The following is a 57,671-nucleotide window of genomic DNA, read 5'->3' as shown; positions in this document are numbered from 1 at the left end:
CGTCGACAGCACGTTGGTGGTCGGCGGCGAGAAAATGCTCATGACCAGTCAGTACGAGATGCGCGGTGCGGGGATGATCGTCGATGTGGAATCGGACATCGATGACATCGCTCTGCGCGCCGACGATTACAGCGGCGGCAGTGCGGCATTGAAGCCGGGGCGCAATTTCATTCCGATCACCGCGTACCGCAACAGCTCGGTGAGTTTCGACTTCGAAGGCAACCACGTGCCGGCAGCCACCATTGAACCGGCGCGTACCCGCTATCACCTGAACAAGGGCGGCGTGGAGTACCGCAAGATCCGCGTGATGAAGACCCTGACGGTGCTCGGTCGTCTGGTCGACGGGCAAGGGCAACCGCTCAAGGGCCACCACGTGATCAACCACGCCAGCCGTGGGGTGACGGAAGTCGACGGGTTCTTCTCGATGGAGATGAACGCCGGCTCACCGACCCTGGAAGTGCGTCAGGGCAGCCAGTTGCTGTGCCAGTTCCGCCTCGATGCGAACCAGCACCGCAGTGAAAACAATGTGCTGATGATCGGCGATCTGCGCTGCACGCCGGACACGCTGGCGGACGTGACCTCCACCGATCAGAAGGCGGGTTGAGCCATGCACAAGTCCCTGTGTGGCTTGCTGCTGGCGTTGGCCTTGGCCTTGCCATCGGCAGAAGGCGCGAGCCAGGAGATTCGGGCGTTGTTTCAGCCTGATCCTTCGCAGCCGAGCAGAAACGTGTTTATCAACAAGACGCCGAACAGCGGTTACTGCGCGTCTTATCCGGGCGAGTGCGCCGACAACGGCATGTTTAGCATCCAGTTGCCGATTCGTTTTGACGCCACGCGAGCCCTGATGGCCGGCGAAGGGATCCCGATAAAAGTGCCGGCCAATTGGCGGCAATTGACGGTAACCAATGCCGAGACGCAGGAAACGGAGACGGTGGAAGTTCGCGTCATCGGTGTCGGTTCCACCTATGTTTTGAGCCAACCGGCCACCGAGCTGACGGGGGAGACGGAGATGCTGGAAGGCCATCGCAAGCTCTGGACCAGCAACAGTTGGGTGAACGCCCCGGCCCCCTGTCTATACAGCGGTGTCGGTGCTTATGGCGCGGATTACTACCGGTTTTTCTGGAAAGCACCGGTGGAGGCTGCTTGTACCAAGGTTGCCGCATTCGCGATTCCAACGATGTCCTTCGATACGCTTGATTTCGCCTACGAATTGCGCACCCCCAATCCGTTGGGCATGTCCTCCGGGCTTTACAGCGGTTCCATGAATTATTCCATCGGCCTTGGCGGTGATTTTGATCTGGGGCCATTGATGTCGCCAAACGACGGCGCGCTCAATCTGGATTTCGTCCTGGACGTGCAGCACACCCTAAAGGTCGATCTGCCACCGGGGGGCAACAAAGTCATGCTCGAACCCGAGGGCGGCTGGATGCGCTGGATCGACAGTGGCCGCAAGCCGACAAGAATCTACCGCGACCAGCTGTTCTACATATCCGCCTCGTCGCGCTTCAAAGTCATGATGCTGTGCAATTCGACTGGCGGCACACGCTGCAAGTTGGGCAGTCCGCAAGGCAACGTCACCGAAGTGGAAACCTTCCTGACGCTGCCGGACGGAATCGGGAGAACGGCTGGTGGTGAGGTGAAGTTGCTCAAGCTGCTTTACAACACTTGGGTCGGGCCTTTCCAGCCCACTGTCTATCTCGACCGCAAGGCCGGCTCGCTGCGTTTCGAAATGCCCAAGGACGCCATCGACTTCCTGATCAGGCCCGGCCTGAGCGACACGCTCAGCGGCAACATCACCATTATCTGGGACTCGGAAGTGTGAACGCACAAGCCTGCTCATTTCATTTTTCATGGAGTTGAAAACGATGAACCGTGGTTTTTTGCTGGGCGTGCTCAGTATGTTTTGCCTGACGGCGCAAGCCGGTCCCCAGATCAACGTCGGCACTGTTTACGACTATCTGGACGGCGATAAAAGTACCTATCTGAAACGGGTGTTCAACAGTGGCGACGCCACGGCGTTCGTCAAGGTCAACGTGCTGGAGATCGTCTACGGCGCCGATGGCACCCCGCAGGAAATTCCCGTCGCGAACACCGCCGACGGCAGCTCGCGCAACGGCGTGATGGCCAGCCCGGCACGGCTGATCGTGCCGGCTCAGGGCATGCAGGGCACCCGCTTGCTGTACCTGGGCGAGCGTGAGCGTGAGCGCTACTTCCGCGTGCGCTTCGTGCCCGTGGTGCCGGAAAAGGAAGATGAATTCGCCATCAGTGGCGAAGACCGCGAAGACTACAAAAAGTCACTCACCGCCGGGGTCAACGTGATGACCGGGTTCGGCATTGTGTTTTTCGTGCGGCCCAAGGATGTGCGTTTTGCCACCGTCATCAATGAAACCGGCAGTCGCTATGAGCTGCGCAACGACGGCAACACGGTGGTGATTGTCGACGAGTTCAAAAGCTGCGCGGTGAACAAGGAAACCGACTGCGGCGCGACCACCAAGCACCATGTGCTGGCGGGCAAGACCTTCGCCTTCGACAAGGAGAAGGGGCGCGAGTACCGCTTTCTCCTGATCGAGGGTGGCGACAAAAAAGTCCTCAAGGTCGCGGGCGGCCAGGCCTGATTTCCATTGACGCAACGGGTAACCGACATGATCAAGCAATGCACCGTCGTCGCGCTGATGGCCACGACGGGTCTGACAGCCTCCGTGGCCTGGGCGGCGCGCGAAGAACACACATTTGAAGTGTCACTGACCATCCCCAGCCGACCGTTCTACATCATTCCCTCGGAGCCGGACTGGATTCACCGACCCCAGCGGCTCGACTGGAATCACTCGACATCGAGCCTGAGCAGTGTGCGCAAGAACTTTGATGTGCGACATGACACCAGTGCGATTGAAGCGCGCCTGGAGGCCGAGCCCTACCTGTCCAACGGTCGGGCAGGTGAGGAGATCCATTTGCAGGTGAGCTTTAACGGCGTGCAGTTGAGCGCAGAGACGACACCGCGCCAAGTGGTGTCGCAGGAAGAAGCCGCTACGGGAAAACGGGTTCTGCTGCAGATCGATCCGATCAAGCCGGACGGTGGTTATCGCCCGGGGGACTACAGCGGCAACGTGCTGCTGTTGTTCAACGCCAGGGCGCCGGGCGAGTGAGTCGGACCGTGAAATTCCCTTGGCTTTATCGACACTGTTTTGGAGAACGCCCGTGAACTTTTCAATCGCCCCGGCCTGCCGGTCATGGATCGGCGCGCTGCTGGCACTGGTTGCCGGTGCTGCATCTGCAGAAGTGCATAACATCGACGCGACCTTCGAGCCGGATTTTGCCAACCCTCAGAGAAATCAGTTCAAGAACCAGACGCCGTCCGAGGGTTTTTGTCGCCAGGCGCCGTTTGCCTGTGATCGTGAGGGGTTGTTCAGCCTCATTGCCTCTATTCCGTTCACGGCCAATGCGCCAATCAGCGCCAATCATGCCGATCCGCGACAGGGCGGGATGGCCAAGGTGCCTTCCGACTGGCGCGATGTCACGGTCACTCATTCATCGGGTGATTCGCATCTGCTCCAGTTGAGAATTGCCGGTATCGGTCATGAGCTGTTGCTGCCGCGCACGGTGGCCGAACTGACTGGCGAGGGAGGGTGGGACAACTTGTGGGAAGGCGGTGCATGGATGTACGCCCCGAGCCCCTGTGTGGGAGTGGGGACTTTCAGCTCGGGTGAATATGGTTACAACAGTTTCTGGAAAGTGCCGGTGGGAGCCGGAGCTTGCAGCAAGAAAGCGAAGTTCGATATTCCCCTTTCCATGCGTTATCAATTCTTCGTTTATGCCTACGAACTGCGCACCCCGGACCCGCTGAAAATGGAATCGGGCGATTACACCGGCTCCATCACCTACACCGTCGGCCCGAATATGGACTTCGACATGGGCGATGTGATGATCCCGGATGACTCGCTACTGACCCTCAATTTCAATCTGAAAGTCACGCACACCATGAAGGTCGATATTCCTCCCGGCGGCAACCGTGTGGTGCTGGAGCCGGTGGGGGGCTGGCAGTCCTGGCTGGATCAGGGGCGCAAGCCGACACGGCTGCTGCGCGACCAGACCTTCAATATTTCGGCGTCGAGCCGTTTCAAGATGAACCTGCAATGCCAGTACGCCATGGGCAACAACTGTGCGTTATTGGAGTTGGCATCCGGTCATGCCGTGCCATTGGAAGTCGGTGTCACGCTACCCAACGGTCTGACGGATGGCGCAGGGCAACCGGTCAATCGCCGTCGACTGCTGCGCGATGGCAGTGGCACCGAGTTATTCCAGCCGGGTTTTTATCTGGATCGCAAGGTCGGCACGCTGCATTTCGAGGTGGCCCGTGATGCGGTGGATGAAATGCTCAAGGAAGGTGTGGCTCGTAACTATTCAGGCAATGTCACGGTGATCTGGGATTCGGAGGTGGGCTAAATCTTTGCGCCAGCCCTGCAAAGGGCTGGCGCAAAAGAGTGCGGGTCACAGACCGGCTGTGAGCAACGCTTTGCGGGTCAATGTTCTGCTCAGTTCGTTGCGCGCATAACCGATGTCGTTCAACAACCGGTTGTAGCGTGCATCGCTCATGGGGTCGCCGCTGAACACCTCGCGGTGAGCAATGTTCAATTGATCTGCCAGGCGTTCGATCCTGCGCTGGAGCAGGCTCATGTGCGTTTGAGGGGTCGGGCTCGCCCATTCTGCCTGCGCTGTACGCAACTCATCGAGCAGCCCCGGTTTCTCCTCAAAGAGACGATCATTGGTTTCGTACCGGGTTGGATGGGTTCGGCGTAAATGGCGTTCCCAGAAGGGGTCGCCATAGAGATCGATCATGCCGTCGACCAGACCATTGCCTGCCTCGCGGGCAAGGATCGAGTCGTAAGCCGCGTCGATCTTGATTTGATCCACGCCCGAACGAGGCTGATAGCGCATGCTTTCGGACTGCCAAGGCAGCTCCAGACGCTTGGCCAGACCCGTCTCATAGGCCATGTGCACTTCTATGTCATCGGGCGCCATATTGTATCGAGGGTTGATCAGGTGCTGTTGCTCTTGGCGTTTGACCTCTTGCAAGGCCACATCCGTAACCCGATCAAGACGCGCTGCACTGCGTGCGAGCCGTGTAAGGTTCAGGTCCAGTACCTTGGCGGAGGTCGACTGCGCATAGGCCTTCGACACCAAAACCTTCATGCCCAGGTAGTTGAACAATTGCGCTCCACCCTCTCTGCAGTTGTCGGGTTCGCGGGCGTGCTTGAACAGTTCTTCGCGCAGTTCGCTGTCCAGCGCAGCGGCATCGATCAGCTCCCAGACCCGTTGCGTCAACGCTTTGCGCGACTTGTCGGATTGGTAATCCATGGCGTCCCGCTGTTTGCGGATGACCTTGAACAAACCTTCGGCGCCAGGCTCTGCCAGCACATCGTGCCAGGACTCCTCCCGGTACTTGCGGTAAGACACCGAAGGGCTGAAGTCCGTCGGCTCATCCGCAAACAACTGCCAATGGGCCAGCTCGTCACTGACCGCCGGGGCATACGCCTGCTGACGGGAAAAGCCTGCTGACTGGCGATAATTGCTAAAACGGATGCGGTCGGCATCGGACAGCTTCGCCGTATCGAAGCGTGCGCGACTGAGCACGAACGCCTGATCGGAACCCGGCGTGACTTCGGGAAGGCTGCTGATCGGGCAGTCGCGCATGTCGAGGGCAAACCCGCGCGGGCGTTGTCTGTCCACATTCCCAACCTTGAACAGCCCCTCCGGCCAGGACTGGATACGGGTATTGGCCAGGTTCAAATCGTGCAGTCGGTACATCCGCGCCACATTGGGTGGCTGCCGCAGTGGATTGCCGTTGAGGGTGAGCGATTGCAGGCGGGTGAGGCCACTCAGCTGTTCCTGGCTGCGAGCGTTGAGGATGATGCGGTTGTCAGTCAGGTCCAGGCTTTCGAGCTGACGCAATTGCCCTAACCCTTGGGAGAATTCGGTCAAGCCGCATTGGCGCGCGCTCAATTGGCGAACCTGCGGGAAATCGTTCAGGAGTCCGTTGGTGTTTGCGGAAAATTTCGCATTGTCGAGCTTCAGTGCGGTGATCTGATCGAGGAATTTTTTCATGCCAGGACGCTTTCGCAGATCGCGCCACCAGCGGTCAATCTGCGGGCTTGAAAGGTCGGTGGACAAGTCCAGTGTGTAGCCTTGCTCCGGGTGATTGCTGCGCTCGCCAAAGAGGGCACTTTCACGTTCAAAGCACTCGATCAGCCGCTCTTCGATATGCCTTCCACCGTTTTGCAGGTAGTCCCTTGATGTGCCAAAGATAGGGTCACCAAAGTTGTCCACATCGCCCGGATAGCTTTCACGCCAACTCTGCAGTGTGTTGTGCAGTTCATTGCGTTCGCTTTCCAGTCGTTTGATGGCCTCGACAGAATCGCCCTTGCTCTGCAGCGACTCGATGAAGGTTGTCACCTCTGTGTCGTTCATTTTCGGGAACAGCTTGCGAACCCTCTGTTCGGGTGTTTTTTCAGCAAAAAACCACGGCCAGCCACGTACCAGGTTTTCGGTCTCAATGCTCGCCACTGGGCGAATGGGCGGTTCGGCGAGCAAGGTTCTGCGGTCGCCAACCGATGCGGATTTTTCCATGACCCAGGCTTTGAGCGAGTGGCCATCGGGGCTCTGTTGGGCCAATGCCGCGCGTTTGTCATCGGGCAGCGCATTGAGTATCGATTGATAAAGATCGCCGGCGTCGTGAAGGGGACGGTTGTTCGCGTCCAGCACCTCGTATTGACCGTATTCGTTTCTGATCAGCCGCCGCACCAGCGCCGCGTCATCCGCCCCGGCGCTACAGCGCAACGGCCCGTCGTAGCTGCCTTCGCGAACCTCGATGCGCAAGTCGGCAAAGGTGTCGGTATGAAATTTCAGGGTATTGAGGGTCAGTCGTTCAGTCTCCGGGGCCAGCTTTTGCTCATGAAAAAACCCTTCATAGGCCCGAGCGGCCGAGGCCTCGAAATCCAGCTCCCGGGCTTGTGCCTTGAGACGCAGGGGCAAGCGGTTCTCGTTGGCGATTCGCTCCAGCTCGGCGGGTTTGGCCTGGCTCAGAAGTTTCTCCGCCAGGGTCAGCGGCATTTTCGGAAATGTCTGGCGAACCACCCGCATATCGGTCTTGCTGGATCGCTCCTCAGCCTGGTAGACACGCTCGGCGACTTCGCCCTGACGGCTCAGCACCGCATCTGCCAGCAGATTGCGCAGGGCCTGAGGGCGCTCCGCTGGCGTGATGTCACGACCGAGCAGGGCTTTGCTTTCGGCGTCATCGAGAAAAGTTGCGAGGCGCTCGGGCAGCCTGCCGTAATTGAGATCTGCGTGGCTGATGTTCAGCGTGTTGGCGTCCGTCGCGCCGGGATTGCCGTACTTGCGCGAATTCCCGCTCAAGTCGGCATGTTCGTACACCCTCAGCGCTCGCTCACGCGGCCATCCGGGCAAACCGGTGGTGATGGGATCAAACCAGACGGCGTCGGCGGGGATCGGGTGGCCGTCGCGAATATTGGCGCTTGATTGCTGGACATCGTCATACGCGGCGAACCGTTTGATGGTATCGGCCAGCAGTGGCGGCGGCGGGCTGTTGTCACTATGTATCTGACGCAGGGCATCGGTGTCGGTGCCGCTGCTGATACGGATCTGTTCTAGCTCAGCGGGCGAGAAGCGTTCGACGTTATGGCCCAGGCGCTCCATCAGGGTTTGATCCGCCCAGTCGTGCGGACTCTCGGCTTCGTGCAGCCAGGCGCCATGATCGTTATGTTCAATCTTCGGTCGGTAGGCGTTGGGGCGCGAAGGGTGTTTGATCCGGTGGGTTCTGGAGTCGGTTTGTGTTGAGGCCTTTTCGACGCTGTAGAGCTTGCCTTGCAGTGGCAGAATGTTCGCGCTGCCCACTTGATGCAGGCCTTGTCTGTCGGGTTTCGAGGCGGCCGGCAGGGTGAGTTTTTTCTGTTCGTAAGGGGCAATATCCGGGAACCACAGCGCCGGTTTGCCATCAGGCAGTTTCACCGGCTTCATGCCCTCGATCAGCTTCGACAGTTTGAGCTTGAACGTGTCGCCGATTTTGCTTCCGATGCCAAATGCCGCCAGTTGGATCAGGCTCGACACCACACTGGTCACGTGTTCGCCCACTTCTTGCCAGAGCCCTTCGGCGAGATCGACCAGGCCTTCGACAACGTCAGTGGTGATCTGATAAGCCGTGTAAACCAGCATCACCTGGCCCAACCCCGGCACAAACGGCGTGGCGACAAACAGCGCGGCATTGAAAATGTCCGACACGATCTTCTTGAAGTTGTCCCACCAGGCCCAGCGCGCGTTGCTGTCGGCGTCGGCAGTGGACACGGCGATTTCGCGGGCATCATTGAGGGTCTTGTTGAGTTTCTGCTGGTAGGCATGCGTCCAGTAATCCGGCGCCAACGGCAGGTGTTCCAGGCGCAGGCGCGGGTCGGGTACGGGGTCCTTGCGCCACGCTGGACGTTGATCGGTAGCGTCGGTCGGCTTGTGGTATCGGGTGATGAACAAGCGTTGCTCAAGGTCGGCGAAAAAGTGCCCGCGCTGCTGATGATCGACAAACTGGCTGAAGAACTGTCGGTAGCTCTGTTTCGTCGAAACGCTGACGTTGTCTTCGCGCAACTGACGCGCCAGTTCAGCACTGAACGCCTGGGGCGAGGGGTATTCCTTCAGCGGATGGTCGGGATCATGCGGGATGTAGACAATCAGCCGGTTGATCCCACGGTTGTCGCGTACCGCCGCCATCAGCAACAGAACGCCGGTCAACCGCGTACCCAGCATCGACAGGTCGCAACATTGCATCCTTCTGCCATTGAGCATCAGCCGGGTCTGGTTGCCCGCCATATCGAGCAGCATCTTGTAGGCGTCGTACTCGATGTCATTTTTGATCAATGCCAGATGAGCCGCGACGGCCAGTGCGTCTTTCTGGCTGTCGATGACTTTGTGTTTCAACACCGATTCGGCAAGAGGCTCACCGGGCAGTAAATAGCTTTCGAGATGTTTTTTGTATTGCGCGCCGAGGTTCAGCTCCCGGCACAGGGCCTGGAACTGGTTGACGCTCATTGTGTGTTTGATCGGCTGGATATCGAAGTTGCCGAGCTGATCGGGTTTGCTGATGAAGTCCGAGCCGGCGGCGACCCTTTCGCCGCTGGCGAAGTTGTGCAGCGCGGCATCCAGCAGGGACACATCACGGGCCTTGGCGCCTTCGGAGATATTCAGCGCATACCAAGGTGTGCTTTTGGGCATGTACAGGCGTAGCCAAGTGTTTTTGACGTCGACGTCGATGCCATGGCGTTCCTTGATCTTTGTCTGCAGCAGGGGAATGGCGAAGGCTTGCAGATCGATTTTTTCTAGCAGATGGTCGACCTGATTCTGGGAGACCCAGGCTTTGATATTGGCGACTTTGAGCTTTTCCAGATACGCCGCTGGCGCAGTGGTGTACCAAGGCTCGACGCTCAGTGGCGTCGCTGCCAGTGCCAGACCTCGACTGATCGTGGCGGTCTTGAAAGCGTCATCGACTGCGCTGGAAATGAGTTCGTAGTGCCGCCCTTTGTCCGGTTTATCGACAGGCACGGGTGAGTCAGACATGGCCAATCATCCTTGATTGTTGGAGGAGTGGTCAGCCTACCTGCGAAGGGTCAAAACAAAAGTTCAAAGATCAGCGAGCAAACGGCGTTGAGGGTGGTTAACCCGACGAAAATTCGAATTTGAAAAATGTATAAGTACCACCCGCGAACAGGAAAAAACGTCACCCTGAATCAGAAATGCCCGACACGATTTGTTACCTGGTAGCGGGTTGCATCGGGTCGGCCATGGCAACTTTGGGCGTTTCCACCGGACGGCATTGTGAGTCGCTGCCCGGTTGCAAATACGGCGTGAGAATCGGCGCCATGCCCTTGAGCACCTGCACGGGCAGGGCCGAGGTGAATTTGAAGTTCTCCGCCGAGCGCCCAGGAACGAACGCGGTGAGGGTGCCGAAATGGTGGTCGCCGATGAAGAACACGAAGGTCGCCGTGCGGTTGATCGACTTCGAACTGAGGATGCGTCCTCCCGAGCCGATGGCCTCGATCCGGTTGTCGCCGGTACCCGTTTTGCCACCCATGGCCAGCGGGCTGCCATCAGCCAGTTTGAAACTGCCGGAAACACGTTTTGCAGTACCGGCGTCCACCACCTGCGAAAGGGCTTCGCGCATGGCGTTGGCGACTTCGGACGGCATCACTCGTTTGCCGACGTTGGGGTCATTGACCAGCCGGGTTTCATAAGGTGTGTCGGCGGCAAAATGCAGGCTGTCGATACGCAGCGTCGGCATGCGCACGCCATCGTTGAGGATGGTGCCGATCAACTCGGCCAGTGCGGCGGGACGGTCGCCGGAGCTGCCGATGGCGGTGGCCAGCGATGGCACCAGGTGATCAAACGGGTAACCGACTTTTTGCCAGCGCTGGTGAATCTCAAGAAACGCTTCGATCTCGAGCATGGTGCGGATGCGACTGTCACGGGCGCCTTTGTGTTTGCTCTTGAACAGCCAGCTGTAGACTTCCTGACGCTCAAAGTGACTGGCTTTGACGATCTGGGTGAACGTTGCGTCCGGGTTGTTCAGCAGATACCCCATCAGCCACAGATCGAGCGGGTGCACCTTGGCGATGAAGCCTTGATCCGGCAGATCGTAGCTGCCCGGGCCGTAGGAGTCGTAGAGCCTGATCAGGCGATCATCGGTGAGCTTCTCGGTGACCTTGGCGCCTTTGAGGTGCGAGCGCACGAAGCTGTTGAAGTCTTCCTGACTGGCGTTCGGCAACAGATAACGGTGCACGGCAGCCATGCGGATCGGTGTCGGACGCATGCTGTCGAGGAACGTGTCGAGGCGCGCCTGGGTGTTCTTGTTTTTGTATTTTTTCCAGAACTTGAGCAGGAACGAGGTGCCTTCGCGGTCGGCAAAACTGGCCAGGTATTCCTGGCGTCGCGGGTCGCGGTCGTCCTTGAGCAACTCGGCACTGCTGTTGGGGCCGGAGTAGGTGACGTAGCGCACCACGTCGCGCATCAGGCGAATGAACGGCAGGTTGATCGATTCACGCAGGGCATCACGCAGGGTCGGTATGCGGCCGTTGTCTTCCTTGCGAAAGTTGTTGAAGGTGTGCAATCCGCCGCCGGTGAAAAACGCCTCGCCGGGGCTGGCCGAGTATTTGCGATCGAGTGCGGCGCCGAGCATCTTCGACAGGTCGTGATCCTTGTTCTGAATCAGATAGTCGATGACCCATTGGCTGAGGCGATCCTGATCGGGCACCTCGATTTTTTTCAGTTCCGGCACGCTCATCTCGCCGTACTTGTCGTGCAGTTCAGCGATGATTTGCAGGTACGTGGTGAGCACGCGCATTTTCGCCGTTGAGCCCAATTCGAGTTTGCTGCCTTCGTTGATGTCGAACGGCTGGTCAGTGCTGTCGGTTTGCACCCGTACACGCGAGCCGTCCGGGGTCAGTTCGAACAGGGTGAAGCTGTAGCGCACCTGCGTGGTGCTGGTCGGCGTCAACAGACGTTCACCGAGCAAACCGATTTCGCCGGCATAAGCCGGATCGGCGAGTTTCTTCAGGTAGGCGGTGGCCTGAGTTTGCAGGTCGCCCTGCAGGGTACTGGTGGCCGAAAGGTCGAGGCGGTCGAGATCGTACAACGGGCGGTTGAGCATGCTCGCCAGACGACTGCGGGCAGCGCTGATGCCTTTGTTGGTTTCAATCGGCTGCATGGTCGGCTGAGTCTGCCAGTCGCGGTAGCTGACCTTGCTGGCGAGCGCAGCATCGGCGAGGGCGCTGTCGATCACGCCGCTTTGCTTGAGCAGGCGCAGGTGGCTGTCGGTGAGGTCGGAGAGTTCTTCACGGCCCTTGGTCAGGTAATGCGACGGGCGCCGCTGGGCAATCATCAGCGAGAGCATTTCGCGCAGGGCCAGGCCTTTGTCGGCCATGGTTTTCGCATCCGTTGCCGGGCTGTTCAACTGGGCGTTGGCCTTGTTGAAATCGCTGCCGTACCAGACCCGCAAGCCTTCGGCCATGCCATGCACTTCGCCATGCCCCGGCACTGCCGACAGCGGCACGCTGTTGAGGTAATCGCGCACGATGTTCTGCCGCGCTTCCAGGGTTTTCGGGCCGGGCTGATAGGCGCGCACGCTGGCGGACATCATCTGGCGGATTTTCTCGGCGCCGGACACGGTCAGGCCATCAGGCGAATGCCGGTACTTCTCCAATTGCGTGGCCAACGTACTGCCGCCGGCCGATTGCCCGGGCAGGTGCAGTACCTTCGCCACTTGCGACCACGCGGCCATGCCGAACCGTGGCCAGTCCACCGCCGGATTGGCGAGCGGTTGTTTGGGATCCAGCAGAAAACGGTTTTCTATGAACAACAGGCTGCTGACCACTACCGGCGGAATCGTCGCGAAGCTCGCATACAGTTGCTGCGGATAGTTGTACTTGTACAGCGGCGCGGCCCGGCAATCGGTGATCGATAGCCCGGCCTGAATCTTCTCGGAATACGGTACGAACAGACCTTTGTCGGTGTAGCTGAGCAGCGCGGGCGAAAAGCGTGTCTGCTCGGTGACAACATAATTGCGCTTGAGCAGGCGCGGCAGGAACTCATCGAGGGCGCTGTAACCCAGACGCAGATCGAACGGCCCGTTACCCGGATAGCGAATGGCTTCACTGGGCCCGGGCTCCAGTTTGTAGGTCAGCGAGGCGGCATATTGGCTGAGCTCACGGGATTGAAAGCGCGAGGTGCGCATCTCTTTGGACGCGGCAAGCCCCACCACCACCGCGATAATCAGCAGCAACAACCAGAAAGCCTTCCACCCGTGCCGGCGGCGGCGGGTTTTTTCAGGGACAGGCGCTTGATCATCCATATGTTCAGTCGGAACCACGGCTTTACTCGAATCGGTTTGCCACAAAGCGCCCATAGTCGATTGATCCATTCACGCAGATTGATCGGACTTGTCTGAAGCTTAGACGGTGGTTGGCGGTGGTGAAAAAATTGTGAAGGGGTCGATCGTCCGGATGGGCACGTGAGGGCACCACCCGTGACAGGGAGACGGTTCAGTCACGCCATGAATGGCATTGTTACAAGTCTGACTTTGATGCGCTGTTTGTTTTTAATAAGGGAACATTGCCAAATTCTGGTAGCACTTGCGAACTTTGCATCTCGATAGTTTTGAAGTTTACTCGATGTTCAATTCTATTTATCAAGGAAGATGTCATGTCTGAACTTCGTGGTTCGTCGTCGGTGTTGGAGTCTGCTAAAAATAATGATCAAGGTTCTTTGATTGCGGAACATATTGAAATCGTCAAGGCCGCTACGCCCCTGACATTACAAGCGATGTCTGAAAGTAACTTTGCAATGTTGAAGAAGTTCGACGCTGTTGTGCCGCAGTGGTTGAAGAACGCGACGCCAGAACAGCGTGCAGAAGCGCGCAAGCGGGTGGAAGAAAGTATCGCGGCGCACACAGCGCTCAATCACGTCATGGCCGCGGTGATTAAACCTCACGAATTCGCAGAGCCGCTGCTGAAAAAAGCCATCCATGACAAGTATGGTCTGGAGCTTGATGTGAGTCAGGTGCAAGTTAACCTGTCCTGCAAAAGTGACTTTCATACCTCGCAAGTTCCAGCGGTAACGCTGCTTGAGGCGGCATTGCACAACTGCCCGGAGGAAAAAAAGCAGAGTTTTTTCTTCACGCCTGATTGCTACACCGCAGGGCCGGGGGGGAAGCAGGTGCACGTCGGTCTCGATGTCCACGAGTTCATCAATATCTGTCGGTTTCTGGATCTCGGCAAACAGTATCAGGCGCATTTACAGGCTGCCTTGAAGTGGGATGAACCCGGTGCTCAAGAGATATTGAATACCCTGTTTGTCAACTATCAGAAAGCAGCCCTGAAAGCCGCAAGTTATATCGCGTTGTGCAAAGGCGATATTCAGCCAAAACACTACAAAGCCTTGATGTCCACGATCAGCGACGAAAAAACTGTGCAGGTCGATGGGAAGACCGAGTGGTATCGCGGTTTGAGTTTCAATGATATGCCAGTGCACAGTTGCATCATTTTCGAATTTGCCGATCCTGACGACGAAAGTGTTTTGGACGATTTTTTTCCAACGGTGGATGGCTACGCCAAAAACGATTTTATCGCCTACATTCCCGATGATCCCGATGATCCCGATGATCCCGATGATCCCGATGATCCCGATCATCCCGTGAAGCACTACGCAACGGTGACCGAGTTAAAGGATCGGTTGACCAAGCAGTTTCTGCGTCGCACTGAAAACTTCACCAGCGAGGCCCCCTCCGACTATCAACAGTTTTTCAGCCGTTTTATGCGTTACAAGGACCGATCGACGTTCTATTACAGCTTTACTGAAGATGTCCCGACGTCCTCGGGCAAACCACGTTTTTGGGATCACACACATCGTCGCCAGAAGCAGGATCCCGACTTTCTCCTGCAACTTCGGGTACTGGATCCATCGGGTGAGCCCTGGGCGCAGCACTACGACATCTGGACAACCCTGCACAGGGAGTTCAATCAGCGGATATTCCAGGATGCACGTGACGCTGTCGTGTCCAATGCCGATGCCGATGCGCGTGATTCCGACTCGCTGCTCGCCATATTTCTTGAAGTCGGGTTGGCCGCACTGAACTTGCTGTCCTTCATCATCCCCCCACTGGGGTTGGTGATGCTCGGTGTCTCTGCAGTGCAGTTGATGGATGAGTTGCTGGAGGGCGTTGAGGAACTCAGCAAAGGGGACAAGGAAGCCGGTTGGGATCACATCACCGATGTGCTGGAAAACATCGGCCTGGGGGTGGCGGCCATTCCGTTGTTTTCCGCGATTCACTCGGAACTCGTACCGGTTGAAACACCTGCCGGGCAGAAGCGTCTGTGGAGGCCCGACCTTGAGCCCTATCGCAGCGATGTGTCGCTCGAAGGTGTGGCACCTGATGACCAGTGGCAATACCGGATTCAGAGCAACGAGTATGTTCAGGTTGACGGTGCCGTCTTCGAGAAAATAGTCGAGCCGGACACCGGACAATCGCGCATTCCCCACCCGACCCGTGCGCAGGCCTACCAGCCGATTCTTGAACAGGATCAGGCCGGCGAATGGCGCCATCCGCTGGGGCGTGCGGCGAAGACGGCAGTACCGAAGCCGCAGGGATTCAACAACAAGGACTTTCGTCGCTATGCCGTCAAGCCATCGGAAGTTGCCGGTCGAGAGCCCAACGCCAAAGGCATCATTACCAGTGCCGACGGCGGCCGCTTTTACATCCGTAACGTCGATGCCAAAGGCAAGGTGGCGGTGTACTGGGTCAGATCCGATTTCTTGATGAACAGCGACATCGTGGACGTGATTATCGTCGATCCCAATACCAATCGGACTCAGGGGCAAAGGCTCTTACAAATTGCGCCGGATCAATGGCAGCCGGTTAGAACACTTGGCGGTGACAACCCTGAAGTTACCGATCAAGCAGGGGCTGACGGCGCATCCAGGGAGCAGAAGCCGCTACCTGAAGTCTCTGACAGGCCGGTCTGGACCCGGTCGCCTTTTGCCCAGGAGAGTTTGCCGAACGGTCTGTCGGAACCTGTCATTGAGGTGGTTGGGCTCAAGGATGTACGCCATCTGTCGTACTTTTGGGGCGAGTATCAAGATGTTCCCTTCACCGCAAGACCTACCAATATTCATCAGGCGCTGTCAGCACCGGAATTCGAGCATCTGCCCATCAACTCTGATCTTTTCAATCCCAAATATTGGTTGAGTGGCGTCGACCCGCAGATGCTGAACAGGGAAGGTGGGGGGCAGATGATTTTTTCCATGCAGCGGATGACGTTGGCGGGTGCGGTAAAAGGTGAGTTCAATGCCATAAAAGTGGTGGAACTGAGCGCTGGAGAGCTGCCTGGTCAACTCGATGCGGTACAGGGTTACTGGGCACCCCAGGGGGGCTACATGGATATACCGGTTCATCCGGGATGGGCGGAGCCCGATCACGTCTTCACGCCCACGTTCTCCGGGTGTTCGTTCACGGTGGATCAGATGGGAGAAAATGTTCTGCGTGTCAGGCATGTCGAATCCGGCAGGGAAGCCGCTCAATACAACGACCTTCCCGCTCATGAGCATGGCTGGGGAAAGAGTGCAGACATGGTGTTTCCGGACTACGGGCTGGGTAATGACAACAACGGCAATGCTTATGTGGTGCTCACCGGATTCGCCTTCATGAAATACGACCGGACGGCTGGCAAGTGGGCCATTCACTATCAGTCTCACTACGGTGCGCCGGTCATTCATCGTTTTTCCAAACTCGATGCTGGGTGGTTCGGCGACCCGACCCGGATTGTCAGGGCCTATCCCGAGGCTCGCGTCGTCAGGACCGGGTCCATCCCTGTGAAAACGGTCGTCAGACAAACGCAGCCAAGTAGCACTGACGCGGCTATCCCGGCCTGAGCAGGGACTTTGCCGGGCCAGGCTGTGGCCGGATATCAACGGGGATACCGACGTCCCGGGCAGGTAAAAAGTAGCCGGGTGGAAAAGACGCTGCACCATCCTTGTGCAATACTCGCCGCCGTTTTACGAGCGAGTTTTCTTACATGAGCCAGGTGATGTCGCCAATCATCGGGTCTTTCTCAGGACTCTTGCGCTGAATATTATGTTTTATAGAGTGAAAAGCCCTGTCGGAAGCTTTTTATACTGCACGCCCCGCTGATCTTGAAGGTTTGTCCTGCAAGACGCGTCTGCCCACGAAGCAGGCGCGGTTTCCTGCCAGCCAAGGCCTATCGGCCGACGCTTCGATACTCGGTGGTCATATCCAATAACAAGACGAGGTTGTATCCCTATGCCAGTTGGCAATCACCTGCCTCACGGCGAAACCGCTCAGGGCGGTCCGCTCAAACGCGAACTCGGCGAACGGCATATTCGCCTGATGGCACTCGGTGCCTGTATCGGCGTCGGTCTGTTTTTAGGTTCGGCCAAGGCCATCGAAATGGCTGGCCCGGCGATCATGCTCTCCTACATTCTTGGCGGGCTGGCGATCCTGGTGATCATGCGCGCCCTCGGCGAGATGGCCGTGCACAACCCGGTGGCCGGTTCGTTCAGTCGCTACGCACAAGACTACCTCGGCCCATTGGCGGGCTTTCTCACCGGCTGGAACTATTGGTTCCTGTGGCTGGTGACCTGCGTGGCGGAAATCACCGCCGTGGCCGTGTATATGGGCGTCTGGTTCCCCGACGTACCGCGCTGGATCTGGGCGCTCGCGGCGCTGGTCAGCATGGGCTCGATCAACCTGATCGCAGTGAAAGCCTTCGGTGAGTTCGAGTTCTGGTTCGCCCTGATCAAGATCGTCACCATCATTGCCATGGTGATTGGTGGCGTCGGCATTATCGCTTTCGGTTTCGGCAACGATGGCGTGGCACTGGGGATTTCCAACCTGTGGGCCCACGGCGGGTTCATGCCCAACGGCATTCAGGGCGTGTTGATGTCCCTGCAAATGGTCATGTTCGCCTACCTCGGCGTCGAAATGATCGGCCTGACCGCCGGTGAGGCGAAGAACCCGCAGAAGACCATCCCCAACGCGATCGGCTCGGTGTTCTGGCGGATTCTGCTTTTTTACGTCGGCGCCTTGTTCGTGATTCTGTCGATCTACCCGTGGAATGAAATCGGCACCCAGGGCAGTCCGTTTGTGATGACCTTCGAACGTCTGGGCATCAAGACGGCCGCCGGCATCATCAACTTCGTGGTGATCACCGCTGCATTGTCGTCCTGCAACGGCGGCATTTTCAGCACCGGGCGCATGCTCTACAGCCTGGCGCAAAATGGTCAGGCCCCGGCCGGTTTCGCCAAGACGTCGAACAACGGTGTGCCGCGTCGTGCGCTGCTGCTGTCGATTTTTGCGCTGCTGCTGGGTGTGCTGCTCAACTATCTGGTGCCGGAAAAAGTCTTCGTCTGGGTAACCTCGATCGCCACCTTCGGCGCGATCTGGACCTGGGTGATGATCCTGCTGGCGCAACTGAAATTCCGCAAAGGCCTGACTGCCAGCGAACGTGCCGGCCTCAAATACAAAATGTGGTTGTACCCGGTCAGTTCGTACTTTGCCCTGGCGTTCCTGGTGCTGGTGGTCGGCCTGATGGCGTACTTCCCGGACACGCGCATTGCCCTGTACGTAGGCCCTGTGTTCCTGGTGCTGCTGACCGTGTTGTTCTACGTGTTCAAGCTGCAACCGACCAACGCGGCGCAAGGCGCGGTGCGTTCGGTTTCGTAGTTTGCAGAGGCTGAAACAGCAAAGCCCCGGTCGAGAGATCGGGGCTTTTTTGTGGGTGATACCCGGTCGCGGGGCGGGTAAAGCAGGCATGACCGTTGGTCGGAATCAGCCGCCTACCTGTAATTTCTGACAGTAGACCGGCCCATTCCCTTGGCCTAGCTTGAAAGCCCGGCAAGTGGCAACGGCAAGGAACGGGCATGAAAGGATTTTCCGCAACGAGCGTGATCGGCGTGGCCGATGCACTTATCCACTGGCAAATATTCTTCGTGCTCCGCACTGCGGTTGGCCTTGATCAGGCGGCCAGCAATTTTGCTGCGTTCTGTGTGGCCGCGGCATTCTCGTTTTACGTGAATGCGCTTTATACGTTCGAGCGAGAAACGTCGGTGTTCGTCTACCTGATGTTTATCGGCCTGATGGGGGCCGTGAGTTTCGGCGTGGGCGTGATTGCTGATGCCCGTAATCTTCCCGGGCTAGTGACCGTGGCTTCGTTTTCGTTGCTGAATATCTTGTTCGGGTACTGCTTTTTCCGTTTTGTATTGTTTCGTGAGCGTCAGACATGAACGTATCACTGACGGATTACCCCCTGACGTCCGAGTCTTGCGTGACTTCACTGCCCTTCGTAGTCGATCTGGACGGAACCCTCCTCAAGTCCGATTTGCTGTTCGAATGCGCAATGGCCTTTATCCGCAGTAAGCCGTCGCAATGTCTGAAACCTTTGGCCTGGCTCAGTCATGGCAAGGCGTATTTGAAAGAGCAATTGGCGCAATCGACGGAAATCGATGTCGCCACGCTGCCCTACGATCCCGACGTACTCTGGATGATTGAGGGGCAACGCAAAAGCGGCCGGAAAATAGTCTTGGCCACGGCCAGCCATTACTCATTGGCAGTACGCATTGCCGAACACCTGAAGGTGTTCGATGAGGTGTTGGGGACCACCCTTGAGCGCAACCTGTCGGGAATGCACAAACGTGATGTGCTGGTCACGCTGTACGGTGAAGGAGGGTTCGACTACGTCGGTAATTCGTTTGACGATCTGCCGATATGGCGCTCGGCCAGGCAAGCCTATGTGGTCAATCCGTTAGCGGGTGTCGAGCATGCCACTCGGCACTTGGGCAACGTTGTCCAGGTGATTCGCTCTGACACGACCAGCTTCAGAAGTTGGTACAAAGCCTTGCGCATTCATCAATGGGTGAAGAACGCGCTCATTTTTGTCCCTCTGCTCGCCGCCCATCAACTGGCCAACCCGCTGCCGCTGTGGCACGGCGTGCTGGCTTTCGTATTTTTCGGGTTGTGTGCATCGGGTGTGTACGTCCTGAATGACCTGCTCGATCTTGCCGATGATCGCAAGCATCCGACCAAGCGCCATCGACCGTTCGCCAGTGGATCTTTGTCGATCAAGTCCGGATTGATGGTTTTTCCTTTGCTGTTGCTGGTGTCCTTTACTGGCGCCTGGTTTTGCCTGCCTCGGGCATTCGTCGTGGTGCTCGCCTGTTACTACGCACTGACGCTGGTTTATTCACTGGTATTGAAGCGACTGATGGCGCTCGACGTGATTGCCCTGGCCCTGCTTTACACCCTGCGCATCATTGCCGGTGGCGCCGCTTTTGAGCTCGAATTGACGGGCTGGATGCTGGCCTTCTCCATGTTCATGTTTTTGAGTCTGGCGCTGGTCAAGCGTTATGCCGAACTGTTGCTGGCGCTGCACAGCGGGATCACCGGGAAAACCGGTGGCCGCGATTACTTTCCCGCCGATCTGGCGATGCTCTCTTCATTGGGTGCAGCGTCCGGTTATCTCGCCGTCATGGTGCTGGCGCTTTACATCCACGACAGCGCGACCACTGCGCTCTATGCACATCCTCGATGGATCTGGCTTGCCTGCCCGGTGTTGCTGCTGTGGATCACCCGGATCTGGCTGCTGACCCATCGCGGCCGAATGAATGACGACCCGGTGGTGTTCGCATTGCGCGATCGTTTGAGTCTGGCGATGGGCGCGGTGTTTACGCTGATTTTCTGGGTGGCGGCATGAAGCCGGCACAGACCTCTTGGGGAACCTACCCCGATGCACCGCAAACCGGCCATCCCTGCCACTGGCAAACTGACGTGGAGTCGCAGTGGCAGCAGTTGATCGAGGCCCACGGCACAACGCTGCCGTTCGGCAATGGCCGCAGCTATGGCGACAGCTGTCTGGCCGTCAGTGATCATGTGTTGCAGTTACGTCCCTTGAATCGCTTCATCGAGGCTGACTGGGAGAACGGTGAGATCTGCGCCGAGGCCGGAGTGACCTTGGGCGAGATTTTGCAACTGGCCATCCCGCACGGCTGGTTTTTACAGATCACGCCCGGGACGCGGCATGTCACGCTGGGCGGAGCCGTGGCCAATGACGTGCACGGCAAGAACCATCACCGGTGCGGGACGTTTGCCCATTCGGTGATGAGTTTTGGTTTGCACCGATCCACGCAACCGCCGATGGTCTGTTCCCCGACAGAGAATCCCCAGTGGTTTGCCGCCACCCTTGGTGGCTTGGGCCTGACCGGCGTCATCACTTGGGTCACCCTCCGCTTGCGCAAGATCCAGTCCAGTCTGATCGACACCACGCGGGTGCGCTTTGACGGGCTGGATGACTTCTTTGCCCTGTCGGCCGAACTGGATGCCCGGCACGAATACAGCGTCGCGTGGATCGATTGTCTGGCCAGTGGTAAAGCGCAAGGGCGCGGAGTTTTTACCGCCGGCGATCATCGCGAAACGGGTGCGCTTCAGGCCGCAGTGCCGCGTTCGCTGCACATGCCGATTCGGCCACCGGTGTCGCTGATCAATCCGCTCACTTTGAAACGGTTCAACCGTTATTACTGGCAGCGACAACCAGCCAGCAGGCAATCTCGGACGGTCGCCTACAGTCCGTTTTTCTATCCACTGGATCGCATCGAACACTGGAACCGCATCTACGGGCGCAAGGGTTTTCAGCAGTTTCAGTGTGTATTGCCGAGCGCGGTGGCGCAGACGGCACTGGCCGAACTGCTCAAGTCTATCGCTCGCAGTGGTGCCGGCTCTTTTCTCGCGGTACTCAAATGTTGTGGCGATATGGCTTCCCCCGGGCTGCTGTCCTTTCCAATGCCGGGCACCTCACTGGCACTGGATTTCCCGCAGAACAGTGCCCTGACAAGAAAACTACTGCCGCGTCTCGACTCCATCGTCCGCGAAGCGCATGGCCGTTTGTACCCGGCCAAGGATGCGCATATGAGCGGCAGTGATTTTCGCCAGGCCTATCCCGCCTGGGAGCAAGTGGAAGCAATGCGCGACCCGGCCCTGATGTCCCGTTTCTGGCAGCGAGTCCTCCAATGAAAAAAATTCTGATTGTGGGCGCCACGTCAGCCATCGCCAGCGCATGCGCGCGACTTTGGGCGGCTGAACGGAGCGAGTTTTTTCTCGTCGCCAGGGATGGGCAAAAGCTGCAGCAAACCTGCGCTGATCTGCAGGCCCGAGGTGCGAGAGCGGTGACTCCGTATGAGATGGATGTCAGCGATACCGCCGAGCACGCCGTCATGTTCGAGCGCTGTATGGCGGCGTTGCAGACGGTGGATATCTGTCTGATTGCCTACGGCTCCTTGCCGAATCAAAGCGAGTGCGAACAAAGCGTTGAGGTGGCCGTTAGGGAATTCGCCAACAACGGCAGTTCGATGATTGCTCTGCTGACGCTCCTGGCTAACCGTATGGCCGTCCAGCATCGCGGTACGTTGGCGGTCATTTCCTCGGTGGCCGGGGATCGCGGACGTCCTTCCAACTATCTGTATGGCGCAGCCAAAGCGGCAGTCACCGCGTTTTGCGAAGGCTTGCGCGCGCGCTTGTTCAAATCGGGTGTGCATGTGATCACCATCAAACCCGGTTTTGTCGATACGCCGATGACCCGTGGGCTGGCGCTACCTGCGTTGCTGATGGCGCAACCGGATAGCGTCGCGCAACGCATCGTCGCGGGTATCGAACGCAAGGCGGCGGTGTTGTATGTGCCCGGATTCTGGGCGTGGATCATGTGGTTGATTCGGGCCATACCTCAGCCGGTTTTCAAGAGGCTGAATCTATGAACCAGGCGCTGATGCTCTCCGGGTGGCGCTATCGGGTTCTGATCGGTTCGGTGGTCTGTTCCGCCCTTGCATATCTGGCTGTTTCCCTGTGGGGCGGGTGGCCGGCCGTGAGTGCGGCAGTCACTCGAGTGGGGTGGTGGACGGGTGGGCAAATCGTCGGGCTGGTGCTACTCGGTTACGGTCTGCGTTTTTTGCGCTGGCAGGTTTATCTCAATGCCCTGCGTCATCCGCTGCCGTGGTGGCCAAGTCTGAAAATTTACTTGGCAGGATTCGCCTTGACCACCACTCCCGGCAAGGCAGGCGAAGCGTTGCGCGGGGTTTTGCTCAAGCGTTGGGATGTGCCTTACCCACACAGTTTCGCCGCGCTGTTCAGTGAGCGCCTGTCGGACTTGCTGGCAATGGTGGGGTTGGCCTTGTTCGGATTGAGCGCGCATCCCGAATGGGTGTCGATGATCATCGCCTGTCTGGTGCTGTTGATGTGCGGCGTATTGCTGGTATCCCGACCAGCACTTGTCGGTGCTCTTGATCGACGGGTAGATCAAAGGAACGGTTGGTTTCCCCGTTTGTTGCGTCATGTCGTTCAAGTGTTGCACCAGTCCCATAGTTGCCACACCCCACGCCGCCAGATCGGCGCGACGCTTTTGAGTGTTCTGGCCTGGGGGCTGGAAGCGCTGGCGTTTTACTGGATTCTCGATGCCATGGGCGCGGATATACCTCTGACATTCGCCATGTTCATTTTTGCCGTTTCCATGTTGGCCGGTGCTTTGAGTTTCATGCCAGGAGGGTTGGGCAGTGCCGAAGCGGTGATGGTAGGGCTGCTGGTGTCCAGTGAAGTCGAACTCTCTACCGCCATCGCAGCGACAGTTTTATTGCGGTTGGCAACACTCTGGCTGGCGGTGGGGCTGGGCGCTGTCTTCTTGATGGGGCAACAGAAGTCGCAGGTTGGATACTAGAGTGAGGCTAGGGATGAGCGGTGAAAAGAATAGAAAAGATTGGTTGATTTATTTGTCGCTGACCGCAGCAGTAATTTTTGGATGCTATTTGAGGTTACGTAATATTGAAGGTGGCGGACTTTGGCTGGATGAAGCATTTAGTGTCGCAACAAGCGACCCCGACAGTAGTGCTATGGAGGTTTATCGGCATACCATGAAGGATGTTCATCCGGCGTTCTATCAAATTGTTTTATGGTTGCATTACAAGGTTTTTGGTTATGCGGAAATGTCCGGCAGGTATCTATCAGCCGTTTTTGGTGTGTTGTTGATTCCTTGCATGTTCTGCCTGGCGCGACAGTTATTTGATAAACAGGTAGGCCTCATTTCGGCGTGGTTGACAGCGGGTAATTATTTTTTCGTATATTACTCTCAAGAGACACGGTCTTACGCACTTCTGGTGTTGCTCGTTACGCTTTCGTTTGTTTTTTTTATTGCTGCTTTTAATAAGCCAAGTGTGCGTAATATTTTTTTGTATACAGTGGTCGTGGCAATGTTGGTCAATACTCATTATTTCGGGTATTTAGCGGTTGTGGCTCAAGTGTTGCTTTTTTTTTGTACGGGAAGCAAAACATGCTTCGATAAGAAATTATATTTTAAATTTATTTTGAGCGGTTTCTTCGTTTTTTTAACGGTTCTGCCTGGGATCTTTTATCTGTGGGAAAATCTGGAAAAACGTGATTCTTGGATAAAACAACCTCTAGACGATTTTTTTCTGAATCTTTTCAACGGTTATTTCAATAATCTCACGCTATCAGGGGCAGTTGCAGTATTGATGATAATTGGGGGTGTTCATTTGGTAGGCGACAACCGTCGAAGAGACACTTTGAGAGTTCTGTTTGTCTGGGGTTGTGTCTGTATCGTCGTTCCATATGTGAGATCGATATGGTTTCAGCCGGTGCTGACAGATAGAAATCTGATTGGTTTGCTTCCCCCGTTGTTAATGCTGTTGGCGTTTTGTATCAGTCTTGTCAAGGATCGAGTCATTTACTGGGGCGTAGTGGTGCTAATTGGCATTTTTTCGATTGTGCCGATCCACAAGCAAAATGATCATTCCTCCAGCCAAATGCGCGTGGTTATTAAAAATATGGGTGAGAATTGTTCTGGTTGTTTGGTTTATTCTACTTGGCCGAATGAAATGCAGGGATATGCAAAGGTTTTGGGCATGAAACTTAAAATAAGGTCATTGGCAGAGATGGAAAATGACGTGATGTCTCGAAACCACCCTGGCAATTTATTCGTTATCTCGGCTCATTGGACACCCGCACCGCCAGAGGATGAAATGAATAAATATGGATTCCATCTCGCAAAGTTTTCCAGTTTTGGTGATTCATCAATCAACGAATATCGATCTAACCCGAATAATTAGATGTGCCTGCAACGCTGGAGAGTCAGGGCCAAAAAGTGACTCTTCGGTAAATGAACGCCGGTCAGAGCATCTTTGAAAGCGTGTATGAACTCAGGGAGAAGAATATGCATGTTAATAAAAGGGATGCGTCATGGAATATATACATGTTGCTGTTGGGGCTCATCGTCTTGGGCGCTGGCCTGAGGCTCTACGGCCTTTCTGATAAAGGACTGTGGATGGATGAGTTATACAGTCTGTCTTTTAGTGATCCCGATAATGATTTGGCAACGGTCTTTCACAAAACCGTTGAAGATGTTCACCCACCTTTTTATCAAATAGTGTTGTGGCTGGTTTTTAAGCTGTTTGGGTATGCTGAACTTACCAGTCGCTATTTTTCAGTTGTGATAGGGGTTTTGGTTATTCCCGCTATATTCTATCTGGGTGAGAAGTTGTTTAGTGCCTGGGTCGGGATCTATGCTGGTTTTCTGGTGTCTGTGAATTTTTTCCTGATTTCTCTTTCTCAGGAAGGTCGATCCTATCAGTTACTGGTACTGCTAGTGATTGTGTCGTTTATTGCATTTGTTGATTTAATTGAAAAAAAGAATCTGAAGAGTGTGATTTTCTATGCGCTGACAGGTTCGATGCTGGTCAATACGCATTACTTTGGCGTATTTCCCGTGATGGCTCAAGCCGTACTGCTGCTATACTTTTCATTCAGAAGTGGAATGAAAAAAAAGCTTCTTGGTATGGGGGTTGTTGCAGGGTTGTTGATTGCGATGTCGCTTGTTCCGAGTGTTTTTTACATGATTGATAATTGGGCGCGTAATGTTAATTGGATAACAAGACCTGAAGATGATTTTTTTGTAGAAGTATTCATGACTCAGATTGGGCGGGGACTGCTGGCCCTGGTCTATATTTTCTTTTTAGTGTGTGGTCTAGCTGATCTTATGCGGCGAGATGATCGCCGGGATGCGATGGCGCTGCTCTTGTTGTGGTGGGGGCTTGGCATTGTCATTGCTTATGTCAGATCTGTGTTTTATATACCGATACTGACATTCAAGAATATGATTGTTTTTCTGCCGGTAGTCATTTTGTTGACGGCTTGTGGTATTGACTTGGTGCGAAATGGTTTTTGTAAATGCGTTGTTTTGGTTTTTGTGTTTGTTATGTCTTTTACTTACCTCTATTCATCTCCGGATTTAAGACCGTTCAGGATTGGTCACGATATCAGATCTCCGGTTTCCAAAATAAAACGTGATCGGGGGACGATGCCTGTTTACTCGCCATATCCTGAATTGATATCGGCTTATTTTAAGGTGTTGGGTTACCCCGTTGCGGTGGGAAGTCTTGAGTCTATCGAGGCTAGAATAAAAACAAATCAGACGCCTGTTTGTTTTTATGTGGTCGATATGTGGAATATGGCCATGAATAAGGACTATCAATCCCGCTTCGATGTGGAAATCGCTTCAAATCAAAAGTATGCGGATACGGCTCTGATAGTTTACAAAGTGCAAGGCGCCACTCAATGCGAAGGGACTGCAGCAGGAGGTTGATTTTCAAGACAGGCAAGGGAGCCGTTGCCAACCTCACCTTGAAGTTGGCAATGGTCTTGGATTAAGCCGCCACCACCTCGCTCGGCTCAAAACTGTCCGCCCGCGCCATCTGCCACATCCGCGAGTAAAACTCGCCGTTTACTTCTCCGGTAAGCAATTCCCCCGGTTTCAGGAATACATGCAACTGCGAGAACAGCTTGATCTCGGTCGCCGACATGCGTCGTACCAGATGCTTGGCCGACAGTTGCGATGGATGCTCAAGCCCGGCCGCTGCGAGCATTTCAGCCAAGGCCTTCAACGTGTTGCGGTGGAAGTTGAACACCCGCTGCGCCTTGTCCGGCACCACCAGTGCGCGTTGGCGCAGCGCGTCCTGTGTGGCGACGCCAGTCGGGCATTTGTTGGTGTGGCAGCTTTGCGACTGGATGCAGCCGATGGCGAACATGAAGCCGCGTGCGGAGTTGGCCCAGTCAGCGCCGATGGCCAGCACGCTGGCGATGTCGAAGGCGCTGACGATCTTGCCGCTGGCGCCGAGTTTGATCTTGTCGCGCAGGTTCAGACCGACCAGGGTGTTGTGGACGAACAGCAAACCTTCGCGCATCGGCACGCCGATGTGGTCGGTGAATTCCACAGGCGCGGCGCCGGTGCCACCTTCCTTGCCATCGACCACGATGAAGTCCGGAAGAATGCCGGTTTCCAGCATGGCTTTGGCGATGCCCATGAACTCCCAAGGATGGCCGAGGCAGAACTTGAAACCCACCGGTTTGCCGCCGGACAGCTCACGCAGTTGCTGGATGAAATGCATCATCTCCAGCGGCGTGGAAAACGCGCTGTGGCGGGATGGCGAGACGCAGTCTTCGCCCATCATGATGCCGCGGGTTTCGGCGATTTCCTTGGTAACTTTGTGCTTGGGCAGAATCCCGCCGTGGCCCGGTTTTGCGCCTTGGCTCATCTTGATTTCGATCATGCGGACTTGCGGATTCTGCGCCTGAACGGCGAAGCGTTCCGGGTCGAAACGGCCGTCGCTGGTGCGGCAGCCGAAGTAGCCGCTGCCCAGTTCCCAGGTCAGGTCGCCGCCGTGTTCGCGGTGATACGGGCTGATGCTGCCTTCGCCAGTGTCATGGGCGAAGTTGCCGAGTTTCGCACCCTGGTTCAACGCGCGAATGGCGTTGGCGCTGAGCGAGCCGAAGCTCATCGCCGAAATATTGAACACCGAGGCCGAGTACGGCTGAGTGCACTGCGGGCCGCCGACGGTGACGCGGAAACTGCTCGGGTCGCTCAACGGCGCCGGGCGCATCGAGTGGCCGATGAACTCGAAGCCGGACTGATAGACATCGATCAGCGTGCCGAACGGCTTGTCGGCGCTTTCATTCTTTGCCCGCGAATACACCAGCGAACGCTGTGCGCGGGAGAAGGGCAGGGCGTCGCTGTCGGATTCCAGCAGGTACTGGCGGATCTCCGGACGGATGCCTTCGACCAGATAACGAATGTTGCCGAGGATCGGGTAATTGCGCCGCACCGCATGCGGGCTTTGCAGCAGGTCGAATATACCGATCAGGCTCAATACGCCGGTCACAGCGGTGATTGGCCATAACCAGTCATGTTCGAGAAAAGGCAGGCTGGCGAGGGTGAAAATCACGCAGACGGCAAAGAAGGCGTAGCGGCTCAGGAGTGACAGGCTCATACGGTTTCCTTGGGTTCGGACTCGGGTTTTAAAGATCGTAGCCTGCGGCAGTCCTACAGTTAGATGCATGGCTTGCCCCTTTAGGAGCTGCCGAAGGCTGCGATCTTTTCAGGCGTTTTGTGCCTGGAGAAATATCGAAAACAACTCGGACTGGGACTTGATCCCGAGCTTGCTGTACATGTGTTTCTTATGGACTTTCACGGTTTCTACAGAGATTTCCAGCTTACGAGCGATTTCTTTGCTCGAGCAACCGCTGAGCATCAAGCGGCCGACATCCAGCTCCCGGGCGGTCAGTTGCGCGCCCTTGAGTTGTTGCACCGAAGCTTCCAGTTGCACCCGCCAATCCGCCGGAGCAGGTGAGGCCGCGAGGGACACGGTTTCATTGATTTCGTAAGGCAGACGCTGGCGCAACAAGCCTAATACCCACGGCTGAATCAGCGACAACAGCGCGATCTGTTCAACTGTAAAACGCTGTTTGCTGCCCAGCGACAGGCACAACGTGCGTTCACCCTGGAGCTGACAATTGAACTGGATTTCGTCGGCCACCACATTCAGACGAAAGTATCGCTGGTAATACTCGGTCAGCTCGAAATGCTCGGGTGCCACTTCCGAGAGGCGATACAACCCGGTGCGCGATTGCTCGCGGCAGGCGATGTAGAACGGGTCGAGCAGGTACAGACCGCGCAGATAATCCTGGAACAACTGATCAGGGCTACCGTCTTCACCAGGGCATTCGGCAAAGACTTGCGGGTGCTGATCGGCGCTGAACAGCAACGCGACCCAGCTATCGAACGGCACGTACTGATCGAGAAGACGCACCAGTTGTGCCCAGAAATTCGGCTTGTCCAGCGCATCGATCAATTGCCCGACGGCGCGGTGCCAGGTGATGTCGTCAAACGAAAGTGTCATCGATCTACCCCTATCGGGTTACCCCGGCCGCGTGATTCCCTGGCCGGTTGCTTGCTGCGCATACTGGCCCACAGACAGGCACCGGGCAATCTTTCAGCGCCCGGCCTATAGAACAAGGACACCTCATGAAAGTCGAACTCGCCCAATTGGCGGGCCGTGACAATGGCACTGCCTACAACCTCCAGCGCGCCCTGGCGGCAATTGCGGCTTGTGCAGCCGACACGCAACTGATCGTGTTTCCGGAAACCCACCTGATGGGTTTCCCGACTGCCGACACCGTGGCGCAAACATCCGAAGCGGTGGACGGCCCGACCGTCAGCTCGGTGCTGGCCGCCGCCCGCGAACGCAACATCGCTGTGGTGATCGGCATGGCCGAGAACGACAACGGGCGCTTCTACAACACCACGCTGCTGATCACCCCTGATGGCATCGCCCTGAAATATCGCAAGACGCATCTGTGGGCGTCGGATCGCGGTGTGTTCGAGGCCGGTGACCGTTATGCGACCTGCGTGTGGAACGGTGTGCGGGTGGGGCTGCTGATCTGCTACGACATCGAATTCCCGGAAACGGCCCGGGCCCTAGCGCAATTGGGCGTTGAACTGCTGATCGTGACCAACGGCAACATGGATCCTTACGGTCCGACCCATCGCACAGCGATCACCGCGCGAGCCCAGGAGAATCAGGCGTTTGCGCTGATGGTCAATCGGGTGGAAGCAGGGGATGACGGTTTGATGTTTGCCGGCGGCAGCGCGCTGGTGGATCCGCTTGGGACTTTGCTGTTTGAGGCGGGGCGTGAAGAAGGGCAGTTCACGGTTGAGCTGGATTTCAGCCAGTTGCAGATTGCGCGCAGGGATTACCGCTATCTGGATGATCAGCGGTTGAAATTGCCGGGGGAGGTGGTGGTGCGGTCTTCGGGTGTTCGGGAGTTGTTGATTCCTGCCGGTTAACCGCTGCCCTCACCCTAACCCTCTCCCGGCGGGAGAGGGGACTGACCGAGTCGCTTTTTCGAAGTACACCGACCTGAGATATCCAGCCGAACTCGGGGCTTGAAAGCGACAAAAATCTGCCCCCTTTCCCCCTCGCCCCCCCTGGGGGAGAGGGCTGGGGTGAGGGGGAAAAGATCTCAAGTCGTACAAATATTTCAGTCACACCAAAACAACAAAACAAACCCGCAACATTCGCCGAACTCGGCTCTGCCATAAATCCAATAATATTTCGGAGTAAGTCGCCCATGGCTCGTTTGCAACGCACCCTTTCGCTAGGGTCGGTGGTGCTGTTCGGCATCGCCTACATGACGCCGATCATCGTCCTCGGCACCTTCGGCATCCTCGCGCAATCCACCGCTGGCATGGTGCCCGCCGCGTATCTGGCGGCGCTGGTCGCCATGTTCTTCACCGCCATGAGCTACGGTCGCATGGCCGCCGCGTTCCCGGTCGCCGGCTCTGCTTATAGCTACGTGCGCAAGGCCATCAGCCCGAAACTCGGCTTTATCGCCGGTTGGGCGGTGCTGCTCGATTATCTGTTTCTGCCGATGGCGATCTGGCTGATCGGCGCCGCTTACCTGACCTCGGCATTCCCGTCGATCCCGCAATGGATCTGGGTGCTGGCGTTCATCGGCATCACCAGCGCGATCAATATCGTCGGCCTGAAACTGGCCAACCGCATTAACGCCTTGCTGATGCTGGTGCAGTTTCTGGTGCTGATCGCCTTCGTCGCCCTGTGCGTGCACTACATCGGTGGCGACGCGAGTACGCCGCTTTGGTCGATCAAACCGTTCTTCAACGGCGACATGCAGATGCCACTGATCATGAGCGGCGCGGCCATCGCCTGTTATTCGTTTCTGGGCTTCGACGCGGTCAGCACCCTCACGGAAGAGACCCGCGACCCACGTCGCACCATTCCTCGGGCGATCATGTTGATCACCCTGATCGGCGGGCTGATCTTCGTCGGTGTGTCTTACTTTGTGCAGATCGCCCACCCGTCGTTCCAGTTCGACAGCGTCGACTCGGCGGCTTATGAAATCGCGCGCAATATCGGCGGCGACCTGTTCGTCTCGATCTTCCTCATCGGCCTGATTGTCGGCCAGTTCGCCTCGGGGCTTTCGGCGCAGGCCAGTGGTTCGCGACTGCTGTTTGCCATGGGGCGCGACGGGGTGTTGCCGAAATCCTTCTTCGGCACGCTGCACGCGCGCTTTGGCACGCCGGTCAACAGCATCCTGCTCTGCGCAGTGGTGGCTTTGCTGGCGCTGAAACTCGACGTGACGACGTCAACCTCGTTCATTAACTTCGGCGCGTTTCTCGCGTTCAGTCTGGTGAATCTGTCGGTGATTTTTCACTACTGGATCGGCGGCGAAAAAAAGGGCCTGCGTGAGCTGGTGCTGTTTCTGGTTTTCCCGCTCATTGGTCTGGTCGCGGACTTGTGGTTGATGGTCAGCCTCGATCATCTGGCGGTCTGGCGGTCTGGCTCGGCCTGAGCTGGCTGGCGATTGGCGTGGTGTATCTGGCGGTGCTGACCGGTGGTTTCCGTCGCCAGCCACCGGAAATGGATTTCCAGGAAGCCAACTGAGGCGCCTTCAGGCAGCGGGTCGGCTCTGGCGCATCGGCAGTTCGACACGAAATGTGGTGCCCACACCCAGCTCGCTGCGCACCGATATGTTTCCGCCGTGTTTTTTCACGATGCCGTAAGACAGGGATAAGCCAAGCCCGGTCCCTTCACCGACGGGTTTGGTGGTGAAGAAGGGGTCGAAGATTTTTTGCAGGGTGTCCGGCGCGATGCCCGAACCGGTGTCGGCGACTTCAACCCAGGCGGTGTCTTGCGCTTGCCCGGTGCGCAAAGTGATGGTGCCACGCTCCGGCCCCATGGCCTGGGTGGCGTTGACTATCAGGTTCATGATCACCTGATTGATTTGTGAGGGCAGACACTCGATATCGGGCAATGCCTGATACTCCTTGATCACGTCGGCCTTGTATTTGAGTTCGCTGGCGACGATGTTCAGGGTCGACTCGATGCCTTGCTGCAGATTGGCCCACTGCCACTGCTGATTGGAATCGACCCGGGAGAAATCCTTCAAGTCCTTGACGATCTGCCCGACGCGGCCGATGCCTTCCTTGGATTCGCGGATCAGCACGGGAATGTCTTCAAGCATAAAATCCAGTTCGACCTCTGTGCGCAATTGCGCCAGCCGTGTCACAGCTTCGCTGTCCGCGGCGTTATCGAGCGTCTGGCAGGCATCAAGCACAGTCAGCAATTGTTTGAAGTAGCCGTCCAGCGTGCCGAGGTTGGAGGAAATGAAGCCAATCGGGTTATTGATTTCATGGGCCACGCCCGCTGCCAATTGCCCGAGTGAGGCGAGTTTTTCCGACTGCACCAACTGACTTTCCAATTGCTTGCGCTCGTCGATCTCTCGCTGCAGTTCTTCGCTGGCCTGCTTGAACTGCGCGGTGCGCTGATCCACCAGATGTTCCAGTTGGTGCATTTGCAGTGAGGCCCGTTCAGTCATCTGCCATTTGGTCAGCAGGGTGTTAGCCATCTGCTGCACTTCGATGTTGTCGAACGGCTTCTTCAGGATCAGCAGGCGATCATGGGCGTGCAGACGTTCCAGCAGTTCGTCCCAGGAATAATCCGAATACGCGGTACACACCACCACTTGCAACTGCGGATCCTGTTGCCACAGGTGTTCGATGGTTTTCGCGCCGTCCCAGCCATCGGGCATGCGCATATCGACGAAGGCCAGCGCGTAGGGACGTTGTTCCTGCATTGCCTGAACCAGTTTGCCCAGACCTTCTTCACCGCCGTAAGCAGAGTCCAGCTCGAACAAGGGGCGCAGGGGGCGGGCCTCGGTGCCGAACAGCGCGGTCTCGATTTCGTCCAGCTCCACCGAGTGTGGCGCCGCCGGAGCGAGAATCTTGCGAAAGTCCTCATGAATCGACGGCATGTCGTCGATCAGCAGAATGCGACGGTTCGAAAGCTCGCTCATGCGTTCTCCGCGACGCTGACCAGAGGAATTTGCAGGGTGAATAACGCACCCTTGCCCGGTCCGTCGCTGTGCGCGGTGAGGTGGCCGTTCATCTCGATGGCCGCCAGGGCACAGCTGTGCAGGCCGAAACCGTGGCCCTCCTTGCGAGTGGTGAAGCCATGGGCAAAGATCCGCGTCATGTTCTCCGGCGCAATGCCCTCGCCATCGTCCCTGACGCTGATTTCGAGGAAGTCTTCATCCACGACTTTGACCCCCAGGGTCATGGTGCGTGGGCGGTTGCTGAGGTCGGACATCGCGTATTTGGCATTGCTGATGAGGTTGATCAGGATCAGCAGCAAGCGGTGTTTGTCGGCCATCACCTGGGGTGCGTCGGCGTATTCCTTGACCACCGTGACGTGATGTCGGGTCAGTGCCCCGGCGTTCATGCGCAGGGCATCTTCGAGCAGTTCGTTGATAAACAGCGGCTCGGTCATGCTGTTGGCCCCAGCGTAGGACTGCTGGGTGGCGACGATGTCCTTGATGTGGTCGACGCTTTTGTTCATCTGGTTCAATTCGTCGACCATTTCCTGCTGTTCCAGGGCGATCGCGCCGACCAGTTGATTGAGGTAACCGGGCAGCAATTTGCCCTTGGCATCCTCGTTGAAAAAATGGCCAAGATCGTGCGGATGCTCGTTGATCAATTGCATCGCCTTGCCCAATCCCTGCGTCTTGCTGGCACGCAGCTTTCGCGCGATCAGGTCGGAAGAAATGTTCACGCTGTTGAGCACATTGCCAACGTTGTGCAGCACATTGGTCGCGATTTCCGCCATGCCGGCCTGACGCGCAGCGTCGAGCAGTTCGCGCTGGGCATTCTTGAGTTCGCGGGTGCGTTCCTCGACCCGTTGCTCCAGTGCATCGTTAGCGGTTTGCAGAGCCGTGTTGACTCGGTTGATCTCGGCGAAGCTGCGGATCAGGCGAACGGTCAGCCAGATCAATGACAGCATCAGCAGCACGGCGAACAGCAACAGGTAAAAGTGGTATTGCCTCTCGATGACGTCGACCCGCTGCTGATCGCGGTCAAGCATGGTGGTGATGGTGTCCAGGCGCTCGGCCACGGGAACGGCTTCGATGCTTTCCAGCAACTGATTGACCAACGGCTGCTCGCGCGCAATCAGCTTGATGTGATTGCTCATGATCCTGATCGGCGCCTGAAAATCCTCGGGCAGGCGTTGTGCATTCACCGCCAGTTTGTTCAGCCCGACCTCAATGTCGGCGGCCTTTTCAGCGGAGGTGACCTGGGAGAACTCCAGAGCACTGAGCAGCAGGTCGTAGGTGTCGGTGATGATGTTCTGCAACTGAAGTTTGTCGAAATCAGACAGGTTGGCCAGTTGCGCGTGGATGTCGTCTTCGGCCGTTGGCAGGAACGCCAGAGAGTTGCGCAACAAGGCATTGTGCGATTTGAACTGTTCCACCAGCCGGATTTTTTCCTGCGTCGCTTGCCGGTAGCCCTCGTGGGCGACGCTCCATTGCGCCGAGTCATTGCGACCATGGCCGGATTCCAGAGAATCGAAGCGCTGCCACAGTCGAGTCATTTCGTTCATGGGCGAGACCAGTGGGTCGTAGTTGTACGAGATCGCCACCCTGGCTTTGAGCACCTCATTTTCCCACAGGGCGTTCTGCTGTTTGATCTGCCGGATCAAATCCCGAGACTCGGTGTAGGTCATGGTCTGTTCGGTTCTGGACTTGAGGTAAAGAAACAACAGCGTCGAGGCCAGCACGACAACCACCAGTGTGAGCAACAGCAGGCTGCCGCGACGTGAGATGGTGTTCATGGCTTGCCCTCCCATTGGCCGGTCAGGGTCTTGAGAAACAGGATGATCAGTGTTTTGTCCTCTTCGCTGGGCATGCGCCCCAACTGGTACTGGAACATCGCGTCCACGGCCCGTTCGAGGGTGGGCGCCGAGCCGTCGTGAAAGTACGGCGCGGTGAGCGCGACATTGCGCAGACTCGGCACTTTGAACACGGCACGATCGGCTTCGTCGCCGGTGACATTGAAGCGCCCCTGATCGGCTCCGGTCGGGTTGCCGCGATCGGCGATGTAGTCGCCGAACACGCCAAATTTCTGGAACATGTTGCCGCCGATGTTCACCCCTTGATGGCAGGCAATGCAGCCGTATTCCTTGAAGCGCTGGTAGCCGTACTTTTCCTCCAGGGTCAGGATGTCGGTGTTGCCCAACAGGTATTGATCGAAGCGGGAGTCGGGCGTTAGCAAGGTGCGTTCGAAGGTGGCCAGCGCTTGCTGGATATTGGCCTTGGTCACGCCGTTCGGGTAACTGGCGGCGAAGTCCCGCTGATAATCGGCGTCTTTGGCGATGCGCTCGACCACAGTGTTCCAGTCGCTACCCATCTCATGCGGGCTGGTGATGACAACGTTGGTCTGCTCCTCCAGCGTCTCGGTGCGGCCGTCCCAGAACTGGCGGAAGTTCAGGGCGGCGTTGAACACTGTCGGCGTGTTGAAGGCCACCGGTTTGCCGTCGAAACCCAGTGAAAAGGCACGGCTGTCGGCACCGTTCTTGTCCAGTTGGTGGCAACTGGCGCACGACAGCGTGTTGTTGATCGACAGTCGAGGCTCGTGGAATAACCGGCGACCGAGTTCAACCCGTCGGGCATCCTGTTGCACCACCGGCGGCAAGGGTTTGAGCGGCTCGTTCAGCGGTTCCGCATGAGGGCTGGCACAGAGTCCGCAGAGGGCCAATACGATGGCGTGGCGCAAAAAGCTCATGGGTAAACGTCTTCCAGACTTGAGGCCGGTGTCGGGCTGTTCATCACACCGTCCATGGCGCGGGGCCTGCGCCGGCGAGCAAATGTGCAAACGCATCGGGCGGCAGGGCTTTGCTGAAGTAGTAGCCCTGGCCTTCTTCGCAATGTTGGGTCTTGAGAAAAGCCAGTTGCTCGGCGGTTTCGATGCCCTCGGCGATGACGTTCAACCGCAAGCTCTTGCCCAGGCTGATAATGGCGCTAACGAGGGCGGCGTCGTTGCTGTCGTTGCTCAGGCCGCGAATGAACGACTGATCGATCTTCAGTACATCAATGGGAAACCGGCGCAGGTAGCTCAGGCTTGAATAACCGGTGCCGAAGTCATCGATGGCCAGTCGTGTCCCCAGCGACTTCAGGCGATTGAGCACGGTCATCGTCGCCTCGACGTTCTGCATCAGGACGCCTTCGGTGATTTCCAGCTCCAGCCAATCGGCGGCCAGACCGCTTTGCTCGAGTATCCGCTCGACGTTTTCGACGAAGTCACGCTGGCGAAAGTCGATGGGCGAAATGTTCACCGACATGCGGATGGTCGGCAGTCCCGCGACTTGCCACGCCCGGGTCTGGCGACAGGCCTCGCCCAGCACCCATTGGCTTAGCGGCACGATCAGCTTGCTGTCCTCGGCCACCGGAATGAAGTCCGAAGGATAGACCAGGCCGTGGCCCGGTTTCTGCCAGCGCACCAATGCCTCGGCACCCACCACTCTGGCACTGCGCAGATCGATTTTCGGTTGGTAGTGCAAGACGAATTCCTGCTGTTGCAAGGCCCGGCGAATGCCCGACTCGATGCTCTGCTGTTCGCGGGCGCGCTGGTTCATCGCATCGATGAAGAAACCGATGTTGTCGGGGCCGTTGTCCTTGAAGTTGCGCATCGCGGTTTCGGCCTTTTTGATCAACTCGATGGCCTCGAGGCCGTCATCGGGATAGACGCTGATGCCCAGGCAGGCGGTAACGCTGATGTCATGACCGGCAATCGTCTGCGGCAGGCGGATGGCGGCGAGCACTTTTTCGGCAATGCCACGGGTTTGCTGGGGATGGCTGATGTCGCTGAGAATCACCACGAACTCGTCGCCACCGTAACGAAAGACCGAGTCTGACTCACGGACGCACTGCAACAGTTGCTGGCCGACCCGTTTGAGCATCTCGTCGCCCGCCGGATGGCCCAATGCATTGTTGATGCGCTTGAACCGGTCCAGGCCGAGGAACATCACCACCAGTTGCTTGTCATGGCGCCGGCAGACGGCCATCGCATGGCTCAGGCGATCACCGAGCAGGGTGCTGTTGGGCAGACCTGTGAGGGTGTCGTATTGCAGCAGGTGCGAGACTTTCAGCAGTTCATGCACCCGCGCCTCGATGCTTTGCTCAAGGCCGAGCATCTTCAGCGCTGCGTCCTGGGCCAGTTGCCATTTCCACGTCAGGGCGCTGGCCATCTGGCGGATTTCCAGACTGTCGAACGGCTTTTTCAGGATCAGCAACTGGTCGCCGAACTCCAGGCGTTCAGCCATGGCTTCCCAGCTGTAGTCGCTATAGGCCGTGCACAAGGCAATTTGCAGGTTCGGATCGACGCGCCACAGTTGCTCGATGGTTTCCAGACCGTCCCAGCCGGGCGGCATGCGCATGTCTATGAAGGCGAGGGCGTACGGGTTGCCCTCGGCGAGCGCGCGTTGAACCAGCGCCAACCCTTCCTGACCCTGGTAGGCGGAGTCGAGCTGGAAGGTCAGATGCGTCGTCAGACGGGTGCCGAACAGCGTCTGTTCCAGCTGATTCAGATCTGCATCGTCCGGCGATTGTGGGGCGAGGATCTTGCGGAAGTCGTCGTGAATCGCCGGTGTGTCATCGATGATCAGGATGCGCCGATTGGTTTGTGCGAATGCTGCGCTCATTCTTCACCCTCCTGCGGGTCCGCCGCCTTGCATCCGTCTCTGAGCAGTTGGCCAGCCTCCTCGGCGCTGACCGCCTCGATGAAGTAGAGCCCCTGCGCACTGGGCAGGGGACTGACCGTGGACGGCGCGAAATGCTGTTCGGGCTTGGGCGGACCTTCGGCGATGATGCCAATGTCCAGATCCCGGGCGAAGTTGACGATGGCGCGCAGCGCATTGGCGCCGGCCACATCCTGGGCTGCGCTGTCGATGAAGCGCTGCGCGAGTTTGAGGTGATTGACCCGGTAGGTTTTCAGGTAATCGAACGAGGAGTATTCGGTGCCGAAATCATCGATGGCGATGGTCACGCCCAGTTCACGCAGTCGCGGCAATGCGTCGTTGTGAGTCCACTTGGTCTGGGCCAGTGTGGCCTCGGTGACATCGAAACGCAGGTCCCAGGGCGCGAGTTCCCAGCGTGCGGTGGTGCGCAGAACGTCGTAGATCAGCTCGTGACCACTCTTGAGTTGGGCCAGAGAAAGCTTGATCGCGATCACCGGTGGTGCAACGCCTTCGTCGCGCCAGATCTGCATCTGGCGGCAGGCGCGATCCAGCACCCAGCGCCCCAGAGGAATGATCGCGCCGGTTCTTTCCGCTGCCGGTACAAAGGCGCTGGCCGGCAACAGGCCAAGGCGTGGGTGCTGCCAGAGGACTTGCGCCTCCATGCCCAGAATCCTGCCACTGTGCAGGTCCATCTCCGGTGCGTAATGCAGCCTCAACTCATCCCCTTCGAGGGCCGTCATCAATTCGCTGACAATGGTCATGCGTTCCGCCACTTCCCGGGAGATCTCCTCTGAGTGGAAGTGGTACTGGTTGCGGCCCATTTCCTTGGCGCGGTACAGCGCCATGTCGGCCTGACCCAGCAGGCTGTCGGCGTCGAGGCTGACGGCGCTGTAACTGCTGATGCCGATGCTGACCGAGATGTGCAGGGCATTGCCGGCCAGGTTGTAGGGGGCCAGCAGTGTGTCGCGGATATGGGTGGCCATGGCGGCCGATTGGGTCGGGTCGCTGACGTCTAGTTGCAGAATCGCGAACTCGTCGCCGCCCAGACGCGCCACGATGTCGTTTTCGCGCACGCTGGATCTGATGCGGCGGGCGACTTCCTGCAACAGCAGATCGCCGACCGGATGGCCCAAGGTGTCATTGATGCGCTTGAAGTGATCCAGATCCAGGTAAAACACCGCGAACGGCATGGCGCCACGGCGCGCGGCGGCGAACGCTTGGTGCAGGCGCTCGATCAGCGTGGCGCGGTTGGTAAGCCCCGTCAGGCCGTCGGAGCGGGCCAGCAACGCCAGTTTGTCCTCGACCAGACGGCGCTCGGTAATGTCCAGAATGATGCCCTCGACTTCAAGCAGACGGCCGTCATGATCGCGTACCGGTATGTAGCGGTTTTCTACCCAGCGCCAGGTGCCCTGGCCGGTGCGCAGACGAAACTCGATGGTTGCGCCCGACGCGTGCCGATCCAGTACCCGGGCCATTGCCGCATCGACGTTGGCCTGATCATCGGGATGAATCAGTGCCTGCGCCCAGTTCGGTGAGCCCACCAGATCCGCCGCGACATGGCCGTAGCGAGTGATGTTGTGGGAGATATACATCAAGGCAAACGACGGATCGCCGCGCAGTCGATACAGGATGGTCGGGCTGTTCTGCACGATCATATTGGCGTCGGACAGTTCCCGGGTGCGCGCCTGAACCGCCTGTTCCAGCAGGTTCATTTTCAGCGCGGCGTCTTCAGTCATTTGCCATTTGACCGTCAGGGCGCTGGCCATCTGGCGGATCTCGATCGCATCGAAGGGCTTTTTCAGAATCAGCAGGCGGTCGTTCAGCGCCAGGCGGCGGTCGATGTCTTCCCAGGAATAGTCGGAATAGGCCGTGCAGAGGGCGACCTGCAACTTGGGGTCGACTTGCCACAGCCGTTCGATGGTCTCAAGCCCGTCCCAGCCCGGCGGCATACGCATGTCGATAAAGGCCATGGCATAGGGGCGATTGTCGGCCAGCGCGGCTTTGAGCTTGTCCAGCGCTTCACGGCCCTGAAACGCCGAGTCCAGTTCGAAATGCGGGGTCCGTACCGCAGACGGGGTGCCAAACAGCAGGCTTTCGGTCTCACCCAGGCCGTCGTCCGCCGGGGTGGCGGGGCAGAGAATCTTGGCGAAGTCGCCATGGATCGCCGGGCTGTCATCGACGATCAGCACACGTCGATTGACGAGCGCGGGGGGCAGGTTCATGCCGCACCGACCATGGGATCATATGGTGTTGTCATCGGGAGCATCCGTTTCCCTCGGCACAGGCCTGTTCGAAGACCGACGGAGTCGTTCAACCTATTGAGCATAGTTGGCGTCCCGGACCTTCGCATGCGCATTCGCGCCGAAGATTTGCGTGAAGGCTGCCTAAAATCATCTAGCCTTTGACTCAGGCGCGGGCCAGCGAGGCGGTCGGCCCGTTGCGTCGTTCACCCCTGTCACGCTTGAGGCCAAGCCATGGAAGAGCAAACCGCCCCGCCACAGCCGCACCGTCCCAAGGTCCTGCTGGTCGATGACGAGGAATCTATCCTCAACAGCTTGCGCCGTCTGTTGCGTGGCCAGCCCTATGATGTCCTGCTGGCGACCAGCGGTGCCCAGGCACTGGAAATGTTGGCGCAGCAGCCGGTGGATCTGGTCATGAGTGACGCCCGCATGCCCACTATGGACGGCGCCTCGTTGCTGGCCCAAGTCCGCGAACGCCATCCGGCGACCGTGCGCATCATGCTTACCGGCTATGCCGACCCGTCCGCCATCATCAAGGCGATCAATGACGGGCAGATTCACCGTTACATCAGCAAACCGTGGAATGACGAAGAGTTGCTGCTGATCCTGCGTCAATCCCTTGAGCATCAACACTCCGAGCAGGAGCGCCAGCGCCTGGAGCGCTTGACCCGGGTGCAGAACGATCAGCTCAAGCTGCTCAACAGCACCCTGGAAAAACATGTCGCCTCGCGCACCGCCGAACTGCAACAGACCGCCGACATGCTCGATCTGGCGTACGAAGAGCTCAAACACAGTTATGTCACCGGCACTGAGGTGTTTTCGCTGCTGGCCAACCTGCGCTTGCCCCCGGCCAAACAGACCAACCGGCAGATCATCGAATTGGTGCGCAGTTACTGCACACAACATGGTCTGGATGAAGTCACCAGCCGCGACCTGACCATGGCCGCGGCGCTCTACAACGTCGGCAAACTGAGCTGGACCGACGGCATGATGACGACACCATCGGATCTTCTGCACCATACCGATCGCGAGCGTTATCGCGCTTATCCAAAGCAGAGCGAATCACTGCTGATGACCCTGGACCCGATGAAGGATGCGGCACAGCTGATCCTGCATCATCAGGAGCGTTGGGACGGCAGCGGCTTTCCCGACCGTCTCAAGGGCGAGGCGATTCCATTCGGTTCACGCTTGCTGAAACTGGCGGTGGATTTCGTCGAGTTGCAGCGCGGTTTGATCCTTGAACGGCATATGAACAGCGACGAAGCGTTGCTGTACCTGCGTCAGTACGCCGGGCGATTGTACGACCCGGAACTGGTCGAAGATTTCATTCAGGTGTGTGCGGCCTTCCTCAGCGACGTCACCCTGGCCGATCCGACGGTCAAGGTGCTGACCACGCGAGATCTGGCGGCAGGGATGATTCTGGCGCGCAATCTCAATGCCGATAACGGCATGTTGTTGCTCAATGCCGGCAAGGTTCTCAGCGGCCTGTTGGTGGAAAAGCTGATTGCCTTTGAGGCCATGGAAGGCGGCCAATACAAGATTTTCGTCAAGGTGCCCGAGGAGGTTGAGGCGGCGCTCAACGCCTAGAGTGGAAGACCGATGAGGTGACGCCATGGGCGGGGCGTGGGATCCTTGCGGTTTTTCCAGGCCGGTGGCTCACCCATGACCTCTGCATCCGTTGTCTCCCCGCGCATCATTCGCATCGCCGCTGCCCTGTTGCTCAATGCCGATGGCCAGACCCTGCTGGTGCGCAAACGCGGCACCACGGCGTTCATGCAACCGGGCGGCAAGATCGAACCGCACGAGTTGCCGGTACATGCCCTGGCCCGCGAGCTGGAGGAAGAGCTGGGATTGCTGATCGACCCGACGCAGGCCACTTTCCTCGGCCAGTTCTCCGCACCCGCCGCCAATGAGCCGGGCTATGTCGTTCAAGCCGACATTTTTCAACTGACCATCGATGCCGAGGTCTGCCCGGCAGCCGAAATCGAAGAGGTGATCTGGGTCGATCCGGCCACTGATCCTGCTATCGACCTGGCGCCATTGACACGCGACCTGATCCTGCCGTTTTATCGCCGTTCGCTCACCGCCATCGCCTGATCATCCCCGCAAAGGACGTTGCCATGATCCCGCTTCAAGACCTGCTGATCTTCGCCGCCGCCGCGTTGCTGATGGTGCTGACGCCGGGGCCGAACATGATCTACCTGATCTCGCGTTCGATCTGTCAGGGACGCAAGGCTGGCGTGACATCGTTGCTCGGCGTGGTGGCCGGGTTCTTTGTGCATCTGTTTGCCGCCGCCGCCGGTTTGACGGCAGTGTTTCTTGCGGTGCCAATGGCCTATGAAGTGTTGAAGTGGGCCGGTGCGCTGTACCTGCTGTGGCTGGCCTGGCAAGCGGTGAAACCCGGTGCGCGTTCGCCGTTCGAAGCTCAGCAGTTGCCGGCGGATTCGTCACGCAAACTGATCACCATGGGCTTTCTCACCAGCGCCCTGAATCCGAAAATCGCCGTGTTCTACCTCTCGGTGTTTCCGCAATTCATCACCCCTGAACACGGCTCGGTGTTCACCCAGAGCATCATCCTCGGCCTGACCCAGATCAGCGTCAGTTTCTGCGTCAACTTGCTGATCGCACTGTTCGCTGCCGGCATCGCTTCGTGGTTCGTGCGTAACCCGACGTGGCTGGCGATGCAGCGTTACTTCATGGGGATGGTGCTCGGCGGGCTGGCCGTGCGGTTGATGCTTGAACAACGGCGAGCCGCTTGAGATGTGGATCGAGCGGCTGGATGCCAGCCATGCCCTGGCCTATCGCGAACTGATGCTTGAAGCCTACGACCGCCATCCACAGGCGTTCACCTCCAGTGTGCGCGAACGCGCGGCGATGCCGTTGAGCTGGTGGGAAGCGCGGCTGACCAGCAAGCTTGATGTGGTGCTGGGTGCATTCGAAGCGGGGGTGTTGGCCGGCATTGTCGGGCTGGCGTTCGAACCGCGCGAAAAGGCCCGGCACAAGACAACCCTGTTCGGCATGTACGTCTCGGCGGATTATCGCCAACACGGTCTCGGTTTCGAACTGGTGCAAGCCGCGCTGACCGAGGCACAAAACCACCCCGGGCTGAAACTCATCCAGCTCACCGTCACCGCCGGCAACGATGCGGCCTTCAAGCTGTACCAGCGCTGCGGATTTATCCAGTTCGGTCTGGAACCGCTGGCGGTGCGAGTCGGCGAAGACTACCTCGACAAGATCCACATGTGGCGTGAACTCTGACCCACCATTGTTTCACCCTGTAGGAGCGAGCCTGCTCGCGATAGCGGTGAAAGATCGCTATCGCGAGCAGGCTCGCTCCCACAGGGGATTTGTGTTTCAGGCTGGGGGATCGAGGTTATCCAGCGCGCGGTTGACGGTCAGTTCGCCGAGCATCACCACCTGCTGAATGCCGAGCAAGGTGTTGCGATGCGGCGTGTCGAGCAGGCCGGCGAAATCACTGAGCATCACACTCGCCGAGGCAAGGGATTCACAGGCGTGGGCGAGGAGGGTTTCGTTATCGGCTTCGGCAATGACGTGGAACAGGGTGCTGGGGAGGCGAGGCGGGTTGGGCGTTACCTTGAACATGGTGAATCTCCGTAAAGGCTAAGCCGCCACGACTCATCGCTAAACAAGTAAAGGTGGCGGCTGTACGCAGGTTAGCGATCCGGGTTACAGAAACCCCGGGTAGACCCTAAGGTCTCCCACGCACAGCCACCATACGCAGGATGCTGACGAAGACCGTCTGGCATCGAGATTGGGGCACTGGTGCGGCCGGATCGCTAAACCCGATCGCTGAATGTGTCAGCGACCGACAAACGATAGAGACCCGGCCCAAGGCGCACAAGCCGGCGGATTCTGGCGTAGCTGTAGGCAGTGACGCAAGGTTGCGTAGCCTGAGTCCATGTCTGGACATGTCGTTTAAACAGCAGCCGTTTAAGATTTTTTGATTTTGGAGTTTCAGCGCACCGCGCTAACACCATCCAGCGTCGAAAACGAAGTGTCCTTGGCCGTCAGCAGAAAGTCGCGCATGTACGGCGCATCGAGCATGTCGGCGCGTATCCCGGCGTACAGCGTGGCGAACAGACCTTTCTCGCCCAGTCGCTTGCCCTTTACATAGCCGCGCGAGCTGTACTCATGCAGCGCCCAATGCGGCATACCGCAAACGCCTCGGCCGCTGGCGACCAGTTGCATCATCATTACCGTCAGCTCCGAAGTGCGCACCAGCGCCGGTTCGATGTCGGCCGGTTCAAGGAAGCGGGTGAAGATGTCCAATCGGTCGCGTTCCACCGGGTAAGTGATCAGGGTTTCTGTCAACAAGTCTTCGGGGACGATGTAGGGTTTGCTCGCCAGCGGGTGCTGATTGGCCACCGCGAGCATGGCTTCGTAGGTGAACAGCGGCACATAGGTGATGCCGGCGATTTCCAGCGGATCAGAGGTCACCACCAAATCCAGATCACCTCGGGCCAGGGCCGGCAGCGGGGCGAAGGAGAAGCCCGACGCGAGGTCGAGTTCGACTTCCGGCCACGCATCGCGGAACTGGTCGATGGTCGGCATCAGCCACTGAAAGCAGCTGTGGCATTCGATCGCCATGTGCAGGCGTCCGGCAGTGCCGCCGGCCAGTCGAGCGATGTCGCGCTCGGCGCCGCGCAGCAGCGGCAGGGTGGCGTCGGCCAGTTGCAACAGGCGCAGGCCGGCGCTGGTGAAGCGCACCGGTTTGGTCTTGCGCACGAACAACGGCATTCCCAGCCGTTCTTCAAGCTCCTTGAACTGGTGGGACAGCGCCGATTGGGTCAGGTGCAAGCGGTCGGCGGCATCGACCAGGCTGTCGGCTTCGCGCAGTGCGTGCAGGGTTTTCAGGTGACGGATTTCAAGCACCGGCTGGCTCCATGAGGAAAACTTGTGATCAACACGAAAAGGTTGAGTTTGTCTCATGTTGGCTTGACTGTCGACAATGGCGCCATCTTTTACGCAATGGAGCACATTCGACATGGCCGTGGCCCACACCCTTGGTTTCCCGCGCATCGGCGCCGACCGCGAACTGAAAAAAGCCCTCGAAGCCTACTGGAAAGGCGATCTCGATCAGGCCGCGCTGAACCAGGTTGGCCGTGATCTGCGCGCCACTCACTGGCAGTTGCAGAAAGCTGCCGGTATCGACTTGTTGCCGGTCGGCGACTTCGCCTGGTACGACCAGGTGTTGACTCACTCGCTGACTTTCGGCGTGATCCCTGAGCGTTTTGACGGCGTACGCGACGAGCGTGGCCAGCCGACCCTCGACACGCTGTTCGCCATGGCTCGCGGCGCCACGGCTGGTTGCTGCGCTGATGACCACGGCAAGACTCAATATGCACAAGAGCTGACCAAGTGGTTCGACACCAACTACCACTACCTCGTCCCGGAATTCAGCGCTGATCAACAGTTCAAGCTGAGCTGGGAGCAGTTGTTCGATGAAGTCGAAGAAGCCAAGGCACTGGGCCATAACGTCAAACCGGTGATCATCGGTCCGCTGACTTACCTGTGGCTGGGCAAGGCGAAAGGCAACGACTTCGACAAGCTCGACTTGCTTGAGCGTCTGCTGCCGATCTACAACCAGATTCTCGTGCGCCTCGCCGAGCAAGGCGTGGAGTGGGTGCAGATCGACGAGCCGATCCTCACCCTCGACCTGCCGCAAGCGTGGAAAAGCGCCTTCGAACGCGCTTATCACATCCTCCAGTACTCGCCGCTGAAGAAACTCGTGGCGACGTACTTCAGTGGCCTTGAAGACAACCTCGGCCTGGCCGTAGGCCTGCCGGTGCAAGGTCTGCACATCGACGCGGTGCGGGCGCCGGAGCAACTTGGCCAGGTGCTGGATCGCCTGCCGACTTACAAGATTCTTTCGGTGGGCCTGGTCAACGGGCGCAACGTCTGGCGCTGCGAACTGGAGCAGGCGCTGGCGCAATTGCAGCCGGCGCAGGAGCGTTTCGGCGACAACCTGTGGGTCAGCAGTTCCTGTTCGTTGCTGCACAGCCCGGTGGATGTCGAGCGTGAAGACAAGCTCGATCCGGAGCTCAAGAGTTGGTTGGCGTTTGCCGTGCAGAAGTGCAGCGAAATCTCCGTGTTGCGCGATGCCTTGAACGATCCACAGGCGCCCAAAGTGCAGAGCGCATTGGCCGAGAACCGAGCGATTCAGGCCAGCCGTGCGCAGTCGCCACGCATCCACAAAGCCCAGGTGCAGGCGCGGATCAAGGCGATCAATGCCAACGACAGTCAGCGTCATTCGCCGTTTGCCAAACGCATTACCCGGCAACAGGCGCGCCTGCAATTGCCGACATTCCCGACCACGACCATCGGTTCTTTTCCACAGACCGGCTCAATCCGTCTGGCGCGGCAGGCGTTCAAGCAGGGCAAGCTGTCGGCCAACGATTACCACGACGCCATGCGCAGCGAAATCCGCCACGCCGTGAAGATTCAGGAACGCCTGGGGCTGGATGTGCTGGTACACGGTGAGGCCGAGCGCAACGACATGGTCGAGTACTTCGCCGAGCAGCTCGACGGCTACCTGTTCACCCGTTTCGGCTGGGTGCAGAGCTACGGTTCGCGCTGTGTGAAACCGGCCGTGATTTATGGCGACCTCAGTCGCCCGAATGCCATGACCGTCGACTGGATCACCTACGCTCAAGGCCTGACCGACAAGGTCATGAAAGGCATGCTGACCGGCCCGGTGACCATGCTGATGTGGTCGTTCCCCCGTGAAGATGTGTCGCGCAAGGTCCAGGCGCAGCAATTGGCGCTGGCCCTGCGTGACGAAGTGGTGGATCTGGAAAACGCCGGGATCAAGATCGTCCAGATCGACGAAGCCGCATTCCGCGAAGGCCTGCCGCTGCGCCGCGCACAATGGCAGGCGTATCTGGATTGGGCCGTTGAGGCCTTCCGTCTGACGGCGTCGGGCGTGAAGGATGAAACCCAGATCCACACCCACATGTGCTACAGCGAATTCAACGACGTGATCAAGGCGATTGCCGACATGGACGCCGACGTGATTACCATCGAAACCTCGCGGTCGGACATGGAATTGCTCGAAGCCTTCGAAGCGTTCGACTACCCCAACGACATTGGCCCGGGCGTTTACGACATTCACTCGCCACGGGTGCCGGATACCGCCGAGATGGTCAAGTTGATGAAGAAGGCTGTGCAGCGGATTCCCGCCGAACGGCTTTGGGTCAACCCCGATTGCGGCTTGAAGACGCGGACATGGCCGGAGACGGAAGCGGCGTTGGTGAACATGGTGGCGGCGGCGCGGCAGTTGCGCAGTCTGTTGGCCTAGCCGCTCGCAAAAAAAGCCAGCCTCGTGAGTGAGGCTGGCTTTTTCGTTGTTGATGAGCGCAGCGATTTAGACCGGATCCTTCACCTGGATTGCCTCAAAACGCACGAGTACGGCCGACTGTGCGCCAATGTCGGCGTAGGGCAGGGTGGCGTCGTCCGCATGCGTCAGGAAGCGGTGGTCGGGCAGTTTCAAATGGGCTTTTTCGAAACTCCTGAACGCCCTTGTCGCGCTGCGATAGTGAAAGTGGGCGTACCACAGCAGCTCTGCCGGCGACAACGTCATATCCCAGATTTCATACTCCTGCAGATAATCGTTACGGCCGTGGCGTTTGCCGAGATTTTTCAGCGGGCTGGTTTTGCGGATCTCTACGGCATTTTGCTCAATAAGGTCTTCAAGCATGCCGTCGGTAGGTTTTTGACTGGTCAGCGATTGGCGAGTACGCAGGGTCCGGCCGGTGAGCGTCAGTTCGCTGGCCTTGTCGCGCAGTTGTTGGACGAGCGGGCTTTGCGGCGCCTGGGCCTCGATGCGGGAGGCGCGGCGATTGAGCTCGGCTGCTTCGCTGACCATCATGTGTTCCAGGTCAACCGGCAGCATGTCTTGCTCGGCATAGGACTCGACCCTGTTCTGGTAGCTCGTCTGTGCGTCCAGGCGTCGCTGTGCATCGGCCACTAACGTGTCAAGGCTCATGGCCGGCGGTGCGGGCGGTTCAACGTTGCGCGGGTTCAACAGACGATAGCTGCCATCGCTGCCTTGCTCCCAGACTTCCTCGTAGCCCCCGCGGCCGGTCGACACGTATTGTTTCTTTTGCGTTGTCGGTTCCCAGCGCTCGACGCCGTGCACTATCTGGTTGTCTGCGGTGGTGAACACTCTCGGTGCAGGCTGCCCCGCCGGCAATGGCATTGGCTCTTCGATGATGCCTTTTCGGGCCCGTTCGCCGAGCCATTCGATCCCGCTCAAAAGCGCCGGTACTTCCTCCATGTGGAAGTGCTGCGGGTAGGTGGCGGTCCAGATCGTCATCTCGCGACGAAACCGGGTGTACAGGTCGAGGCAGTTCTGAAGAATCTGACTGCGCTGGACAGGCGTCGTCTCGAAGTTCAGCAGGTTGTATTGCGTGTACAGCGCCCGATCGACATCGGCGCGAAGTGTCCCGGCCTGTCCCATCAGGTAGAACCAGGACACGTCGTCGGTTCGGCCATGGCGCTTGACGATTTCCAGGCGTTGGCTGGTCTTCAGATACAGCAAGTTGGCTTCGCTGTGCTTGGTGTTTATATCGTCGATCAGTTTTGTCTGGTGGTCTTTGTGCGCTTTCACGCGGATGCGTTCATACCAGTAATTGGCATCGACCTTGCGCTGCTCCATTTGATGGAGTTGGCGCAGGTACTCGATACGCAATGTGCGGAGTTCTTCAAGGGTTTTCAGCCGTTGTGCAAACGTGTCGGGTGGCAGATTGTCCAGCGCCTCCATCAGGTCGTCGATCTTTCTGGTCACCTTGAGGGTGTTTTGCGAGAGGTGGAAAGCGCGGCGCCAGTACCGGTCGGTCAACAACGCAGCACATTTGCTTTGTATTTCGAGCAGAACCCGTTTTTTATTGCCCCTGGTCAAGGGCATCAGCTCATCCAGTGTTTCGTACTGACGGGTAGCCAGTTTGATATCGGCGACACAAGCGGCCTCGGAAGCCGGCATCAAGGCTGGCCGTTGCGCCTCTGAGGCTGCGCCGTACCGGTGGATCGCGGCCTCGTTCGCCACGCCACCGGCCTGGAGTTGATCCGCCAGGCGATCGGCGGCTTCTGTCAATTGAAGCTGACGACGGAACGCACGATCAACCCACCAGCGTGGCAGTCGTTGTCGAATGGCTTGCGGCCAGAATGAGTCAGCCGCATCAGCCAGGTGCCCGGCCACATTGCCGCCGCCCAGCACTCCGCCTTCAACAGCCGTTCCATGCACGCCGAACCAGGTATCCCAATGGCCGGTTTCATCCAGGGCGATCGGTTGTTTATAGGTTTTTGTGCTCGTGCCGCGTAAACGCCAGTTGTCGGCGTTGGTACTGCGTTGAACTTCATAGACCCGTCCCTGGCGCAGGATGAAATCGCCGTCGGCATGCCGGTAGATACCGCGGTAGAGACCGTCGGTGTCCGGCTCCAGTCCGGACAGCGATATCGGCTTTTCGTATTCGTAGCCGGCGAAGCGCGCAGCCAGATGCCGAGCCTTTCGTGTCGAGGGCGCATGCAGGGCGCCGGCACCTAGCCCCAACCGGAGCAGTTGGCGGGCACGGGTCAGCGCGCGCGCCGTTCGTGAAATCGCCGAAAAGGCCATCTCACCGGGCAGCAGATCCATGGCCGCGTCGATCAGCGCCAACAACACCGATTCGACTTCCGCCAGCCCATCCCCCACGTCACCGCGCAGAAATGCGGCCACGGCCTGATTGGCGCTGGTCCAGGCATCGTAAAGGGCCAGCGCGGCGCCGATGAAGGGCAGCAGGCCCAGGGTCATTTTCAGGTAATTGAAGGCCCTTGGCCCCTTGAGGGCATAACGTTCCATGTACAACGCGTCGTTGGAGCGCGATGTGCCGCGATGGGCTTCGATCAGCCGGCCCATGTGGGCGTTCAGCAGGTGGGCGGCCAATGAGGTGGTCGAGGGCCAGGGCATGCCGATGCCGATCATGGCGTCGTATTTTTTCTCAATGGCCTGACCTAGGCGGATTTCATGGGCTCGCACATCACCTTGCAAGGCGCGACCGGCCAGAAAGCGGATCCATTTGTCTTGCTCGCAGAGTTTGAACAGTGACTTGCGCGCGTCTTCAAGGCTGTCGTACCGACGCAGAAACTGGTCGTCGGGGCTGTCGGGGACATACAGCAATGTTGTCCCGCTGATCTGTTCCTGGATAAAGGTCAGGCCCGACAGCGTGACGGGCCCCTGATTGGGGGTGTCCTTGCCGCCGGCTCCGAGGAATACCGGCAAAAGCACGATACGCCTGGCGCCACGGGTCCAGGCATGTGATGTGTCGGCATCAATGGCAATGTCGAAAACCTGCAGATCACTGGCGGTGATCTGCTGTTGCAGGCGTGCACATTCGCCCTGCATCTTGAGCATCAGGCGCCAGGGTTCGAGCAGGCATTCACGGCGATGTTCGCGCACGAATGCGGATTCGCCGAGCGACCCCATGAAAGCCTCACGGATGCGTTGTTCGTAAGCCATGGGCAAGTCCAGCTCTGGCAGGATTTTGCGCAGATATTCATGGTCGATGCCTTCGCTCAAGACATTGCGAACGTGCTCGTCGTCGGCACTGATCTCTACTTTCATGAACAGCAGGCGCAGGGACTCCGACTCCATGCGCATCGACGGCGTGTTGTCGATGTTGGATTGCGCCAGGTCCTCGAGTGAAAACTGACTGCGTGTGGCGCTGGGTACCGCAACCAGTTTTTGCGGAGTGGTCATGGTTGAGCCGTCGCTCAATTGCTTTTGCAGTCTGGCTGAGTCGGGCAGATCGATTTGTACCGAGAACGGCCCCTCAACCGAAAAGTCCTGACGCAAGCGCTGGTGCAAACGCTGACGAGTGAAGTCATCACGCGGCGGCAAGGCCAGCGTCAGCAGTTGGTGGCTGCGGTGCATCGCGGCGATGTAGGCCTGGATCTGTGCCTTCAGGTCGCTGCGTTCGCTGGTCGACATTTGCCGTAGCCAGCCCGGCAGATTCGCCGCCAACGTGACGGTGCGGTTTTGCTCCAGCAGGTGCGCAAACGCCAGGCTTCGCGCTGCGTGCACGGGCACCTGGAGAGCGGCCCTGAAACGTTCACGCAGGGCCTGCAACTGCCTGCTGCGCTCGGTGGCTGCCGTTGCCTCGGGGTTGCGTGTACGAATCACGCCAGCCTGCGTTTCGAAGTCACTGGTCAGTTGGTCGAGGGCGTAATGCAGTGGGTCGCCGCTGATTTTTTTCAACTGCAGGGTGAGTGCGGCGTCCTTTTCGGCAATCTTGAACATCTGGCTTGCGAGCGTCTTGCGATCGGCGAATCGTTGCAAGCCTCCACCGGTGCCGGGCCAGTACAGCAACAGACTGTGCGGTGATGTCGGGTCGGACAAGGCATCGGCGTGCGTCATCACAAACGGGCCGTGGAGTATCTCGGTCGCGGATGCATCAGCGTCGGTCTCGCTGGAAGAGAGAACCAGGCTGGCCGCAACACGCGCGCTACCGGGATTGTCCGGAGGGTCGAGCAGGGCTTTGATCAGTTCGTGCTCTTGGCTGCTGATCTGTTCAAGCGCCCGTTGCACATCAGCTTCAGCCAGCAGACCGGCCTTGTGTGCCTGATGCAGGGCGGTGAACTCACGATTGAACGTCAACAGGTCAAGGGGCCGTTGGCGACCCAACAAGGCCGTCGCGGCTGTGTCGGCTGACTGCTCGGCGGTTTCCAGTGAGTGTTGCGAATCCTTGACCGGTTGCAGGGCCGCGTTGTCGTCAGACGTTCCCAACCGGGCTTCGAGCGCGTCGCGCTGGCGGTTCAGCGCGGCCCGGCGCATGGCCCAGGGAATGTCCTCATACAGACTGCCGAACAGCGACTGTTCATCTTCATCGGCAATGACCGCTTCAAATATGGGCGGTGCGCCGAATACTGCGGCGGTTTGGCGTTGACGGTCTGTCTGGTCGGCGAAGTCGAGGGCGTTGCTGCCATGTTCGGCGAATCCGGGCTTGTTGCCGGCGCTTCCCCTGCGCAGCGCATCGACGCGGGCCTGACGAAAGTGCGTCAGCAGATCGCTCATGCCGCTGGTCAATGGCAGGTCTCTGGGGGTGTATTCGAATCTCAGGCCGGTTTGCGGCAAACCCTTGGGAATCAGCGACTGAGCGGACATCCATGCCTCAAGTTCGCTGCGCTGTGCAAAGCCTTTGAATGCTTCGGGCCGCAACGGCAGGTACAGCCAGTGCACTGGCGGCTGCTGGTGACCGAAGCTGATGACCCAGGCAGCGGGGAATTTGACTTTGCTGCCGTTGCTCAACAGCAGTGAAATCTGTTCGCAGGTGGCAGTCGCATCGCTTGTGTTGGGGTCCATCAGTGCGACTAACGAAGGCAATCTTTCAGCGCTCAGGCGACGTTGGGCAACGGCGGTCTGGACGGTGGCCTCAAAATGTTGGCGATACAGCTGGTTTGCTCGTTCACGGCGTGAAACCGGAGTGCCGGGCGCGCGTGCATCCCAGTATTGATTCCAGCTTCTGTCCAATGCCTCCAGCAGATTCAGGGACTTGAGCCGTTCAAGCAATTGCAGCGGCGTGAGGGCGAACAGCGCGTGAGTAGCGGGCAGGCCTGTCACGCGGCATTGCAGATCAATTGCGCGTTGCGGCAGCGGATGCTGAAAGACAAAGGCACAGGCCTGCACCGTCGGGATGAACCTTTCGGCGTGTTGATCGGTGGCGGCAAAGTGCAAGCCTATATCGGGCTCGCCAAGATCCAGTTCCTGCTCGAGCAATCGAGTGAGTGTCGCGCGCGTGGTCGGAACTGCGGCGAACAGTTCACGCAGCGCCTTGCTACTGTCGCGCCAACGACTCGAGGCCGTCAGCGCCAGCCCGGTGTCGGGGTTTGCGGGTAAATGACCGGAGGGCGGTGTCGCTGCGGGGCCGGGATCTGAGAGGGCGGTAATGAAACGGTCGGGCATGGCAACTATTGCTCGTGTAATGAAGCAGCGGATGCGCTTCTGGTCCCCGTCATTCAAAGGAAATCGTCGGCCGCCATGGCGGTACATACATATCGCAGGGCGACCACTCGGCACTCTTCATCAAACTGTCATCGAACTGTGGCAGCGCGCTTGTACAAACTTCATCAGACTCGCGCTCTACTGGGGTTCTGCGTTTCGGTGTTTTTCATGCACAAGATGTTTTTATCAATCGCGGCCGTTTTGGCCGTGCTTTTGTTCGGTTTGCCGGCGTCTGCGGCGTCGCGTTGCGACGTGAATGTGCCAACCGAACGGGTCGATCTGGCGCAGGTCAGCCTTGCCTACCAAAGTATTGGCCGGGCATCGGACCCAGCGCTGTTGCTGGTGATGGGCCTGGGCGGGCAGTTGATCCACTGGCCGGATGAAGTGGTGGTGGCGCTGTGTCAGCAGGGTTTTCGAGTGATTCGCTATGACAACCGCGATGTCGGCTTGTCGACCTGGCGTCAGGCACCGGTCGAGGCCAATCTGACGTTTGAAGTGTTGCGCTACAAACTCGGTCTGCCGGTGGCGGCGCCGTACAGTCTGACCGACATGGCCGACGATGCGCTGGGCCTTATGGACGCGCTGCATGTCGAGCAATTCCATGTGCTGGGCGCGAGCATGGGCGGCATGATCGCCCAGCACATGGCGGCCATGGCGCCGCAACGGGTCGAGAGCCTGACGCTGATCATGACCAGCTCCGGCGCCGAAGGTTTGCCGGCACCCAACGCGGCGCTGGTGCAATTGCTGGCACGGCGTGGTGCACCGAACCGAGAGGTGGCGCTGGAGCAGCAGGCGGATTTACTGGCGGCGCTCGGCAGCCCGGCGGTCAGCGATGATCGCCAGGCGTTGCTGCATCAAGCGGCGGCTTCTTACGATCGCGCGTTCAACCCGGAAGGCGTCAAGCGCCAGATCATGGCGATTCTGGCCGAGCCGAGCCGGGTGGCGCTGCTCAACCAGTTGCGCGTGCCGACGCTGGTGGTGCACGGCACGGCCGATCCGTTGCTGCCGGTGATGCATGGCGTGCATTTGGCGGCGCACATTCGCGGCAGTCAGTTGAAGTTGATTCCGGGGCTGGCCCACCGGTTTCAGGAAGCGTTCAAGGAACCGTTGCTGGCGGCGGTATTGCCGTATTTGCAGGCGCACCGTGAAGACACTTCGCATTGGGCGCAGATTGAGCCGGTGGTGGGTGCCAAACTCTTGTAACAACAATGAAAAGCCAAGATCCCCTAACCCTCTCCCTGAGGGAGAGGGTTAGGGTGAGGGCTGGGGTGAGGGTTGCTCTTGATCTCAATCTCAGCTGTGCAGGCGAATCCACACACTCACCAACACCGTCGCCGCCATCAACCAAGCCACCGCCGCCACGGCGAGCGAAGCCTCCAGCCGCATCCGGTCGATCATCACATACAACGTCGCCAGGTACACAAAGTACGGAATGATCGACCACATCCCGAACACGATCGTGGTCTTCAGGTCATCAATCGAACGTCCCTTGCCGACGATGTAATGCGCGATCAAGGCAAAGGTCGGAAACAGCGGCACCAGGCCTGCGATGTAATAGTTCTTGGTCTTGGCCAGTGCCGCGAGAATCACGACCACGGCGGCGCCGAGTGCGGCTTTCAGTAGTAGATCCATCAGTGACTCAGCCCGTATTTTTTCACTTTGTCGAACAGCGTGGTCTTGGCCATGCCCAGTTCCAGGCTCGCCTGTGTCAGGTTGCCGCCGCTGCGTTGCAGGGCATCGCTGAGCAAATTGCGTTCGAAGGCTTCCACCGCCTCGGCAAACGCCAGGCCCTGGCCAGCGCTGCCGGCGCCGGATTTCTTGAAGGCCGGCAGACCCAGGGCGAAACGCTCGGCGACGTTGCGCAGTTCACGCACGTTGCCCGGCCAGTCGTGGCTCATCAGGTTCGACAGGGTCTGATTGTCCAGCTCCGGCAGCGCGCGGTCGAAGCGCAGGGCTGATTGCTGAGTGAAGTGTTCGAACAGTTGCAGGATGTCTTCGCGGCGTTCGCGCAGCGGTGGCAACTCCAGAGTCACCACGTTAAGTCGGTAGTACAAGTCGCTGCGAAACTCGCCAGCCTTGCTCGATTCGTCGAGGTCGGATTTCGTCGCCGCAATCACCCGGCAATCCACCGCCACACTCTGGTTCGAACCGAGGCGTTCAAGGGTGCGTTCCTGCAATACGCGCAGCAGTTTGATCTGCAACGGCAGCGGCATGCTTTCCACTTCATCGAGGAACAGCGTGCCGCCGTCGGCGTGTTCGATCTTGCCGATCCGGCGTTTGCCGGCGCCGGTAAAAGCGTTGGCTTCATGGCCGAAGATTTCGCTTTCGAACAGATTCTCCGGCAGGCCGCCGCAGTTCAGCGCGACGAACTGCTTGCTGTGACGGCGGCTGAAATCGTGCAGGCAGCGGGCGACCAGTTCCTTGCCGGTGCCGGTCTCGCCTTCGATCAGCACGTTGGCCGAGGTGTCGGCGACGTTGGCGATCAGTTCGCGCAGGTTCTGCATGGCCGGCGAGCGACCGATGATGCGTCCTTCAAGAGAATCACGCTCGGCCAGTTGCCGGCGCAGCGATGAAACCTCGCGGGCGAGGCTGCGTTGCTCCAGCGCACGCCGCGCGACATCCACCAGACGCTCGGGGGAGAACGGTTTCTCCATGAAGTCGTAGGCGCCTTTTTGCATCGCGCCGACCGCCATGGAGATGTCGCCGTGGCCAGTGATCAGCACCACCGGCAAACTGCGGTCGCGTTGCTTGAGCCGGGTCAGCAGTTCCAGGCCATCGATGCCCGGCAAGCGAATGTCGCTGATGACGATCCCGGCAAAGTTGTCGCCGACACGTTCCAGCGCTTCTTCGGCACTGCCGACGCCGACGCAGGGAATGTCTTCCAGCGTCAGCGCTTGCTGGCAGCCGAGCAATACATGGGGGTCGTCTTCGACGATCAGCACACTAAGGTCGTGGTTCATATTGGCTCGGCAGGAGTAGGGCTTACCAACGGTAAACTGAGGACGAAGGTGGTGCCACCGCTGGCCGGGTGTTCGACACCCAGATGCCCGCCCGTGGCGGCGGCGAGGCTGGCGGAAAGGGTCAGGCCCAGGCCCAGGCCTTGCTCACCGGGTTTGGTGGTGAAGAACGGTTCGAACAGATGCTTGCGTGCTTCAACGTCGATGCCGTGGCCGTTGTCGCGCACCCGCAGGCGATATTTGCCGTTGAACTCTTCACCTTCCAGCCACAGCTCCGGCAGCGGTTGCGCCTGCATGGCGTCGAGCGCGTTGCCGATCAGGTTGACCAGAATCTGTTCGAGGCGGGTCTGGTCGATATGCAATTGCACATCCATGAATTGCCGGTGCAGTTGCAGCGCCGAACTCTCCAGGCGTGCGCCGAGCAATTGCAGCGCGGCATCGACGGCTTTGCCGAGGCTGGCCTGGCCGTGGTTGTCACCGCGCCGGGCAAACGAACGCAGGCTGGCGGTGATCCGGCCCATGCGGTCGATCAGGTCATTGATGGTCTTGAGATTGGTGCTGGCAACATCCAGCTGACCGCGCTCCAGAAAGCGCACGGTATTGCCCGACAGCGTGCGCATGGCTGCCAGTGGCTGGTTCAGTTCGTGGGCGATGCTCGTGGACATCTGGCCTATGGCGGCGAGTTTGCCAGCCTGGACCAGTTCATCCTGGGCGCGGCGCAACGTCTCTTCGGCCTGACGCCGCTCGCGGATCTGGCTCTTCAATCGATCGTTGCTGGCGCGCAGGTCGGCGGTGCGTTCGGTAATCCGACGCTCCAGTTGATTGTTGGCTTCCTGCAAGGCTTCGCGGGCGGCGAGGCGCGTGGCGATGACCTTGCGTCGCTCGTTCCAGGCGATCAGCAGGAAGGCCACCAGAGCAAACGCCACGGCCACCAGGATGCCCTGATTGATTGCTTCGCGCCGCAAATCCTGCAATGACGTGAGCAGGGTGAAATTCCACGGTGTGTCGCTCAAGGGACGGGTCTGCGCCAGATAGCTGATGTCGTCTTCATCGGAATCGACTTCGCTGTTGGCCGGGAAGGTGAGTTTCTCCACACCTTCGGACAATGTCTCCCTTGCCAGCGGTTGCAGTTCATTAAGCGGGAACCAGTAGTACTGCAGACTGCGGGCGAGTTTTTCCTTGGTCTCGTCGCTCAGCGGAACCACCGACTTCAAACGCCGCGCCGGATCGCTGGAGAGAATGATGATGCCGTTTTCGTCACTGACAAACGCTTCGAGGCGCGCACGTTGCCAGCGTTCTTCCATGGCTTCCAGACGCACCTTGACCACGGCGACGCCGACGATCTTGCCGTGTTCTTCAAGGCCGTGGGCCAGGTAGTAACCGGGTTCGCCGTTGGTGCTGCCGATCCCGTAGAAGCGGCCGGGTTCGCCCCGTATGGCTTTCTGAAAGTAGGCGCGGAAGGACAGGTCTTCACCCAGGTAACTGTCGACATCGCGCCAGTTGCTGGTGGCCATGACGCGGCCGGTGGTGTCCATCACGTAGATGGCCCGACTGCGGCTGCGCCGGTTCAGGCCTTCAAGGTAAGCATTGACCGTTTGCCGGTGTTCCGGGGTCGGGTCGGCCAGCAATTGCGGGACACTGGTTTCCAGTTCCAGCAGGCTGGGCAGGTAGGTGTATTTGCTGATCTCGCTCTCGACCGCACGGGCGTGCAGTTCCAGTTGGCGCTGGCCGTTCTCGCCGAGGCTGCGAATACCAAAATGCTCACTGGTCCAGAAGCCGATAAAGCCCAGGCCGATCATCAGGGCGATGACCAGCGGCGGCAGGAACAGATGACGAATCAGACGGGGTTTCACGGCAAGTGATGGCGGCGCTGCGCGATAGAGAGTGGGGTCGCATTTCATCACAGTTGCCTTGGGTCAACCACAACAACAAGCCATGGACATCCCTTGTAGGAGC

General features: G+C 58.5%; 35 protein-coding genes and 2 pseudogenes (1 of these 37 running past the window's edge). 22 read left to right on the top strand and 15 right to left on the bottom strand.

Features of this window, described 5'->3' with window-relative positions; translation table 11 throughout:
* The 5 genes in view from IAI51_RS21145 to IAI51_RS21125 are tightly spaced (at most 52 nt apart) and all read left to right on the top strand, a layout consistent with a single transcriptional unit that may run on beyond the window.
* On the top strand, positions 1-604 hold the final stretch of the coding sequence (locus IAI51_RS21145) for a CS1-pili formation C-terminal domain-containing protein (RefSeq protein ID WP_187680220.1). 1,919 nt of this gene lie to the left of the window's left edge; the window shows 604 of its 2,523 coding nt (coding positions 1,920-2,523); its start codon lies beyond the left edge, outside the window; it ends in the stop codon at positions 602-604.
* Between the two features lie 3 nt (positions 605-607).
* The gene (locus IAI51_RS21140) at positions 608-1,822 is read left to right on the top strand and encodes a hypothetical protein (protein WP_187680219.1); all 1,215 of its coding nucleotides are present in this window, start codon (positions 608-610) and stop codon (positions 1,820-1,822) included.
* A 43-nt stretch (positions 1,823-1,865) separates the two neighbouring features.
* Positions 1,866-2,615 (top strand): molecular chaperone, encoded by a 750-nt coding sequence (locus tag IAI51_RS21135; protein ID WP_187680218.1) that lies wholly within the window; start codon positions 1,866-1,868, stop codon positions 2,613-2,615.
* A gap of 27 nt (positions 2,616-2,642) precedes the next feature.
* Entirely contained in the window at positions 2,643-3,143 is a 501-nt protein-coding gene (locus tag IAI51_RS21130) for a CS1 type fimbrial major subunit (protein WP_187680217.1), read from the top strand.
* A gap of 52 nt (positions 3,144-3,195) precedes the next feature.
* A complete protein-coding gene (locus IAI51_RS21125; protein WP_187680216.1) occupies positions 3,196-4,440 on the top strand; it encodes a hypothetical protein in 1,245 nt (414 codons plus the stop codon).
* A gap of 45 nt (positions 4,441-4,485) precedes the next feature.
* Here the strand turns inward: IAI51_RS21125 and IAI51_RS21120 are convergent, their stop codons facing one another.
* Together IAI51_RS21120 and IAI51_RS21115 are read right to left on the bottom strand one after the other, a co-directional pair.
* Positions 4,486-9,609: a dermonecrotic toxin domain-containing protein gene (locus IAI51_RS21120; RefSeq protein WP_187680215.1), complete on the bottom strand. Its 5,124-nt coding sequence runs from the start codon at positions 9,607-9,609 to the stop codon at positions 4,486-4,488.
* Between the two features lie 193 nt (positions 9,610-9,802).
* Positions 9,803-12,949: a transglycosylase domain-containing protein gene (locus IAI51_RS21115; RefSeq protein ID WP_187680214.1), complete on the bottom strand. Its 3,147-nt coding sequence runs from the start codon at positions 12,947-12,949 to the stop codon at positions 9,803-9,805.
* Positions 12,950-13,245: 296 nt separating this feature from the next.
* On the opposite strand from IAI51_RS21115, the gene IAI51_RS21110 reads away from it, so the two are divergent.
* The 9 genes from IAI51_RS21110 to IAI51_RS21070 all read left to right on the top strand — a co-directional run bounded on the left by IAI51_RS21110 (position 13,246) and on the right by IAI51_RS21070 (position 26,246).
* Positions 13,246-16,470, top strand: a complete 3,225-nt coding sequence (locus IAI51_RS21110; protein ID WP_187680213.1) for a dermonecrotic toxin domain-containing protein — start codon at positions 13,246-13,248, stop codon at positions 16,468-16,470.
* A gap of 388 nt (positions 16,471-16,858) precedes the next feature.
* Positions 16,859-18,280 (top strand): amino acid permease, encoded by a 1,422-nt coding sequence (locus IAI51_RS21105; protein ID WP_187680212.1) that lies wholly within the window; start codon positions 16,859-16,861, stop codon positions 18,278-18,280.
* A gap of 197 nt (positions 18,281-18,477) precedes the next feature.
* The gene (locus tag IAI51_RS21100) at positions 18,478-18,840 is read left to right on the top strand and encodes a GtrA family protein (RefSeq protein WP_187680211.1); all 363 of its coding nucleotides are present in this window, start codon (positions 18,478-18,480) and stop codon (positions 18,838-18,840) included.
* On the top strand, positions 18,837-20,306 hold the full coding sequence (locus IAI51_RS21095; RefSeq protein ID WP_187680210.1) for a UbiA family prenyltransferase: 1,470 nt from the start codon (positions 18,837-18,839) through the stop codon (positions 20,304-20,306). The genes IAI51_RS21100 and IAI51_RS21095 overlap by 4 nt, the downstream gene beginning before the upstream one ends.
* Positions 20,303-21,619 (top strand): FAD-binding oxidoreductase, encoded by a 1,317-nt coding sequence (locus tag IAI51_RS21090; protein WP_187680209.1) that lies wholly within the window; start codon positions 20,303-20,305, stop codon positions 21,617-21,619. The genes IAI51_RS21095 and IAI51_RS21090 overlap by 4 nt, the downstream gene beginning before the upstream one ends.
* Positions 21,616-22,356, top strand: a complete 741-nt coding sequence (locus IAI51_RS21085; RefSeq protein WP_187680208.1) for an SDR family oxidoreductase — start codon at positions 21,616-21,618, stop codon at positions 22,354-22,356. The genes IAI51_RS21090 and IAI51_RS21085 overlap by 4 nt, the downstream gene beginning before the upstream one ends.
* Positions 22,353-23,309, top strand: coding sequence for a YbhN family protein (locus tag IAI51_RS21080; protein WP_187680207.1), 957 nt, complete (start codon positions 22,353-22,355; stop codon positions 23,307-23,309). The genes IAI51_RS21085 and IAI51_RS21080 overlap by 4 nt, the downstream gene beginning before the upstream one ends.
* Before the next feature lie 13 nt (positions 23,310-23,322).
* Positions 23,323-24,714, top strand: a complete 1,392-nt coding sequence (locus IAI51_RS21075; protein ID WP_187680206.1) for a glycosyltransferase family 39 protein — start codon at positions 23,323-23,325, stop codon at positions 24,712-24,714.
* 143 nt (positions 24,715-24,857) lie between these two features.
* The gene (locus IAI51_RS21070) at positions 24,858-26,246 is read left to right on the top strand and encodes a glycosyltransferase family 39 protein (RefSeq protein ID WP_187680205.1); all 1,389 of its coding nucleotides are present in this window, start codon (positions 24,858-24,860) and stop codon (positions 26,244-26,246) included.
* 61 nt (positions 26,247-26,307) lie between these two features.
* On the opposite strand, the gene IAI51_RS21065 is transcribed toward IAI51_RS21070, so the two are convergent.
* Entirely contained in the window at positions 26,308-27,927 is a 1,620-nt protein-coding gene (locus IAI51_RS21065) for an FMN-binding glutamate synthase family protein (RefSeq protein WP_187680204.1), read from the bottom strand.
* A gap of 108 nt (positions 27,928-28,035) precedes the next feature.
* Positions 28,036-28,836 carry a helix-turn-helix transcriptional regulator gene (locus IAI51_RS21060; protein WP_187680203.1) on the bottom strand — a complete coding sequence of 267 codons (801 nt, stop codon included), beginning with the start codon at positions 28,834-28,836 and terminating at the stop codon, positions 28,036-28,038.
* A gap of 125 nt (positions 28,837-28,961) precedes the next feature.
* Between IAI51_RS21060 and IAI51_RS21055 the strand changes: the two genes are divergently transcribed.
* Both IAI51_RS21055 and IAI51_RS21050 read left to right on the top strand, forming a co-directional pair.
* Complete coding sequence (locus IAI51_RS21055) at positions 28,962-29,783, top strand: carbon-nitrogen hydrolase family protein (protein WP_187680202.1); 822 nt, start codon at positions 28,962-28,964, stop codon at positions 29,781-29,783.
* Positions 29,784-30,067: 284 nt separating this feature from the next.
* Positions 30,068-31,401: pseudogene (locus IAI51_RS21050) on the top strand (APC family permease).
* A gap of 7 nt (positions 31,402-31,408) precedes the next feature.
* Here IAI51_RS21050 and IAI51_RS21045 read toward each other — a convergent pair.
* Genes IAI51_RS21045 through IAI51_RS21025 form a run of 5 tightly spaced genes read right to left on the bottom strand, consistent with a single transcriptional unit; the run spans position 31,409 to position 39,746 of the window.
* Positions 31,409-32,812, bottom strand: a complete 1,404-nt coding sequence (locus tag IAI51_RS21045) for an ATP-binding protein (protein WP_187680201.1) — start codon at positions 32,810-32,812, stop codon at positions 31,409-31,411.
* A complete protein-coding gene (locus tag IAI51_RS21040) occupies positions 32,809-34,623 on the bottom strand; it encodes a DAHL domain-containing protein (protein ID WP_187680200.1) in 1,815 nt (604 codons plus the stop codon). Before IAI51_RS21040 ends, IAI51_RS21045 begins: the two co-directional genes overlap by 4 nt.
* The gene (locus tag IAI51_RS21035) at positions 34,620-35,573 is read right to left on the bottom strand and encodes a cytochrome-c peroxidase (protein ID WP_187680199.1); all 954 of its coding nucleotides are present in this window, start codon (positions 35,571-35,573) and stop codon (positions 34,620-34,622) included. The genes IAI51_RS21040 and IAI51_RS21035 overlap by 4 nt, the downstream gene beginning before the upstream one ends.
* Before the next feature lie 43 nt (positions 35,574-35,616).
* Positions 35,617-37,488 (bottom strand): putative bifunctional diguanylate cyclase/phosphodiesterase, encoded by a 1,872-nt coding sequence (locus IAI51_RS21030; RefSeq protein WP_187680198.1) that lies wholly within the window; start codon positions 37,486-37,488, stop codon positions 35,617-35,619.
* Positions 37,485-39,746 carry an EAL domain-containing protein gene (locus IAI51_RS21025; protein WP_187680197.1) on the bottom strand — a complete coding sequence of 754 codons (2,262 nt, stop codon included), beginning with the start codon at positions 39,744-39,746 and terminating at the stop codon, positions 37,485-37,487. The genes IAI51_RS21030 and IAI51_RS21025 overlap by 4 nt, the downstream gene beginning before the upstream one ends.
* Before the next feature lie 252 nt (positions 39,747-39,998).
* Between IAI51_RS21025 and IAI51_RS21020 the strand changes: the two genes are divergently transcribed.
* The 4 genes from IAI51_RS21020 (at position 39,999) to IAI51_RS21005 (ending at position 43,022) form a co-directional block, all read left to right on the top strand.
* A complete protein-coding gene (locus tag IAI51_RS21020; RefSeq protein WP_187680196.1) occupies positions 39,999-41,351 on the top strand; it encodes an HD domain-containing phosphohydrolase in 1,353 nt (450 codons plus the stop codon).
* A 75-nt stretch (positions 41,352-41,426) separates the two neighbouring features.
* On the top strand, positions 41,427-41,861 hold the full coding sequence (locus IAI51_RS21015; RefSeq protein WP_187680195.1) for an NUDIX hydrolase: 435 nt from the start codon (positions 41,427-41,429) through the stop codon (positions 41,859-41,861).
* Between the two features lie 23 nt (positions 41,862-41,884).
* The gene (locus IAI51_RS21010) at positions 41,885-42,523 is read left to right on the top strand and encodes a LysE family translocator (protein ID WP_187680194.1); all 639 of its coding nucleotides are present in this window, start codon (positions 41,885-41,887) and stop codon (positions 42,521-42,523) included.
* A 1-nt stretch (position 42,524) separates the two neighbouring features.
* The gene (locus IAI51_RS21005) at positions 42,525-43,022 is read left to right on the top strand and encodes a GNAT family N-acetyltransferase (protein ID WP_187680228.1); all 498 of its coding nucleotides are present in this window, start codon (positions 42,525-42,527) and stop codon (positions 43,020-43,022) included.
* Between the two features lie 96 nt (positions 43,023-43,118).
* Here IAI51_RS21005 and IAI51_RS21000 read toward each other — a convergent pair.
* A pseudogene (locus IAI51_RS21000) lies at positions 43,119-43,340 on the bottom strand (DUF6124 family protein); the annotation flags it as partial.
* A gap of 399 nt (positions 43,341-43,739) precedes the next feature.
* Entirely contained in the window at positions 43,740-44,657 is a 918-nt protein-coding gene (metR, locus tag IAI51_RS20995; RefSeq protein ID WP_187680192.1) for a transcriptional regulator MetR, read from the bottom strand.
* Between the two features lie 112 nt (positions 44,658-44,769).
* Between metR and metE the strand changes: the two genes are divergently transcribed.
* The gene (gene metE, locus IAI51_RS20990; protein WP_187680191.1) at positions 44,770-47,082 is read left to right on the top strand and encodes a 5-methyltetrahydropteroyltriglutamate--homocysteine S-methyltransferase; all 2,313 of its coding nucleotides are present in this window, start codon (positions 44,770-44,772) and stop codon (positions 47,080-47,082) included.
* A gap of 66 nt (positions 47,083-47,148) precedes the next feature.
* Here the strand turns inward: metE and IAI51_RS20985 are convergent, their stop codons facing one another.
* On the bottom strand, positions 47,149-52,719 hold the full coding sequence (locus IAI51_RS20985) for a hypothetical protein (protein ID WP_262410372.1): 5,571 nt from the start codon (positions 52,717-52,719) through the stop codon (positions 47,149-47,151).
* Positions 52,720-52,926: 207 nt separating this feature from the next.
* Between IAI51_RS20985 and IAI51_RS20980 the strand changes: the two genes are divergently transcribed.
* Positions 52,927-53,961, top strand: coding sequence for an alpha/beta fold hydrolase (locus IAI51_RS20980; protein ID WP_187680189.1), 1,035 nt, complete (start codon positions 52,927-52,929; stop codon positions 53,959-53,961).
* 90 nt (positions 53,962-54,051) lie between these two features.
* Here IAI51_RS20980 and IAI51_RS20975 read toward each other — a convergent pair whose 3' ends face one another.
* From IAI51_RS20975 to IAI51_RS20965, 3 genes are read right to left on the bottom strand one after another with little or no spacing between them, the layout of a single operon-like run.
* Entirely contained in the window at positions 54,052-54,390 is a 339-nt protein-coding gene (locus IAI51_RS20975; protein WP_187680188.1) for a GlpM family protein, read from the bottom strand.
* The gene (locus IAI51_RS20970; RefSeq protein ID WP_187680187.1) at positions 54,390-55,718 is read right to left on the bottom strand and encodes a sigma-54-dependent transcriptional regulator; all 1,329 of its coding nucleotides are present in this window, start codon (positions 55,716-55,718) and stop codon (positions 54,390-54,392) included. The genes IAI51_RS20975 and IAI51_RS20970 overlap by 1 nt, the downstream gene beginning before the upstream one ends.
* A complete protein-coding gene (locus tag IAI51_RS20965) occupies positions 55,715-57,616 on the bottom strand; it encodes an ATP-binding protein (protein WP_187680186.1) in 1,902 nt (633 codons plus the stop codon). Before IAI51_RS20965 ends, IAI51_RS20970 begins: the two co-directional genes overlap by 4 nt.
* Between the last annotated feature and the right edge of the window lie 55 nt (positions 57,617-57,671).

Origin of the sequence: Pseudomonas sp. N40(2020), assembly GCF_014472415.1 — a bacterium.
Classification (GTDB): Bacteria; Pseudomonadota; Gammaproteobacteria; order Pseudomonadales; family Pseudomonadaceae; genus Aquipseudomonas.
Note: the sequence above shows the minus strand (reverse complement) of the source record. Positions and strands in the feature narration are given on the sequence as shown.

Coding starts and splice junctions, on each gene's coding strand:
- IAI51_RS21140 (WP_187680219.1), top strand. CDS start 608: ATGCACAAGTCCCTGTGTGGCTTGCTGCTGGCGTTGGCCTTGGCCTTG.
- IAI51_RS21135 (WP_187680218.1), top strand. CDS start 1,866: ATGAACCGTGGTTTTTTGCTGGGCGTGCTCAGTATGTTTTGCCTGACG.
- IAI51_RS21130 (WP_187680217.1), top strand. CDS start 2,643: ATGATCAAGCAATGCACCGTCGTCGCGCTGATGGCCACGACGGGTCTG.
- IAI51_RS21120 (WP_187680215.1), bottom strand. CDS start 9,609: ATGTCTGACTCACCCGTGCCTGTCGATAAACCGGACAAAGGGCGGCAC.
- IAI51_RS21115 (WP_187680214.1), bottom strand. CDS start 12,949: ATGGGCGCTTTGTGGCAAACCGATTCGAGTAAAGCCGTGGTTCCGACT.
- IAI51_RS21110 (WP_187680213.1), top strand. CDS start 13,246: ATGTCTGAACTTCGTGGTTCGTCGTCGGTGTTGGAGTCTGCTAAAAAT.
- IAI51_RS21105 (WP_187680212.1), top strand. CDS start 16,859: ATGCCAGTTGGCAATCACCTGCCTCACGGCGAAACCGCTCAGGGCGGT.
- IAI51_RS21100 (WP_187680211.1), top strand. CDS start 18,478: ATGAAAGGATTTTCCGCAACGAGCGTGATCGGCGTGGCCGATGCACTT.
- IAI51_RS21095 (WP_187680210.1), top strand. CDS start 18,837: ATGAACGTATCACTGACGGATTACCCCCTGACGTCCGAGTCTTGCGTG.
- IAI51_RS21090 (WP_187680209.1), top strand. CDS start 20,303: ATGAAGCCGGCACAGACCTCTTGGGGAACCTACCCCGATGCACCGCAA.
- IAI51_RS21085 (WP_187680208.1), top strand. CDS start 21,616: ATGAAAAAAATTCTGATTGTGGGCGCCACGTCAGCCATCGCCAGCGCA.
- IAI51_RS21080 (WP_187680207.1), top strand. CDS start 22,353: ATGAACCAGGCGCTGATGCTCTCCGGGTGGCGCTATCGGGTTCTGATC.
- IAI51_RS21075 (WP_187680206.1), top strand. CDS start 23,323: ATGAGCGGTGAAAAGAATAGAAAAGATTGGTTGATTTATTTGTCGCTG.
- IAI51_RS21070 (WP_187680205.1), top strand. CDS start 24,858: ATGTTGCTGTTGGGGCTCATCGTCTTGGGCGCTGGCCTGAGGCTCTAC.
- IAI51_RS21065 (WP_187680204.1), bottom strand. CDS start 27,927: ATGAGCCTGTCACTCCTGAGCCGCTACGCCTTCTTTGCCGTCTGCGTG.
- IAI51_RS21060 (WP_187680203.1), bottom strand. CDS start 28,836: ATGACACTTTCGTTTGACGACATCACCTGGCACCGCGCCGTCGGGCAA.
- IAI51_RS21055 (WP_187680202.1), top strand. CDS start 28,962: ATGAAAGTCGAACTCGCCCAATTGGCGGGCCGTGACAATGGCACTGCC.
- IAI51_RS21045 (WP_187680201.1), bottom strand. CDS start 32,812: ATGAGCGAGCTTTCGAACCGTCGCATTCTGCTGATCGACGACATGCCG.
- IAI51_RS21040 (WP_187680200.1), bottom strand. CDS start 34,623: ATGAACACCATCTCACGTCGCGGCAGCCTGCTGTTGCTCACACTGGTG.
- IAI51_RS21035 (WP_187680199.1), bottom strand. CDS start 35,573: ATGAGCTTTTTGCGCCACGCCATCGTATTGGCCCTCTGCGGACTCTGT.
- IAI51_RS21030 (WP_187680198.1), bottom strand. CDS start 37,488: ATGAGCGCAGCATTCGCACAAACCAATCGGCGCATCCTGATCATCGAT.
- IAI51_RS21025 (WP_187680197.1), bottom strand. CDS start 39,746: ATGAACCTGCCCCCCGCGCTCGTCAATCGACGTGTGCTGATCGTCGAT.
- IAI51_RS21020 (WP_187680196.1), top strand. CDS start 39,999: ATGGAAGAGCAAACCGCCCCGCCACAGCCGCACCGTCCCAAGGTCCTG.
- IAI51_RS21015 (WP_187680195.1), top strand. CDS start 41,427: ATGACCTCTGCATCCGTTGTCTCCCCGCGCATCATTCGCATCGCCGCT.
- IAI51_RS21010 (WP_187680194.1), top strand. CDS start 41,885: ATGATCCCGCTTCAAGACCTGCTGATCTTCGCCGCCGCCGCGTTGCTG.
- IAI51_RS21005 (WP_187680228.1), top strand. CDS start 42,525: ATGTGGATCGAGCGGCTGGATGCCAGCCATGCCCTGGCCTATCGCGAA.
- metE (WP_187680191.1), top strand. CDS start 44,770: ATGGCCGTGGCCCACACCCTTGGTTTCCCGCGCATCGGCGCCGACCGC.
- IAI51_RS20985 (WP_262410372.1), bottom strand. CDS start 52,719: ATGCCCGACCGTTTCATTACCGCCCTCTCAGATCCCGGCCCCGCAGCG.
- IAI51_RS20980 (WP_187680189.1), top strand. CDS start 52,927: ATGCACAAGATGTTTTTATCAATCGCGGCCGTTTTGGCCGTGCTTTTG.
- IAI51_RS20975 (WP_187680188.1), bottom strand. CDS start 54,390: ATGGATCTACTACTGAAAGCCGCACTCGGCGCCGCCGTGGTCGTGATT.
- IAI51_RS20970 (WP_187680187.1), bottom strand. CDS start 55,718: ATGAACCACGACCTTAGTGTGCTGATCGTCGAAGACGACCCCCATGTA.
- IAI51_RS20965 (WP_187680186.1), bottom strand. CDS start 57,616: ATGAAATGCGACCCCACTCTCTATCGCGCAGCGCCGCCATCACTTGCC.